This is a genomic window from Micromonospora sp. DT81.3 (genome assembly GCF_049847225.1).
Classification (GTDB): domain Bacteria; phylum Actinomycetota; class Actinomycetes; order Actinomycetales; family Microbacteriaceae; genus Microbacterium.
On the sequence record NZ_JBNCNY010000006.1, the window covers coordinates 278,656 to 335,435 of the forward strand.

At 68.5% G+C, this 56,780-nt stretch carries 54 protein-coding genes and 1 tRNA gene (2 of these 55 only partly in view); 16 read left to right on the forward strand and 39 right to left on the reverse strand.

Translation table 11 applies throughout. The features are described 5' to 3' along the window. Nucleotides 1-408 carry the 3' portion of a winged helix-turn-helix transcriptional regulator gene (locus ACPW96_RS15485; RefSeq protein ID WP_425884134.1) on the forward strand. Its footprint begins 360 nt before the window's first position, so 408 of the gene's 768 nt are visible here — the last part of the coding sequence; the start codon falls outside the window, past its left edge; the stop codon is at nt 406-408. Here the strand turns inward: ACPW96_RS15485 and ACPW96_RS15490 are convergent. The 15 genes from ACPW96_RS15490 to gabT all read right to left on the reverse strand — a co-directional run bounded on the left by ACPW96_RS15490 (nt 343) and on the right by gabT (nt 14,699). Next, the gene (locus ACPW96_RS15490; protein WP_425884135.1) at nt 343-1,164 is read right to left on the reverse strand and encodes an amino acid ABC transporter ATP-binding protein; all 822 of its coding nucleotides are present in this window, start codon (nt 1,162-1,164) and stop codon (nt 343-345) included. The genes ACPW96_RS15485 and ACPW96_RS15490 overlap by 66 nt on opposite strands. Next, on the reverse strand, nt 1,151-1,822 hold the full coding sequence (locus tag ACPW96_RS15495; RefSeq protein WP_425820662.1) for an amino acid ABC transporter permease: 672 nt from the start codon (nt 1,820-1,822) through the stop codon (nt 1,151-1,153). The genes ACPW96_RS15490 and ACPW96_RS15495 overlap by 14 nt, the downstream gene beginning before the upstream one ends. A gap of 69 nt (nt 1,823-1,891) precedes the next feature. Then, nucleotides 1,892-2,698: an amino acid ABC transporter substrate-binding protein gene (locus tag ACPW96_RS15500; protein ID WP_425884136.1), complete on the reverse strand. Its 807-nt coding sequence runs from the start codon at nt 2,696-2,698 to the stop codon at nt 1,892-1,894. 173 nt (nt 2,699-2,871) lie between these two features. Continuing rightward, the gene (gene rplA, locus ACPW96_RS15505) at nt 2,872-3,561 is read right to left on the reverse strand and encodes a 50S ribosomal protein L1 (protein WP_425820660.1); all 690 of its coding nucleotides are present in this window, start codon (nt 3,559-3,561) and stop codon (nt 2,872-2,874) included. A 15-nt stretch (nt 3,562-3,576) separates the two neighbouring features. After that, the gene (rplK, locus tag ACPW96_RS15510; protein ID WP_425820659.1) at nt 3,577-4,008 is read right to left on the reverse strand and encodes a 50S ribosomal protein L11; all 432 of its coding nucleotides are present in this window, start codon (nt 4,006-4,008) and stop codon (nt 3,577-3,579) included. 122 nt (nt 4,009-4,130) lie between these two features. Continuing rightward, nucleotides 4,131-5,312: a transcription termination/antitermination protein NusG gene (gene nusG, locus ACPW96_RS15515; RefSeq protein WP_425820658.1), complete on the reverse strand. Its 1,182-nt coding sequence runs from the start codon at nt 5,310-5,312 to the stop codon at nt 4,131-4,133. Nucleotides 5,313-5,384: 72 nt separating this feature from the next. Continuing rightward, nucleotides 5,385-5,663: a preprotein translocase subunit SecE gene (secE, locus tag ACPW96_RS15520; protein WP_425820657.1), complete on the reverse strand. Its 279-nt coding sequence runs from the start codon at nt 5,661-5,663 to the stop codon at nt 5,385-5,387. Between the two features lie 39 nt (nt 5,664-5,702). Then, nucleotides 5,703-5,775, reverse strand: a tRNA-Trp gene (locus ACPW96_RS15525). Between the two features lie 156 nt (nt 5,776-5,931). Beyond that, entirely contained in the window at nt 5,932-6,387 is a 456-nt protein-coding gene (locus tag ACPW96_RS15530) for an NUDIX hydrolase (RefSeq protein WP_425820656.1), read from the reverse strand. A gap of 170 nt (nt 6,388-6,557) precedes the next feature. Continuing rightward, nucleotides 6,558-7,925, reverse strand: a complete 1,368-nt coding sequence (locus ACPW96_RS15535) for an NAD-dependent succinate-semialdehyde dehydrogenase (protein ID WP_425884138.1) — start codon at nt 7,923-7,925, stop codon at nt 6,558-6,560. 21 nt (nt 7,926-7,946) lie between these two features. Next, a complete protein-coding gene (locus ACPW96_RS15540) occupies nt 7,947-9,413 on the reverse strand; it encodes an NAD-dependent succinate-semialdehyde dehydrogenase (protein ID WP_425884140.1) in 1,467 nt (488 codons plus the stop codon). 18 nt (nt 9,414-9,431) lie between these two features. Further along, entirely contained in the window at nt 9,432-10,985 is a 1,554-nt protein-coding gene (locus ACPW96_RS15545; RefSeq protein ID WP_425884142.1) for an APC family permease, read from the reverse strand. Beyond that, complete coding sequence (locus ACPW96_RS15550; RefSeq protein ID WP_425820652.1) at nt 10,982-11,866, reverse strand: universal stress protein; 885 nt, start codon at nt 11,864-11,866, stop codon at nt 10,982-10,984. Before ACPW96_RS15550 ends, ACPW96_RS15545 begins: the two co-directional genes overlap by 4 nt. Further along, complete coding sequence (locus ACPW96_RS15555; protein WP_425884143.1) at nt 11,863-13,239, reverse strand: flavin monoamine oxidase family protein; 1,377 nt, start codon at nt 13,237-13,239, stop codon at nt 11,863-11,865. The genes ACPW96_RS15550 and ACPW96_RS15555 overlap by 4 nt, the downstream gene beginning before the upstream one ends. 98 nt (nt 13,240-13,337) lie before the next feature. Then, complete coding sequence (gabT, locus tag ACPW96_RS15560) at nt 13,338-14,699, reverse strand: 4-aminobutyrate--2-oxoglutarate transaminase (protein WP_425820650.1); 1,362 nt, start codon at nt 14,697-14,699, stop codon at nt 13,338-13,340. 94 nt (nt 14,700-14,793) lie between these two features. Between gabT and ACPW96_RS15565 the strand changes: the two genes are divergently transcribed. Beyond that, nucleotides 14,794-16,329 carry a PucR family transcriptional regulator gene (locus ACPW96_RS15565; RefSeq protein ID WP_425884144.1) on the forward strand — a complete coding sequence of 512 codons (1,536 nt, stop codon included), beginning with the start codon at nt 14,794-14,796 and terminating at the stop codon, nt 16,327-16,329. A 238-nt stretch (nt 16,330-16,567) separates the two neighbouring features. On the opposite strand, the gene ACPW96_RS15570 is transcribed toward ACPW96_RS15565, so the two are convergent. Further along, nucleotides 16,568-18,148 carry a helix-turn-helix domain-containing protein gene (locus ACPW96_RS15570; protein ID WP_425884146.1) on the reverse strand — a complete coding sequence of 527 codons (1,581 nt, stop codon included), beginning with the start codon at nt 18,146-18,148 and terminating at the stop codon, nt 16,568-16,570. A gap of 148 nt (nt 18,149-18,296) precedes the next feature. Here ACPW96_RS15570 and aceA point away from each other — a divergent pair, with 148 nt between their 5' ends. From aceA to ACPW96_RS15590, 4 genes are all read left to right on the forward strand, one after another. After that, nucleotides 18,297-19,613, forward strand: coding sequence for an isocitrate lyase (gene aceA / locus ACPW96_RS15575; RefSeq protein WP_425884148.1), 1,317 nt, complete (start codon nt 18,297-18,299; stop codon nt 19,611-19,613). Nucleotides 19,614-19,721: 108 nt separating this feature from the next. After that, nucleotides 19,722-21,626, forward strand: a complete 1,905-nt coding sequence (gene aceB / locus ACPW96_RS15580) for a malate synthase A (RefSeq protein WP_425884150.1) — start codon at nt 19,722-19,724, stop codon at nt 21,624-21,626. A gap of 135 nt (nt 21,627-21,761) precedes the next feature. Continuing rightward, entirely contained in the window at nt 21,762-23,222 is a 1,461-nt protein-coding gene (locus ACPW96_RS15585) for a dihydrolipoyl dehydrogenase family protein (protein WP_425884151.1), read from the forward strand. A gap of 48 nt (nt 23,223-23,270) precedes the next feature. After that, entirely contained in the window at nt 23,271-24,470 is a 1,200-nt protein-coding gene (locus ACPW96_RS15590) for a pyridoxal phosphate-dependent aminotransferase (RefSeq protein ID WP_425884153.1), read from the forward strand. Between the two features lie 136 nt (nt 24,471-24,606). Here ACPW96_RS15590 and ACPW96_RS15595 read toward each other — a convergent pair whose 3' ends face one another. From ACPW96_RS15595 to ACPW96_RS15635, 9 genes are all read right to left on the reverse strand, one after another. Beyond that, nucleotides 24,607-25,176, reverse strand: coding sequence for a PepSY domain-containing protein (locus ACPW96_RS15595; protein ID WP_425884155.1), 570 nt, complete (start codon nt 25,174-25,176; stop codon nt 24,607-24,609). A 79-nt stretch (nt 25,177-25,255) separates the two neighbouring features. Next, nucleotides 25,256-26,608 carry a sensor histidine kinase gene (locus tag ACPW96_RS15600; protein ID WP_425884157.1) on the reverse strand — a complete coding sequence of 451 codons (1,353 nt, stop codon included), beginning with the start codon at nt 26,606-26,608 and terminating at the stop codon, nt 25,256-25,258. Continuing rightward, entirely contained in the window at nt 26,601-27,278 is a 678-nt protein-coding gene (locus ACPW96_RS15605; RefSeq protein WP_425884159.1) for a response regulator transcription factor, read from the reverse strand. The genes ACPW96_RS15600 and ACPW96_RS15605 overlap by 8 nt, the downstream gene beginning before the upstream one ends. Nucleotides 27,279-27,332: 54 nt before the next feature. Then, complete coding sequence (locus ACPW96_RS15610) at nt 27,333-28,475, reverse strand: UDP-N-acetylmuramate dehydrogenase (protein ID WP_425884161.1); 1,143 nt, start codon at nt 28,473-28,475, stop codon at nt 27,333-27,335. 7 nt (nt 28,476-28,482) lie between these two features. Then, nucleotides 28,483-28,890: a MaoC/PaaZ C-terminal domain-containing protein gene (locus ACPW96_RS15615; RefSeq protein ID WP_425884163.1), complete on the reverse strand. Its 408-nt coding sequence runs from the start codon at nt 28,888-28,890 to the stop codon at nt 28,483-28,485. Next, nucleotides 28,887-29,336 (reverse strand): FAS1-like dehydratase domain-containing protein, encoded by a 450-nt coding sequence (locus tag ACPW96_RS15620; protein WP_425884165.1) that lies wholly within the window; start codon nt 29,334-29,336, stop codon nt 28,887-28,889. Before ACPW96_RS15620 ends, ACPW96_RS15615 begins: the two co-directional genes overlap by 4 nt. A gap of 9 nt (nt 29,337-29,345) precedes the next feature. Then, the gene (locus tag ACPW96_RS15625; RefSeq protein ID WP_425884167.1) at nt 29,346-30,170 is read right to left on the reverse strand and encodes a sulfite exporter TauE/SafE family protein; all 825 of its coding nucleotides are present in this window, start codon (nt 30,168-30,170) and stop codon (nt 29,346-29,348) included. 4 nt (nt 30,171-30,174) lie between these two features. Next, entirely contained in the window at nt 30,175-30,888 is a 714-nt protein-coding gene (locus tag ACPW96_RS15630) for a DUF2510 domain-containing protein (RefSeq protein ID WP_425884169.1), read from the reverse strand. Nucleotides 30,889-30,922: 34 nt separating this feature from the next. Beyond that, entirely contained in the window at nt 30,923-31,636 is a 714-nt protein-coding gene (locus ACPW96_RS15635; protein ID WP_425884171.1) for a M23 family metallopeptidase, read from the reverse strand. Nucleotides 31,637-31,741: 105 nt separating this feature from the next. Between ACPW96_RS15635 and ACPW96_RS15640 the strand changes: the two genes are divergently transcribed. Then, nucleotides 31,742-32,158 carry a CBS domain-containing protein gene (locus tag ACPW96_RS15640; protein WP_425820635.1) on the forward strand — a complete coding sequence of 139 codons (417 nt, stop codon included), beginning with the start codon at nt 31,742-31,744 and terminating at the stop codon, nt 32,156-32,158. A gap of 12 nt (nt 32,159-32,170) precedes the next feature. Here the strand turns inward: ACPW96_RS15640 and ACPW96_RS15645 are convergent, their stop codons facing one another. The 3 genes from ACPW96_RS15645 to ACPW96_RS15655 form a co-directional block, all read right to left on the reverse strand. Then, entirely contained in the window at nt 32,171-32,944 is a 774-nt protein-coding gene (locus tag ACPW96_RS15645; RefSeq protein ID WP_425884173.1) for an alpha/beta fold hydrolase, read from the reverse strand. Nucleotides 32,945-33,478: 534 nt separating this feature from the next. After that, nucleotides 33,479-34,498, reverse strand: coding sequence for a zinc-dependent alcohol dehydrogenase family protein (locus ACPW96_RS15650; protein ID WP_425884175.1), 1,020 nt, complete (start codon nt 34,496-34,498; stop codon nt 33,479-33,481). A gap of 11 nt (nt 34,499-34,509) precedes the next feature. Continuing rightward, nucleotides 34,510-35,763 carry a multidrug effflux MFS transporter gene (locus tag ACPW96_RS15655; protein ID WP_425884177.1) on the reverse strand — a complete coding sequence of 418 codons (1,254 nt, stop codon included), beginning with the start codon at nt 35,761-35,763 and terminating at the stop codon, nt 34,510-34,512. A gap of 136 nt (nt 35,764-35,899) precedes the next feature. On the opposite strand from ACPW96_RS15655, the gene ACPW96_RS15660 reads away from it, so the two are divergent. Further along, nucleotides 35,900-36,610 carry an SDR family NAD(P)-dependent oxidoreductase gene (locus ACPW96_RS15660; protein ID WP_425884179.1) on the forward strand — a complete coding sequence of 237 codons (711 nt, stop codon included), beginning with the start codon at nt 35,900-35,902 and terminating at the stop codon, nt 36,608-36,610. Nucleotides 36,611-36,617: 7 nt separating this feature from the next. Here ACPW96_RS15660 and ACPW96_RS15665 read toward each other — a convergent pair whose 3' ends face one another. The 4 genes from ACPW96_RS15665 to ACPW96_RS15680 all read right to left on the reverse strand — a co-directional run bounded on the left by ACPW96_RS15665 (nt 36,618) and on the right by ACPW96_RS15680 (nt 41,312). Next, nucleotides 36,618-37,568, reverse strand: a complete 951-nt coding sequence (locus ACPW96_RS15665) for an SMP-30/gluconolactonase/LRE family protein (protein WP_425884181.1) — start codon at nt 37,566-37,568, stop codon at nt 36,618-36,620. A gap of 9 nt (nt 37,569-37,577) precedes the next feature. Then, nucleotides 37,578-38,150 carry a GNAT family N-acetyltransferase gene (locus tag ACPW96_RS15670; protein WP_425884183.1) on the reverse strand — a complete coding sequence of 191 codons (573 nt, stop codon included), beginning with the start codon at nt 38,148-38,150 and terminating at the stop codon, nt 37,578-37,580. A gap of 103 nt (nt 38,151-38,253) precedes the next feature. Continuing rightward, nucleotides 38,254-39,885, reverse strand: coding sequence for an amidohydrolase (locus tag ACPW96_RS15675; protein ID WP_425884185.1), 1,632 nt, complete (start codon nt 39,883-39,885; stop codon nt 38,254-38,256). Continuing rightward, entirely contained in the window at nt 39,882-41,312 is a 1,431-nt protein-coding gene (locus tag ACPW96_RS15680; protein WP_425884186.1) for a purine-cytosine permease family protein, read from the reverse strand. Before ACPW96_RS15680 ends, ACPW96_RS15675 begins: the two co-directional genes overlap by 4 nt. An 82-nt stretch (nt 41,313-41,394) precedes the next feature. Between ACPW96_RS15680 and ACPW96_RS15685 the strand changes: the two genes are divergently transcribed. Further along, on the forward strand, nt 41,395-42,036 hold the full coding sequence (locus ACPW96_RS15685) for a TetR/AcrR family transcriptional regulator (RefSeq protein ID WP_425820626.1): 642 nt from the start codon (nt 41,395-41,397) through the stop codon (nt 42,034-42,036). 147 nt (nt 42,037-42,183) lie between these two features. On the opposite strand, the gene ACPW96_RS15690 is transcribed toward ACPW96_RS15685, so the two are convergent. Next, nucleotides 42,184-42,786 carry a DUF998 domain-containing protein gene (locus ACPW96_RS15690; RefSeq protein ID WP_425884188.1) on the reverse strand — a complete coding sequence of 201 codons (603 nt, stop codon included), beginning with the start codon at nt 42,784-42,786 and terminating at the stop codon, nt 42,184-42,186. 240 nt (nt 42,787-43,026) lie between these two features. Here ACPW96_RS15690 and ACPW96_RS15695 point away from each other — a divergent pair, with 240 nt between their 5' ends. Next, on the forward strand, nt 43,027-43,239 hold the full coding sequence (locus tag ACPW96_RS15695; protein WP_425884217.1) for a hypothetical protein: 213 nt from the start codon (nt 43,027-43,029) through the stop codon (nt 43,237-43,239). A 13-nt stretch (nt 43,240-43,252) separates the two neighbouring features. Beyond that, a complete protein-coding gene (locus ACPW96_RS15700; protein WP_425884190.1) occupies nt 43,253-44,362 on the forward strand; it encodes an Ig-like domain-containing protein in 1,110 nt (369 codons plus the stop codon). A gap of 31 nt (nt 44,363-44,393) precedes the next feature. Here ACPW96_RS15700 and ACPW96_RS15705 read toward each other — a convergent pair whose 3' ends face one another. Beyond that, nucleotides 44,394-45,530: a hypothetical protein gene (locus ACPW96_RS15705; protein WP_425884192.1), complete on the reverse strand. Its 1,137-nt coding sequence runs from the start codon at nt 45,528-45,530 to the stop codon at nt 44,394-44,396. 554 nt (nt 45,531-46,084) lie between these two features. Beyond that, entirely contained in the window at nt 46,085-46,600 is a 516-nt protein-coding gene (locus ACPW96_RS15710; protein ID WP_425820622.1) for a hypothetical protein, read from the reverse strand. 187 nt (nt 46,601-46,787) lie between these two features. On the opposite strand from ACPW96_RS15710, the gene ACPW96_RS15715 reads away from it, so the two are divergent. Beyond that, nucleotides 46,788-47,381, forward strand: coding sequence for an AAA family ATPase (locus ACPW96_RS15715; RefSeq protein ID WP_425884193.1), 594 nt, complete (start codon nt 46,788-46,790; stop codon nt 47,379-47,381). Between the two features lie 144 nt (nt 47,382-47,525). Here ACPW96_RS15715 and ACPW96_RS15720 read toward each other — a convergent pair whose 3' ends face one another. The 4 genes from ACPW96_RS15720 to ACPW96_RS15735 form a co-directional block, all read right to left on the reverse strand. After that, entirely contained in the window at nt 47,526-48,449 is a 924-nt protein-coding gene (locus ACPW96_RS15720; RefSeq protein ID WP_425884195.1) for a phosphotransferase, read from the reverse strand. Between the two features lie 158 nt (nt 48,450-48,607). Beyond that, nucleotides 48,608-48,781, reverse strand: coding sequence for a DNA-binding protein (locus tag ACPW96_RS15725; RefSeq protein ID WP_425821077.1), 174 nt, complete (start codon nt 48,779-48,781; stop codon nt 48,608-48,610). Between the two features lie 45 nt (nt 48,782-48,826). Further along, on the reverse strand, nt 48,827-49,402 hold the full coding sequence (locus tag ACPW96_RS15730; RefSeq protein WP_425884196.1) for a GNAT family N-acetyltransferase: 576 nt from the start codon (nt 49,400-49,402) through the stop codon (nt 48,827-48,829). A gap of 515 nt (nt 49,403-49,917) precedes the next feature. Beyond that, entirely contained in the window at nt 49,918-50,244 is a 327-nt protein-coding gene (locus ACPW96_RS15735) for a histone-like nucleoid-structuring protein Lsr2 (RefSeq protein ID WP_425820617.1), read from the reverse strand. 359 nt (nt 50,245-50,603) lie between these two features. Between ACPW96_RS15735 and ACPW96_RS15740 the strand changes: the two genes are divergently transcribed. The 4 genes from ACPW96_RS15740 to ACPW96_RS15755 all read left to right on the forward strand — a co-directional run. Beyond that, nucleotides 50,604-51,770, forward strand: a complete 1,167-nt coding sequence (locus ACPW96_RS15740) for an Ig-like domain-containing protein (protein WP_425884197.1) — start codon at nt 50,604-50,606, stop codon at nt 51,768-51,770. Nucleotides 51,771-52,645: 875 nt separating this feature from the next. Continuing rightward, nucleotides 52,646-52,999, forward strand: a complete 354-nt coding sequence (locus ACPW96_RS15745; protein ID WP_425820614.1) for a PadR family transcriptional regulator — start codon at nt 52,646-52,648, stop codon at nt 52,997-52,999. Further along, a complete protein-coding gene (locus tag ACPW96_RS15750) occupies nt 52,996-53,856 on the forward strand; it encodes a hypothetical protein (RefSeq protein ID WP_425884199.1) in 861 nt (286 codons plus the stop codon). The genes ACPW96_RS15745 and ACPW96_RS15750 overlap by 4 nt, the downstream gene beginning before the upstream one ends. A gap of 586 nt (nt 53,857-54,442) precedes the next feature. Beyond that, on the forward strand, nt 54,443-56,780 hold the 5' portion of the coding sequence (locus ACPW96_RS15755) for an ATP-binding protein (RefSeq protein WP_425884201.1). Its footprint extends 227 nt past the window's final position; the window shows 2,338 of its 2,565 coding nt (coding positions 1-2,338); its start codon is at nt 54,443-54,445; the stop codon falls past the right edge of the window.

Genomic DNA, 56,780 nt, shown 5'->3' on the forward strand with positions numbered 1-56,780 from the left:
CGCCGTGTCGATCCGGACCGGTTCCCGCCGCGCCGCGTCGTCATCGAGTGGCGACACACCGCTCCCGCACCGGAGACGATCTGGTTCGTGCTGGAGCACCGCGCCGTGTCGGTGTGCACGCAGCATCCGGGATTCGGCGTGGACCTCGTGGTGACGATGGCGACGGCAGATCTCGCCGACGTCTTCCAGGGCTACCGCCGGTGGCGGGATGCGGTGGATTCCCGGGCGATCTCGGTGGACGGCGCTCCTCGCCTCGCGGATGCGCTGCCCACCTGGTTCGTGTGGAGTCCCTGGGTCGATGTCACGCACGCCCGTGCTCATCGGCCGGTGTCGGCCCGACGGTCAGCCCTCGAAGGGCCGCAGGATGCGGTCGAGGAAGCGACGCGTCCGCTCGTGGGTGGGGTGTGAGAGCAGGGTCTTCGGCGCTCCGCGCTCGAGGATGACGCCGCCGTCGAAGAACAGCACCTCGTCGGCCACCTCGCGCGCGAACGCCAGTTCGTGCGTCACGATGACCATCGTCCACCCCTCGTCCGCCAGTTCCTTGAGCACCAGCAGCACCTCGCCGACGAGCTCGACGTCGAGGGCGCTGGTGGGCTCGTCGAACAGGAGCAGCGCCGGCTGAAGCGCCAGGGCGCGGACGATTCCGACGCGCTGCTGCTGACCGCCGGAGAGCTCGAACGGATAGGCGTCCCGCTTCTCGCTGAGCCCCACGCGCGAGAGCAGAGCATCGGCCCTCGCGGTCGCCTCCGCCCGGGGAACCTTGTGCGCGTGCACAGGACCCTCGATGACGTTCTGCAGCACCGTCCGGTGCGGGAACAGGTTGTGGTGCTGGAAGACCATCGCCGAACGGTCCCGCAGGGCGACGCGGTCGGCCTTCGAGACGGGCTTGGAGAAGTCGATCGCCGGACCGCCGTCGAAGGTGACAGTCCCGGCATCCGGGGTCTCCAGGCCATTGAGCGAGCGCAGCACCGTGGTCTTGCCCGAGCCGCTCGGGCCGATGAGCGCCACGACCTCGCCGCGCCGCACCTCGAAGTCGACGCCGTCGAGCACGAGATTGGATCCGAAGCTCTTCTGCAGTCCCGACACGCGCAGAAGCGGCCGGTCATCGCCCGGCGCGGGCGGCGCGAGGGCGTCGTCTCCTGGGGAGTCATCAGTGGGCGACATAGCGGTCGAGCCTCCGTTCGATCGCGCTCTGACCCGTTGCCAGCACGAGGCAGAACAGCCAGTAGATGAGCGCCGCTTCGAGATAGATCGCGAGGAACTCGAACGTGAAGGCCGCGATCTGCTGCGCCGTCCGGGTCAGTTCGGTGACCAGGATGACGGACGCGAGCGAGGTGTCCTTCACCAGCGAGATGAACGTGTTCGACAGCGGAGGGACCGACACCCGCGCCGCCTGCGGGAGCACGATGCGGGTCAGCGTCTGCGTGGGCGAGAACCCGACGGTGTGGCCTGCCTCCCACTGGCCCTTCGGCACCGACAGGATGGCGGCACGGATCACCTCGGCGGCGTAGCCTCCGACGTTCAGCGAGAACGCGATGATCGCGGCAGGCCACGGATCTATCACGACGCCCACGGACGGCAGTCCGTAGAAGATCACGAACAGCTGCACGAGCAGAGGCGTTCCACGGATCACCGACACGTAGAACCGTGCGATGCCTGACAGCACCCGGTTGCGGGAGAGTCGCAGCAGCGCCACCGCGAGGGCGATCACGAGGCCGAGCGCGAACGAGGAGAGCGCGAGTGGGATGGTCGCGGTCAGCCCGGCCAGCAGCAGCGGCCAGAACGAGTCGATGAGCAGCTGCCAGATGCCGGTGTCATCCATAGACGATCCTTTCCGCCCCGTGGCGGCAGAGAAGGCCGTCGCCCGCGGGAGCGGGCGACGGTTGAAGGTCTACTGGGTGACGTCCGCGCCGAAGTACTTCTCGCTGATCTCAGCCAGGACGCCCTCCTCGCGCAACTCGGCGAGCGCATCGTCGATGGCAGCGACGAGGTCGGTCTTGTCCTTCGTCAGCGCGAAGGCGTTGTACGCGGGGTCGTCGGTCTCGGCGGCGATCTTCAGGCCGGTGGGGCCTTCGCTCTTCTCGTAGTCCAGGAACGTGAGGTTGTCGTTGATCGTGGCGTCGACCCGGCCCTGCTCCAGCAGCGCCACGGCCTGGGCCCACCCCTCGACCGCCTCGACGGTCGCGCCGCTCTCCTGGGCGAGCTCGTACCAGTTGCTCGTGAGGGACTGGGCGGTCGTCTTGCCCGCGAGGTCCTCGAAGCTCGAGATCGAGTCATCGTCCTCGGGCACGACGATCACGCCGGGCGACACCGTGTACGGGTCGGTGAAAAGGTACTTCTCCTCGCGCTCGGGGTTGATCGAGACCTGGTTCGCGATGACGTCGAAGCGTCCGGCGTCGAGCCCGGCGAAGATCGCATCCCACTGCGTCTCCTCGAAGGCGATCTCGAGCCCCAGCTTGTCCGCGACGGCTTCTGCGATCTCCACGTCGAAGCCGACGAGGTCGCCGCTCTCGTCATGGAAGGTGAAGGGGCGGTACGTGCCCTCGGTCGCTACGGTCAGCGTGCCCGCCTGCACGAGGCCGAAGTCCTCGCCCCCGGCGGAGGATTCCGGGCTCGCGGTGCCGCTGCTGCAGGCGGACAGCGTGACGACCGCGGTGACGGCGAGAACGATGGCGGAGAAGGTGGTACGGCGTGACATGGGTGGGGAACTCCTGTGATTCGGGCCGGCAGCGCGCGGGCAGGACTGACAAGTACAACATGCATCGGCATGGATACCGCATCTTGATTACGCCGGGTGTCGGTTCTCCGGCTCTGCGGAACCACGAAGGGGCCTTGCCTGTTTCGGCAAGACCCCTTCGTTGAGAGTCGGACTCAGATGGCGTTGACATCCAGCGGGATGCCGGGGCCGAACGTGGTCGACACCGCACCCTTCTGGATGTAGCGGCCCTTCGAGCTGGACGGCTTGAGGCGGACGATCTCCTCGAGAGCGGCCTTGACGTTCTCGTCGAGCTGCTCCTCCGAGAAGGAGGCCTTGCCGACGACGAAGTGCACGTTGGCGTGCTTGTCGACACGGAACTCGATCTTGCCGCCCTTGATCTCCTCGACGGCCTTGGCCGGGTTGGGGGTCACGGTGCCGGTCTTCGGGTTGGGCATGAGCCCACGGGGGCCGAGCACCTTTCCGAGACGACCGACCTGGCCCATGAGCTCGGGGGTCGAGACCGCGGCGTCGAACGACGTGTAGCCGCCGGCGACCTTCTCGATGAGCTCGGCGCCGCCGACCTCATCCGCGCCGGCCGCGATCGCGGCCTCGGCCGCGGGGCCGGTCGCGAACACGATGACCCGAGCGGTCTTGCCGGTGCCATGCGGGAGGATGACGGTGCCACGCACCATCTGGTCCGCCTTGCGCGGGTCGACGGCGAGCTTGAGCGCGACCTCGACGGTCGAGTCGAACTTGGTCGAACCGGTCTGCTTCGCGAGGGCGACGGCCTCGGTCGGGGTGTAGAACTTGTCCGCGTCGATCTTCGCCGCGGCGGCCTGGTAGGCCTTGGACTTGGTTGCCATGGTCTTCTCCCCTTCCTAGTTCTCGACCGTGATGCCCATGGAGCGGGCGGTGCCGGCGATGATCAGCGAGGCGGCCTCGATGTCGTTGGCGTTCAGGTCGGGCATCTTGGTCTCGGCGATCTCGCGCACCTGCTCCTTGGTGAGCTTGGCCACCTTGGTCGTGTGCGGGGTCGGCGAGCCCTTGGCGACGCCGGCGGCCTTCTTGATGAGCTCCGCGGCCGGCGGGGTCTTCAAGATGAACGTGAAGCTGCGGTCCTCGTAGACGGTGATCTCAACGGGGATGACGTTGCCGCGCTGGGCCTCGGTCGCCGCGTTGTACGCCTTGCAGAACTCCATGATGTTGACGCCGTGCTGACCGAGCGCGGGCCCGATCGGCGGGGCGGGGTTGGCAGCGCCGGCCTTGATCTGAAGCTTGATCAGGCCGGTCACCTTCTTCCTGGGTGCCATTTCTTCTTCCTTTCATCGAGCGGATGCCGGGCCCTTCGACAAGCTCAGGGACCGATCCGTTCTCCCGCGCGTCCGGCATCTCCGGACAGCGGTTCTCCCGGAGTCGTGCTCCGGGAAGCCTTTTACAGTTTGGTGACCTGGTCGAACGACAGCTCGACCGGGGTCTCGCGCTCGAACAGGGAGACGAGCACCGTGAGCTTGCCGCTCTCGGGCTTGATCTCGCTGATCGTGCCGGGGAGGCCCGCGAACGAGCCTTCCTTGATGGTGATCGTCTCGCCGACCTCGAAGTCGACCTCGGCCGGGATGCTGCGCGACTGGGTCGCGGAGCCCTTGGCGGCGCCGCCGGACTTCGTCTGGGCGACCTCCTTGACCTCGACGAGGGACTTCAGCATCGTGAAGGCCTCTTCGAAGCGCAGCGGCGTGGGGTTGTGGGCGTTGCCCACGAAGCCCGTGACGCCGGGGGTGTGCCGCACGACCGACCAGGTGTCCTCATTCAGCTCCATGCGCACGAGCACGTAGCCCGGGATGCGCACGCGCGTGACCATCTTGCGCTGGCCGTTCTTGATCTCGACGACGTCCTCCATCGGGACCTCGATCTGGTAGATGTCTTCCTCTACCTCGAGCGTGGACTTGCGCTGCTCGATGTTGGCCTTCACCTTGCGCTCGAAGCCCGCGTACGAGTGGATGACGTACCACTTGCCGGGGAGCGAGCGCAGCTCGGCCCGGAACGCCTCGTACGGGTCGGCGTCCTCGTCGACCTCTTCGCCGTCGGGGACGACGGCGCCGTCCGACAGCCCGTCCTCGTCGGCGGAGGATTCGAAGTCGAGCGCCAGGTCGCCGGGAAGCGACGCCGGGTCCTCGTCGGCTTCTGCCTCGTCGACGACGGATGCCGCGGCATCCAGTTCTGCGACGAAGTCCTCGTCCAGTACGGGCGCATCCGGCTCGCCGTTGATGTCGGGGCCGTCGTAGGGCGTCACGTCGTCGGCGTGCTCGGCGGCTTCTTCGGCCGCCTCCTCTGCGAGGGAGTCGTTCAGCACCTCGGCGGCAGCTTCGCTCTCGGCTGCTTCATCGAGGTTCAGGGCGTCGTTCACGATGGCGTCTGCCTCCGGGTCGTCGATGTCGATGTCTTCTGCGTCGCCCGCGTCGTCGTCCTCGTCATCCACGATGTGGAGGGCGGCGTGCTCGGCGGGTTCGACGGCGCGCTCTTCCTGGGCGAGGACGTTGCCCTCCTGGGCCTCGTCGTCCTCGCTGGACTGCTCGGCAGCCGTCGCCCAGTCGGCGTCGTCGACATATCTTTCAGACACTGAGATCTCTTTCGTTTGAGGGGCGGGACACCGTCGTCAGGCGCTGCCCGCGTGCGTCGCGGAGGCGACGGCTCAGGGGTTCACCGCTTGGCCGGGGACCCCGAAGACGACCGTCGTGAGCCACGAGAACACCAGGTCGAGGCCGTAGACGAGCCCCATCATGATCACGACGAAGCCGAGCACGACCGCCGTGAACTTCAGCAGTTCCTGACGGGTGGGGGTGACGACCTTGCGCAATTCCGCGAGGACCTGGCGGATGAACACCGCGATGCGAGTGAAGATGTTCGGCTTCTTCTCGCGTGGGGTGCCGCTAGCTGCGACCACCTCGCCGCCGGGTGCGTCCTGGACCATCCTGAATGTACCTTTCGTGTGCCAGCGTGCGCTGACGCGCAGGGCGGACAGGAATCGAACCTGCAACCTGCGGTTTTGGAGACCGCTGCTCTGCCAATTGAGCTACCGCCCTAGAGACCGTTCTGGCCTCGGATGCCCGCACTTCTCCGCCGCGCACTGTGTGAGAGGGTGTGTGCCCTGTCGCGGGCACGGCGAAAGAATGCAGACTTCAACTGCATCCACCAGTCTACGGCATGCCCCCGCCCGGGGCGAACCGGGCCGGAACCTCTCAGGATGCCGACGCCGCGAGAACGCGCGCCAGAATCGCCCGCACGTCCTCGGGATCGAACTCGTCGGTCGATGCCGCGAGCTCCTGCGGAGTGAACCAGCGGATGTCCACGATGTCGTCGTGCTCGCTCTCGGTCCAGTCGTCGCGAACGATCTCGAACCGGTGTGTGCGCAGCAGGAAGTAGGTCGCATCCGTCTCGTCGAACTCGTGTCCGGCCGGAAGGGGGCGACGCTCGTGCCACACAGGATCCCCGAGCGACGGAACGCGCAGGCCGGTCTCCTCGAACAGTTCCCGGATCGCGGCCGCGTGCACGTCCTCACCGGGATCGACCCCACCGCCGGGGGTCAGCCACCGCTCGGGAAGGATCCGGCGCGACCAGTGGGTCTTCAGGAGCAGGATCGCGTCCTCCCGATCAAGAACCAGGATGCGCGCGGTACGCCGAAGACTCGAACTCACCCGCCGACCCTACCCCGTCGATCCGTCGCACCCACCGATCCCCAACCCCGGCCCCTCCCTCAGAGCAAGCAGCCCTGCTGTCGACGAGCGCAGCGATGTCCCCCGCGAGCAATCGGGGTAGGGGCCCCGCTCTTGCTCGCAGGGGGACATCGCGGAGCGGACCTCGAAACCTAGGCCCCGACGCGGATGAGTTTCTTGTTCACGAACTCGTCCGCCGCGAGCAGTCCGAGCTCGCGCCCGGTGCCGCTGCGCTTGACGCCGCCGAATGGCAGTTCCGGACTGTCGGCGAGCACCAGATTGACGTAGACCATCCCCGCCTCGATGCGGTCGGCCAGGCGCTCGGCCTGCTCTTCGTCGGTCGTGAAGAGGTACGACCCGAGCCCGAAGGGCGTGTCGTTGGCGACGGCGATCGCCTGCTCCTCGTCGGAGACGCGGTAGACGATGCCGACGGGGCCGAAGAACTCCTCGCGGTAGGCATCCATGTCCGGCGTCACGTCGGTCAGCACCGTGCCCGGGAAGTACGCGCCGTCGCGCTTTCCACCGGCGACCAGCGTGGCGCCCTGGGCAACGGCACGGTCCACCTGCTCCTGGAGCCGCTCCGCTGCCACCATCGACGAGAGCGGGCCGAGCACGGTGTCCTCGGCGAACGGGTCGCCGACCTTGGCCGCCGTCATCCCGGCCGTGAACTTCTGCAGGAACTGGTCGTACAGGTCGTCGGCGATGATGAAGCGCTTCGCCGCGTTGCAGGACTGGCCCGTATTGTCGAGCCGCGCATCCACCGCTGACTGCACCGCTCCATCCAGGTCGTTCGTCGAGAGGAGGATGAACGGGTCGGAACCACCCAGTTCGAGCACGACCTTCTTGAGGTTGCGCCCCGCCACCTCGCCCACTGCTGCGCCGGCGCGCTCGGAGCCCGTCAGCGAGACGCCCTGCACGCGTGGGTCGGCGATGATGGTCGCCGCCTGCTCGTTGCTCACGAAGACATTGACGTAGGCGCCCTCCGGCAAGCCCGCGTCGCGGTGGATCTTCTCCAGCGCGAGAGCGGACTCGGGGCACTGCCCGGCATGCTTGAGCAGGATCGTGTTGCCCACGATGAGGTTCGGGGCGGCGAAGCGGGCGACCTGATAGTACGGGAAGTTCCAGGGCATGATGCCCAGCAGCGGCCCGAGCGACGAGCGCCGGATCACCGCGGTCCCCTCGGCGAGGATCGCGATCGGCGTGTCCCTCATGATCTCTTCGGCGTTGTCTGCGTAGAACTCGACGATGTCGGCGGCGAAGTCGACCTCGGCGAGCGCGGCTTCCCGCGGCTTGCCCATCTCGCGAACGATGGTGTCGGCAAGCTCCTCCCGCCGCTCGCGGTGCAGCTCGGCGACACGACGCACAAGCCGAGCGCGATCGGCCACGCTGGAGTTCCGCGACCAGTCCCGGTGCGCCGCGGACGCGGCCGCGATCGCGGCCTCGACCTGCTCGTCGGTGAAGGTGTCGTACGTGGCCAGGGTCTCACCCGTGGCCGGATTGATGACGGCGTATTCGCTCATGAGTCTCCGATCCGTCCCGCGTCAGTCGACGGGGATCAGCGTGTACTTGGTCGACAGGTATTCGTGGATGCCCTCGAGGCCGCCCTCGCGGCCGATGCCGGACTGCTTGACGCCGCCGAACGGGGCCGCAGCGTTCGACACGACGCCGACGTTGAGGCCCATCATCCCGGTCTCGAGACGGTCGATCATCCGGTGCCCGCGCTGCAGGTCCTGGGTGAATACGTAGGAGACGAGCCCGTATTCCGTGTCGTTGGCGAGGCGCACGGCTTCGTCCTCGTCGGCGAACGTGGCGATCGCGAGCACCGGCCCGAAGATCTCCTCGCGGAGGATCTGGCTGCCGGGCACGACGCCGGAGAGAACGGTGGGCTCGTAGAACGTGCCCTCACCCTCTATGCGCGACCCACCCGCCAGCACGCTCGCGCCGCGATCGACCGCGTCATCAACCAGCTCGGAGGCCTTGTCCACGGCGCCCTCGTTGATCAGCGGGCCGATCTGCACGCCCTCCTCGGTGCCGCGGCCGACGCGCATGGACGAGACGCGCTCGGCCACGCGCGCCGCGAACTCCTCAGCGACCGCCTCGTGCACGATGAAGCGGTTCGCCGCCGTGCACGCCTGCCCGATGTTGCGGAACTTGGCGAGCATCGCGCCGTCGACCGCCTTGTCGAGGTCCGCATCCTCGAAGATGACGAAGGGTGCGTTGCCGCCCAGCTCCATCGATACGCGCAGCACGCCCTCTGCGGCCTGGGCGATGAGCTTGCGGCCCACCTCGGTCGACCCCGTGAACGAGAGCTTCTTCAAGCGCGGGTCGGCGATGATCGGGCCGGAGACGGACCCGGAGGAGGACGTGGTCAGCACATTGACGACGCCGGCCGGCAGCCCCGCCTCGGCCAGGATGGACGCGAAGTACAGCGTCGTGAGGGGTGTGAGCTCGGCCGGCTTGATGACCACGGTGCACCCGGCGGCGAGCGCCGGCGCGATCTTGCGCGTGGCCATCGCGAACGGGAAGTTCCACGGCGTGACGAAGAACGACGGGCCGACGGGGCGCTGCGAGACGATCATCCGCCCCGTGCCTTCGGGGTTCAGTCCATAGCGGCCGGCGATGCGCACCGCCTCTTCCGAGAACCACCGGAGGAATTCTCCGCCGTAGACGACCTCGCCGCGCGACTCGGCGAGGGGCTTGCCCATCTCGAGGGTCATGAGCAGGGCGAGATCCTCTTTGCGCTCCTGCACGAGGTCGAATGCCCGGCGCAGGATGTCGCTGCGGGTGCGCGGCGGCGTGGCCGCCCACGCATCCTGAGCCGCCACCGCCGCATCCAGCGCCCGAGCGCCGTCGTCGACGCTCGCGTCGGCGATCGAGCGGATGACGAGGCCGGTCGAGGGGTCCCGCACATCGAGCGTCGCTCCCCCGGCGGCATCCACCCATTCGCCCCCGATGAAGAGCTGGTTGGGCACCGATTCGAGCAGCGCGGATTCGCGTTCGTCGGTCATGAAGTTCTCCTTCGTGAGTCAGCGGCGCCGACGCCGCAGGCTGGCCGGCGCATCCATCGACAGTGTCTCACCGCGGAAGAACGCCGGGCGCCGGATGGCCTGGATGATCATGATGACGACACCGAGCAGGATGACGGTGACGCCGAGGATGAAGACGAGCCCGACGCCCGCGATGTTCGAGCCGCTGCCGTAGTCCGGCGCGGTGCTGTCGATCAGCGTCGTCACGAACAGGACGGCGAGGATGACGCCTCCCACCAGCGGCGCGAGCAGCGTGAAGAAGAACATCCGCGCGGAGTCGAGCCACTGCTTGCGGAAGTACCACACGCACGCGAAGGCGGTGATGCCGTAGTAGAAGCAGATCATCATTCCGAGCGCGGTGATGGTGTCCCACAGCACGTCTTCGCTGATGAAGCGCATGACCGCGTAGAAGGCCGATGCGACGACGGCGCAGACGACCGTGGCGTAGCCGGGGGTGAAGAACCGAGGGCTCACGGAGGCGAACTTGGCGGGCAGGGCGCCGTAGTGGCCCATCGCCAGCAGCGTCCGCGCCGGGCCGACGATCGTCGCCTGCAGCGACGACGCGGAGCTGGTGAGCACCGCGAGGGAGACCAGCGCGGCGATCGGACCGAGGATCGGTGCCGCCAGTGCGAAGAAGACGTTGCCCTGGATGTCCTCGTTGCCGAGACCGAACTCGCCCGTCCCGACTCCGGAGAACGCGAGGAGGGCGACGGCGATCAGCAGGTAGAGCGCCACGATGATCACGATCGTGATCGTCGCGGCGCGTCCGGGCGTGCGCTCGGGGTCCTTCGTCTCCTCGTTCATCGTGAGGGTGACATCCCATCCCCAGAAGATGAAGATCGACAGCGACAGGCCCGCGGCGAGCGAGCTGAAATCGGCCACCGCGAACGGGTTGAACCACGACAGCTCGATGGGCTGCGCGTCGAACGCAGTGCCCTGGGCGATGTGCCAGAAGGCGGCACCGGCGAACAGCACCAGAACGACCACCTGGAATCCGACGAGGAAGTACTGAAGCTTCTGCGTCGTCTGCATGTCGCGGTAGGCGATCAGCGTCGCGCCCAGCATGAACAGCAGACACACGATCACGTTGATGAACGGGTTGAAGGCGAGGTCCGCGATATCGGGGTTGCCGGAGATCTGTGCGATCAGCAGGAACAGGAACTCCACAGCGATGCCTGCGAGGTTCGACAGCACGAGGATCGTGGCGGCGACGAGACCCCAGCCGGCCATCCAGCCCACCCAGGGGCCGAAGGCGCGCGCCGCCCACGTGAACGAGGTGCCGCTGTCCGGCATCGAGCGGTTCAGCTCCCGATAGCCGAGCGCCACCAGCAGCATCGGGACGAATCCGACCAGGATGATCGCTGGCACCTGGAACCCGACGGCCGAGACGGTGGGGCCCAGGGCCGCCGTCAGCGTATAGGCGGGCGCGATGCTCGCGATGCCGATGACGACGGCGCCGATCAGGCCGACGGAGCCGGCGCTCAGCCCCTTCTTCGACAGTCCGCCGTCGAGGGGATCCCCCGTGGCGGTGGGGGGCTGTTGTGTGGTGCTCATCGTTGAGCTCCTTCCTGCGCTCGGGTGCGCGGTACGACGATCATGGGGACGGGCAGTTCGCGCAGCATCTTCGCCGCGGTGGAGCCCAAGAAGAGACGACGTCGCTGCGCCAGCCGGCTCGATCCGACGAGGACCAACTCGCCCGGCTGCCAGTCGAGGTGGGCGACGGCGTCTTCGATCGACTCGCCACGGGCCACGGATGCCTCGGCGGAGGAGCCGTCGGGAAGGGCGGCCCTGGCCTCGGCCAGCACGCCGTCGGCATGCGCGGCGCCGGCGATGCGGATGACACCGGTGTCGACGCTGGCCGGCAGGTCGACCGTGACGAGAGAGACCAGACGCAGGTCGGCATCCGCCGCGGCGGCGAGGGCGACGCTCTCATCCAGCAGAACCTCGGCCCCCGGACGGGTGCCGACCATCGCCGTCACGCGCGTGACCGGGCCGTCGACCTCGCGCACACCGGCCGGCGCGAGCACGACCGGCACGTCGGAGGAGTGCAGCAGTTCGTTCGCCACGGAGCCGAGCGCGTACCGCCCTCGGCGGCTCCCACCGGCCGCGCCGACCACGATGAGCGATGCGCCGAACTCGGCGGCCGCCGCGACCAGCCCTTCGGCGAACGACTCGCCGAACCGCACATGCACGTGGTGCGCCACGCCCTGCGGGACCTTCGCAGCTCCCGCCGCGAGCCAGCCTTCCGCGCGGCTCCGCAGGAAGGTCTCGTAGCCGGCATCAGGCGGGACGGCCGCGTTGCGCCCTTCCTCCGGTAGCACGAGCACGATGTCGAGCCCCGCGCCGGTGGCACGGGCGAGCCGTGCGCCCAGCGCGACCGCGTCGTCGCCGGACTCGGTGGCGGTGTAGCCGACGACGTACCGCGGAGCGGTCATGCCCTGGCCTCCTCGATGATGTGCCGGGCGGTCTCGCGTCCCATGCGGATGGCGCCGTCGACGTGCTGGTACCCCGCGCCGGCGATGTCGCTGCAGGCGAAGTGGATCGGACCGACCGGGGTGCGCAGGTGCGCGCCGTAGCGATGCAGCCCGCCGAGGTCGAAGCTCGCGGCATAGGCGCCGCGGGTCCACTCCTCACTCCCCCAGTCGCTCTCGTAGTAGACCACCGGGTGCTTCGCCTGTTCACCGTAGAAGTGCGACAGCGACTCGAGGATGCGCTCCTTGCGCTCTTGGGGCGAGAGGGTGAACACGGCATCCGCGTTCTGATCGGAGACGAATCCCACGAGCGTGCCACGGGGGTCGCCGTGGTTGGTGTTGTCGTAGGCCTCGTGTGCGATCTCGTACGGGCTGAAGGCCGTGCCCGACAGGCCCGCCTCGCGCCAGAACGGCGTCTCGTACACTGCGTGCACCTTGATCACGAATCCCATCGAGATGTGCTGGTGCAGCTGGTGCTGCAGGCGTGGGAGCGGCGGCACGAACGACACGCGGTCGTAGAGCACGGGCGCGAGGGCCAGGATCGCGAAGCGTGCGCGCACCGTCATCCCGTCCGCGATGGCGGTCACCCCGGTCCCCGAGCCGGTCGAAGGGTCGTCCCACTCGAGAGTGCGCACGGGCTGGCCGAGGAAGACGTCGTCGCCGAGGCGCTCCGCGAGCAGCAGCGGAACCTGCTGCAGCCCGCCCACGACCCGCTCGTCGAGGATGAAGTCGGCATCGACGAGGTGGGAGAAGCTGCCGGCGCTGGCAGCCATCAGCAGGGCCTGCAGGGCCGAGAACGCGTGGGCGGGCTTGGTCAGCATCGCGCCGGCGATGAAGAGGGCGATGTTCTCGCGCGCCTCCTCGTCGTCGGTCTGCTGCGCCAGCCACCCCTCGAACGAGATCCTGTCGAGCGCCTCGGCGTCGGGGTGCTCCCATGGACGGTCGGGGTCCATCTGCGCGACCATGGCGTCGAGCTTGTCGATCAGCTCGACCATCACCTTCTCTGTGGCGGGCGGGACGGGGAAGATGTCGCCGGTGAAGCGGGTGAGCTGCCCCGCCCTATTGATGTACACGCTCTCGCCCTCTCGGTAGCGACTGTACGTCTCGAGGCCGAGCTCGGCGAGGGTCTCCTTGAGCGCCTCCTGGTCGGGCGAGACCCATTGGCCACCGATCTCGAGCATGGCGCCGTCGATGTCGTCGGTCCAGAGCCTCCCGCCGACCCGGTCACGGGCTTCGAGCACCGCGACGGAGAGCCCGGCGCGCCTCAGCTCGTTGGCGGCGGTGAGGCCGGCGGCGCCGGCCCCCACGATGACGACATCACGGGTGATCTCGCTCATTCGGACTCCTTCGTCAGGGTGGATGCCTCGCGTCTCGGACGGGAGGGGCGCGGCGCTGGGCCTCGGATAGGGGGATGCGGCTCGGCTGCGGTGCGCGCTCAGGCCGCTGCGAGCGCGGCCGCGACGACGTCGAGGCCCTCGGCGAGCAGATGGTCCGGGATGGCCAGCGGGGGCAGGAAACGGATGACGTTGCCGTACGTGCCGCACGTGAGCACGATGACCCCCTCCGCGATGGCGGCCTTCGCGATCCTGCCCGTGAGGGCGGCGTCCGGCTCGCCCGTCGCCGGGTCGACGAACTCGGCGGCGACCATGGCGCCGCGGCCTCGGACGTCGCCGATGCGGGGGTCGGCTTCCTGGAGGGCGTTCAGCCGCTCGGTGAGGAGCGCCCCGACGTCTCTGGCGCGCTCCACCAGGCCGTCCTGCTCGAACGCCTCGATGGTGGCCACCGCGGCGGCGCACGCGATCGGGTTGCCGCCGTAGGTGCCGCCGAGGCCGCCCGCGTGCGAGGCATCCATCATCTCGGCACGTCCCGTGACGGCGGCGAGCGGCAGACCGCCGGCGATGCCCTTGGCCGTGGTGATCAGGTCGGGCACGATGCCCTCGTGCTCGCTCGCGAACATGGCCCCGGTGCGCCCGAATCCGGTCTGCACCTCGTCGGCGATGAACACCACGCCGTTGGCCCGGCACCAGTCCACGATCGCCGGGAGGAAGCCCTCCGCGGGGACGATGAAGCCGCCTTCACCCGGGATGGGCTCGATGATCACCGCGGCGAGGTTGTCGGCGCCGATCTGCTTCTCGATGAGCGAGATCGAGCGCTTCGCCGCCTCTGGGCCGCTCAGGCCGTCACGGTAGGGGTAGGACAGCGGAACCCGGTAGATCTCCGGAGCGAAGGGACCGAAGCCGCTCTTGTAGGGCATGCTCTTCGCGGTCAGGGCCATCGTCAGGTTGGTGCGGCCGTGGTAGCCGTGGTCGAACGCGACGACGGCCTGCCTGCCGGTGAACTTGCGGGCGATCTTGACGGCGTTCTCGACCGCCTCGGCGCCCGAGTTGAACAGCGCGCTCTTCTTCTCGTGATCGCCGGGCGTCACCCGGTTGAGGGCCTCGGCCACGGCCACATACGGCTCGTACGGCGAGATCATGAAGCACGTGTGGGTGAACTGGGCCACCTGGGCCTGCACGGCCGCGACGACGCGGGGGTGGGCATTGCCCACCGTCGTGACGGCGATGCCGGAGCCGAGGTCGATGAGCGAGTTGCCGTCGGCGTCGACGATCACTCCCCCTCCGGCCGCGACCGCGGCGATGGGAACCGAATGACCGACGCCCGCGGCCACCGCGGCGGCCTTTCGCGCGAGGAGCTCCTGCGAACGAGGGCCCGGCAACTCGGTGACGAGGCGGCGCTCCTGCGGGAGCGACGGCCCGCCGAGGGGAACGGCTTCGAGGGCGGCGTCAATGATGCTCATGGAGGTGAGCGTAGGCGGCGGCGTGTGGCGACGCACTCGCCGGGATGTACATTGTGGAGGTTGATGTTCGACAGCGTGTACAGGAGGCAGGGAATTGGCAGAGCCGCCCGAGTCCGCGACACTGCGGGCGCTGCTGCTGCGTGCGGACCTCGCACTGCGGCTCCAGGGCGAGCTCTCCGCACTCGAGAACGTGCCGGTGCGGTGGGTGCACAGCTCGGATCTCGTGGACCCGACACCGTTCCTGTCCGAGGGCCTGCTCCTCCTCACGACGGGCACCCAGTTCGTGCCGGACGCCGCGCAGCCGGACGCGGACTCGCGGGAGTCGTACGACGCGTACGTGCGTCGCCTGCGCGCGCGGGGCGTCGCGGGGCTCGGGTTCGGCACGGAAGTGGTGCGCGACGGCATCCCTCCCCTGCTGGTGGACGCCTGCGCGGCGCACGGCATCCCGCTGTTCGAGGTGCCGTACCGGACGCCGTTCATCGCGGTGGCGCGGGCCAACGCGGAGGCCATCGCCGCGGAGGCGTATGCGCGCCGAAGCTGGGCGCTCGCGGCGCAGAGGGCCATTTCGCTCGCGGCGCTCCGGCCGGACGGGCTGGGTGCCAGCCTCGCGGAACTCGCCCGCCAGCTGGGAACCTGGGTCGGCCTGTACGACACCGCGGGCTCGCTCGCCCGCAGCTTTCCGGAGGGGCAGCTCGAGGAGGACCTCGGCCCCGAACTGGCGCGGGAGGCGGTGGCGGTGCTGCGCGGCGGTGCGCGGGCCGCGTCATCCACGCGCATCCGCGGCCGCGCCTTCACCCTGCAGACGCTCGGGCGCGGCGGACACCTGCGGGGGGTGATGGCGATCGCTTCGGAGGGACTGGACCAGGCAGCCCGCGGCGTGGTGACATCGGTGATCGCCATGGCGGGTCTCGCGCTCGAGCAGACGCACGACCTCGCCCGCGCCAGGGGGATGCTGCGAGCCGGGCTCGTGCAGTCACTGCTGTCGGATGATCCTCGGCTCGCACGTCGCGTGGCGCGGGAGTTGTGGGGCGGGCTGCCGGCCGCGCCCATCGTCGTCGGGCTGGTGACGGATGTCGGGCGTAACAGCGACGCCATCGCGGCATTCCTCGACCTTCGGGCGGGCGAACGACAGGCTCGCGTCTTCTTCGGCCGCGGCGACGAGGGGCTGGTGATCTGTGTCGAGGCCGACGACGTCGCGCTGATCGAGGAGCTCGCGGCCGCCTTCGGGCTCGCGGTCGGTGTCTCGGAACCGGCGGGCTACGACGCCTTCGCCCGCGCGTACCGGGAGGCGCGGCTGGCCTCGGCGGAGGGGCCGGGAGTCACGCGGTTCGGCGCGCTCGCGCGCCGGGGAGTCCTCGCCGCCGCACAGGACGGGGCCGCGCGCGAGGTGGCGCGCGCGACACTGGCGCCGCTGGAACAGCACGATGCGGCGCACGGCACCTCTCTCGCGGAGAGCGCCCGCGTCTGGCTCGAGCACGACGCGAACGGGGATGCCGCCGCCAAGGCCCTGGGCATCCATCGCCACACGCTGCGCGCGCGCATCTCGCTGATCGAGCGGCTGCTGCACCGGGACCTGCGCGGCTTCGCCGCCCGCGCCGATCTCTGGGCGGCGCTCCAGCTGTCCCGGTGACTTGCGGACGACCGGGTTTGGGGCGCGAGGAGAACGGGTTTGGGGCGCATCCCCTCCCTTGGGGCGCGAGCAGCGCGCCCCAAGGGAGGTGATGCGCCCCGAACCCGAGGAGAACGCCTGCGCGGTGCTCGGCGCGCGGAGAACGGGTTGGGGCGCGTCTCCTCCGCTGGGGCGCGAGCAGCGCGCCCCAAGGAAGGGATCACCCCCCGAACCCGAGGAGAACGCCGGCCGTTGCTTCCTACTGCGGCGCGTGCGCCTGGAGGAACTCGTAGACATCGGTCGAGTCGACCCCGGGGAACGAACCCGTCGGCAGCGTCGCCAGCAGGGTGCGGGGGGTCCGGACGTTCGGCCACGCGTTCTCGCGCCAGCTCGCCTCGAGGTCGGCGGGGGCGCGCCGGCAGCAGACCTCGACGGCGTGCCGCGACACCCCGCGGTTGGTCGAGTCCCGCCCGAGGAACCACTTCGTGTCGTCGAAGCGCACGCCGACACTCACCGAGTGCGCCCCCTCGCTCGATGCCTCGACCCGCGCGGTGCACCAGTACGTGCCGTTGCCCGTGTCGGTGTACTGGTAATAGGGGTTGAACTTGTCGTCGACGTCGAACACGACGCGGCTGGTCCACTTGCGGCAGCACATCTGCCCCTCGATGGAGCCCAGCCGATCGGTCGGGAAGTTGACGTCGTCGTTCTCGTACGCCTTGGTGATGGTGCCGGACTCGTGCACCTTGAGGAAGTGCACCGGGATGCCGAGATGCTCCGTTGCGAGGTTCGTGAACCGATGCGCGGCCGTCTCGTACGACACCGAGTAGGCGTCTCGCAGATCCTCGATGGAGATGGCGCGCTGGGCCTTGGCGTCCTGCAGGAACGGCACCGCGTGCTCCTCGGGGATCAGAAGCGCGCCGGTGAGGTAGTTCGTCTCCACCCGCTGCCGCAGGAACTGCGCATACGACGTCGGCTCGACATGCCCGAGAATGCGGCTGGAGAGCGCCTGCAGCACCGCCGTGCGCGGGTCGCCTTTCGCCGTGAGCCGGCTGGAGAGATAGAGCCGGCCGTTCTTCAGGTCGGCGACGCTGCGGGTGGTCTGCGGCAGATCGGGCACGTAATGCAGGGTGAACCCCAGATGGGCGGCGATATCGGATGCCGTGCGCTGAGTGAGCGGACCACCAGGGTGGTCGACGGCATCCAGGATGCGGCGGGCGTGCCCCTCGAGCTCGGCGAAGTAGTTGTCCTGCCGGCGCATCAGGTGTCGCAGCTCGACATTGGCGCGGCGGGCCTCCTCGGGGGTAGCGGCCCGCTCGTCGCGCAACCGCTCGATCTCGCCCTGCAGCGCCAGCATCGCCTGGAGCGCCTCGGTGGGCACCCCCTTGCCGATGCGGAAGGGCTGGATCCCGAGGGCCTGGAACGTCTGCCCCTTCATCGAGCGCTCGAGGGCGATCTCGAGCGAGGAGCGCTCGTCGAGCGGCTCGGACTCGAGCAGCGCGTCGAGGCTGCATCCGAGCGTGCGCGCGATCGCCTGCAGGAGGGTGAGCTTCGGCTCGCGCTTCCCGTTCTCGATCATGGAGAGCTGGCTCGGTGCCCGGTCGACGGCGGCGGCGAGCTCCTCGAGCGTGAGCCCGCGCTGCGTTCGGAGCTGACGGATGCGGCGGCCGATGGTGAGCACGTCCGTCTCCGGCTCGAGGTCCGTCGTCGCCGACGCCGCCGGGGGGCCCTTCGTCTCGCTGCGCTCGCTCAGGGACCGAGGGGTGCCCGTCGCGAAGGCTCCGGTCGCTGAGCGAGCCGAAGGCGAGACGAAGAGTCCCGATCCGGGATCCGAAGCAATCATGACCAGATTCTGTCACTGGAGCAGAAGTTTCGCGAATCTTCTCGCGATGAATGGACGTGGTGGCGCCGCTACTTCTCCCAGAGTGGAAGCACGCCATCCGGTCCCTGTCACCGAGACGACCGGCATCCACAACGAAGAGGAAACGGACATGACTCTGCACTCCACCCCCAGCCGCCCGCCGCTGCGAGCGGGCGACCAGACCCAGACCGCCGCCGAGCTGCAGGAGACCTGGGACACCGACCCCCGCTGGGACGGCGTCGAGCGAACGTTCACGGCGGAGGACGTCATCCGCCTCCGTGGCTCGGTCCGCGAGGAGAGCACCCTGGCGCAGCGCGGTGCCGAGAACCTGTGGAACCTCCTGCACACCGAGGACTACATCCGGGCCCTCGGCGCCTACACCGGCGGACAGGCCGTCCAGCAGGTGCGGGCCGGCCTCAAGGCGATCTACCTCAGCGGCTGGCAGGTCGCCGCCGATGGCAACCTCGCCGGTCAGACCTACCCCGATCAGAGCCTCTACCCCGCCAACTCGGTGCCCGCCGTCGTCCGCCGCATCAACAACGCGCTGATCCGCCAGGACCAGATCGAGCACGCAGAGGGTGAGCTCACCCGGGACTGGCTGGCGCCGATCGTGGCGGATGCCGAGGCCGGCTTCGGCGGGCCGCTGAACGCGTACGAGCTCGCCCAGTCGCTGATCTCCTCGGGCGCCGCCGGCATCCACTGGGAAGACCAGCTGGCGAGCGAGAAGAAGTGCGGCCACCTCGGCGGCAAGGTGCTGGTGCCCACCCAGCAGCACATCCGCACGCTCAACGCGGCGCGGCTGGCGGCGGATGTCTCCGGCGTGCCGACGGTGATCATCGCCCGCACCGACGCCCTGGCGGCAGACCTGCTGACGAGCGACGTCGACGAGCGGGACCGGGCGTTCACGACCGGCGAGCGCACGAGCGAGGGCTTCTACCGGGTGCGCCCGGGCCTTGACGCCGTGATCAGCCGCGGCCTGGCCTTCGCCCCGTATGCCGACCTGCTCTGGGTGGAGACCGGCGAACCCGACATCGAGCTGGCGCGGGACTTCGCCACCGCGATCCACGCGCGGTACCCCGGCAAGCTGCTGGCGTACAACTGCTCGCCGTCGTTCAACTGGAAGCGCCACCTCGACGACTCCCAGATCGCGACGTTCCAGCAGGAGCTGGCAGACCTGGGCTACAAGTTCCAGTTCATCACCCTGGCCGGCTTCCACGCCCTCAACTACTCGATGTTCGACCTCGCCCGGGGCTACGCCGACCGCGCCATGAGCGCGTACGTCGAGCTCCAGGAGGCCGAGTTCGCCGCCGAGGCCCGCGGCTACACCGCGACCAAGCACCAGCGAGAAGCCGGAACCGGTTACTTCGACTTCGTCTCATCCGCGCTCAACCCCGACAGCGCGACCCTGGCCCTGGTGGGATCCACCGAGGCGCAGCAGTTCCACTAATTCACCACCACCCGGGTTTGGGGCGCATCCCCTCCGTTGGGGCGCGAGCAACGCGCCCCAGCGGAGGGATACCGCCCCAAACCCGCACACACCGCAGGAGAAGACACCATGACCATCACCGACACCGGCTCCCCGCCGAGCACGACAACCCTGCCGACCACGACCGGCTCCATCCGCACCCACACGCCGACGATCGAGATCGCCGGACCGATCCGTGACCGCTACGACGAGATCCTGACCCCCGAGGCGCTCGCCTTCCTCACCGAGCTGCACCAGCGGTTCGGCGGGCGCCGGCACGACCGGCTCGCCGACCGGATGCGCCGCCGCTTCGAGATCGGCAACGGCCACGACCCGCGGTTCCGCGACGACACAGCGCACATCCGCGACGACGCCGAGTGGCGCGTCGCCGGCGCGGGCCCGGGCCTCGAGGACCGCCGCGTCGAGATCACCGGCCCGACCGACCCCAAGATGACGATCAACGCATTGAACTCCGGGGCGCGGGTCTGGCTCGCCGACCAAGAGGATGCGACCTCCCCCACCTGGAAGAACGTCATCGAGGGGCAGCTGTCCCTGCGCGACGCGATCCGCGGCGAGCTGTCGTTCACCAGCCCGGAAGGAAAGACGTACGAGGTCACCGCCGAGCGCACGCCGACGATCGTGATGCGCCCGCGCGGCTGGCACCTGCCGGAGCAGCACCTGCGTTTCACCGACCGATCGGGGCGCCGGCTGGCGGCATCCGGCTCGCTCGTCGATTTCGGCCTCTACTTCTTCCACAACGCGCAGAAGCTGATCGACACGGGCCGCGGGCCGTACTTCTACCTCGCGAAGCTGGAGAGCTCCGAGGAGGCGAAGCTCTGGGACGACGTCTTCACGTTCAGTGAGCGGTACATCGGCATCCCGCATGGCACCATCCGTGCGACCGTGCTGATCGAGACGCTGCCCGCCGCGTTCGAGATGGAGGAGATCCTCTTCGAGCTGCGCGACCACTGCGCCGGGCTCAACGCGGGCCGCTGGGACTACATCTTCTCGATCATCAAGAACTACCGCGGGCGCGGAGCGCGGTTCGTGATGCCCGACCGCAGCGAGGTCACGATGACCGTGCCCTTCATGCGGGCCTACACTGAGCTGCTCGTGAAGACGTGCCACAAGCGGGGCGCCTTCGCGATCGGCGGGATGAGCGCCTTCATCCCGAACCGCCGCAACCCCGAGGTGACTCAGCGCGCGATCGAGAAGGTGTCGGCCGACAAGCGGCGGGAGGCCGGCGACGGCTTCGACGGCACCTGGGTCGCGCACCCGGACCTCATCCCGACCGCTATGGCGGAGTTCGACGCCGTGCTCGGCGACCGCCCCAACCAGCTGGATCGCCGGCGCGACGACGTGCAGGTCACGGCCGCCCAGCTGCTCGATGTGCACATCGGGCGACCGGTGACCGATCAGGGCGTGCACGACAACGTGTCGGTGGCCATCCGCTACATCGAGGCGTGGCTGCGCGGTCTCGGCGCCGTCGCGATCGACAACCTGATGGAGGATGCCGCGACCGCGGAGATCTCCCGCAGCCAGGTCTGGCAGTGGATCCACCAGGACCACAGCACGGCCGAGGGCACCCGCATCACGCGGGAGTACGTCGAGGAGCTGATCGATCAGGTGCTCACCGAGATCGGTCGCCGCGACCCCTCGACAGGCTCGGGGACCGACTCGACAGGCTCGGGGACCGATTCGACAGGCTCGGGGACCGATGCGACAGGCTCGGGGACCGATGCGACACGCTCGGGGACCGATGCGACAGGCTCGGGGACCGATGCGACAGGCTCGGGGACCGATTCGACAGGCTCGGGGACCGACTCGACAGGCTCGGGGACCGACTCGACAGGCTCGGGGACCGATGCGACAGGCCCGGGGACCGACCGGTTCGAGGACGCCGCAGAGGTGTTCCGGGATGTCGCGCTCCGCGACGAATTCCCCGCGTTCCTGACGCTCGGCGCCTACAGCCGATTCCTCGTCGAGACCGGGTAACGGCGACGTCTGCGAATCGGAAGAGCAGCCGGGAAGAGGGGGCGGTGCCGCGGTGGATGCCGCGGCATCCGCCCCCTTCGGCTTGCACCGGTGCGGCGATGTCAGACTGGGGCGAGGCACGAGGAAGAGGACCGCATGACCACGATCTCCGCCCCCGGCACGGCACACGATGCCGCCGGCCCGGCGTCCCCTGATCACTACGACGTCGCCGTCATCGGAGCGGGGCCCGCCGGCACCGCCGCAGCGATCCGTGCGGCCGAGCTCGGCGCACGTGTCGTGGTGCTCGAATCCTCCGACCGCCTCGGCGGCACGTGCGTGAACACCGGCTGCGTTCCCACGAGGGTCTTCGCCAAGACGGCGCGGCTCATGCGCGACGTCCGGGCGGCCTCGGCGTACGGCATCACCACGCACCCTGAGCCGATCGACTGGGCGGCGACGGTCGCCCGTGTGCACGAGCGCGTCGACGCGGTTCGAGGGATCAAGGCCGAGGCGGCACGGTTCGACGACGCCGGGATCACTCTGGTGCAGGAGGGGCGCGCGCGGTTCGAGGACCCGCACACCCTCCTGCTCGACTCCGGGCGCCGGCTGACGGCATCCACGATTCTCGTCTGCGTCGGCGGGCACTCGCGGCTGCTGCCGATCCCGGGCGCCGAACTCGCCACCGTTCCGGAGCACGTGCTCGGTCTGCCCGCGCTGCCCCGCCGCGTTGCGATCATCGGCGCCGGCAACACCGGCGTGCAGCTGGCGACCGTGTTCAGCTCGTTCGGCTCAGAGGTCGCGCTGCTCGATCTGGCGCCCCGCATCCTCATGCCCTCCGACGCGGATGTCGCGGCCGCCGTGACCGAGTCCTTCGAAGCGCAGGGAATCGTCGTCCACACCGGGATCGAAGGGGTCTCATCGCTCGCGCCCGCCGACGACGGCCGGATCGTCCTGACGTGGACCGCCGAGGGGGACGAGCGGAACGACGTCTTCGACGCCGTCGTCATGGCGACCGGATGGCCCGCGGATGTCGAAGATCTGGGTCTCGAGAACGCCGGGGTCGAGGTGGACCGCTCCTCGATCCCCGTCGACCGGTACTTCCGCTCCAGCGTGTCGCACATCTTCGCCGTCGGCGACGCCAACGGTCGGGACATGCTCGTGCAGGCAGCGCAGTTCGAGGGCGAGGCGGCCGCCGAGAACGCCGTGCTCGACGCCAACCGCCGCACCCCTCACCACCTGCTGCCGGCCGGCGGGTTCACCGATCCCGACTACGCAGGGGTGGGGCTGACCGAGGCGCAGGCCCGCGAGCGCGATCCGCGCTGCATCGTGGCGACCGCCTCCTACCGAGAGCTCGAGCGCGCCGTCATCGACGATCGAGGGGTCGGGTTCTTGAAGCTCATCGCCGACAACCGCCGTGAGCTCATCCTCGGCGCACATGCCGTCGGCGAGAACGCCGTGGAGGTCATCCAGTCCGTCACGACCGCCATGGCGGCGGGCATCGATGTCGCGACGCTCGCCGGCGTGAAGTTCGCCTACCCGACGTACAGCGCGATCATCGGCAGCGCCGCCCGCGCGCTCCTCCGCGCCGGTGCGACCGGATCCCCAGGGCGGGAGTGAACAGAGAGTGGATGCCGCGGCATCCGTCCCCCGACTACGCTCGATCGCGTGACTGAACGCGCTCCTCTCTCTCGAAAGCTCTCCGCGATCGCCGAATCGGCGACTCTCAAGGTCGACGCCAAGGCCAAGGCACTGCAGGCGGCCGGTCGGCCCGTGATCTCGTATGCGGCGGGCGAGCCCGACTTCGCGACGCCACAGTTCATCGTGGATGCCGCGGCAGTGGCGCTGCGCGATCCCGCGAACTACCGGTACACGCCCGCCGTGGGGCTGCCGGTGCTGCGCGAGGCGATCGTCGCCAAGACGCTGCGCGACTCCGGCCTCGAGGTCGACGCCTCGCAGGTCATCGTCACCAACGGCGGCAAGCAGGCGGTCTACCAGGCGTTCCAGGCGGTGCTGAACCCGGGCGACGAGGTGCTGCTGCCGGCACCGTTCTGGACCACCTATCCCGAGGCGATCGCGCTCGCGGACGGTGTGCCCGTCGAGGTGTTCGCCGGCGCCGACCAGAACTACAAGGTCACCGTCGATCAGCTGGAAGCCGCCCGCACCGACCGTACGACCGCTCTCGTCTTCGTGTCGCCGTCGAATCCGACGGGCTCCGTCTACACCGCCGACGAGACCCGCGCCATCGGCGAGTGGGCGCTCGGGCACGGCATCTGGGTAATCTCCGACGAGATCTACCAGAACCTCGTCTACGAGGGAGTGTCGGCGATCTCGATCGTCGAGGCCGTGCCGGAGCTCGCCGACCAGACGATCCTCGTCAACGGCGTCGCGAAGACCTACGCCATGACCGGGTGGCGGTTGGGCTGGATGGTCGGGCCGAAGGACGCGATCAAGGTGGCCGCGAATCTTCAGTCCCACCTCTCCAGCAACGTCAACAACATCGCGCAGCGTGCGGCGCTCGCCGCCCTGACGGGTCCCCAGGCCGAGGCGGAGCAGTTCCGCCAGGCGTTCGACCGCCGCCGCCGGCTCATCGTCGGCGAGCTGGCGAAGATCCAGGGCGTCACGGTCCCCAATCCGCTCGGCGCGTTCTACGTGTACCCGGACGTGCAGGGGCTGCTCGGCCGCGAGTGGCGGGGCAAGACGCCGACGACGTCGCTCGAGCTGGCCGACCTGATCCTCGAAGAGGCCGAGGTCGCGGTGGTGCCGGGCGAGGCGTTCGGCCCCAGCGGCTACTTGCGGCTGTCGTACGCCCTGGGCGATGACGCGCTCCTCGAGGGAGTGCGCCGGATGCAGGAGCTCTTCGCATAGCCCGGCGATCGCGGGTGCGCCGGATGCCGGGGCTCTCCCCGTAACTCGACAATCGGCCGGGCGGCCGAGAATCGGCGCGACGCACCGATCCTCGGCCGCGGGACCGATTCTCGGCACGAGGCGGCGGCGGGCTCGGTCAGTCGGCCTTCGTGACGGCGAAGCCCGCGTCGAGCTCGACGTCGACGTCCTTGCCGTCGGTGAGGGTGACCTCGACCTCCCACGCGTGGTCGGCGTCGTCGCTGCGCTCGACCTCCGTCACGGTCCCCTCGCCCGTGTGGGCCAGTGCGGCCTTCGAGGCACGGTCCGCATCGGCCGGCTCGACCGGCTGGCCGTCGTTGTCGTCCGCCTCGTCGTCCGATGAGCCCGTGTCGTCGGAAGCGTCCGTCGCGTCCTCAGGTGAGACATCAAGCACGTTAAGCGACTCGTCGAGCTTCACCTCGACCCGTCCTCCGGCATCGAGCACGACGTCGATCTCGTAGGCGTGGCCTGTGTCGTCGTCGCGATCGGCGTCGACGACCGTCCCCGGCCCCACCTCGTCGAGGGCTGCGGCGATCGCCGCGTCCATCTCCTCCGACGTGATCTCTGCCGACTCGCGGGCGTCGTCGTCGGTCAGGTCGTCCGTGACCGCGAATGCGACCGCCGTGCCCCCGGCGACGAGTGCCAGGCCGGCGGCGGCGGATGTGATCCAGATGGTGCGTGTGCGCATGGTTTCCTCCTCTTTCGCATCCAGCCTGTCGCGCCGACCCTGAAGCCAACCTGAAGCGGCCGAAAGTCGGAGAGCCCGATCAGAGCGGGAGGCGCGCCTCGAACCGGGCGCCGCCGAGCGGGCTCTCGACCACGCGGACGGCGCCGCCATGGCCGCGCAGTATCTCCCGCACGATCGCGAGTCCCAGCCCGCTGCCTCCGGCGTCCCTCGTGCGGGCCTCGTCCAGCCGCACGAAGCGCTCGAATACCCGGTCGCGGCTCTCGGGTGCGATGCCTGCGCCGTCGTCGTCGAGAGCGAAGAAGGCGGATGCCCCGTCCTGCCACGACGCGAAGGCCACCCGCCCGCGGGCGTGGCGGGCGGCGTTGTCGGCGAGGTTGCGCACCACCTGGCGAAGCAGACTCGCGTCGCCGCGCACGCGCACGGGCACGATGGCGCTCACTTCCACGTCGACGCCGCCCAGTTCCCGCAGCCGCCGCGCTTCTGCGAAGAGCAGGTCGTCGAGGTCGACATCCGCGACGGTCAGCGCGAGGGCGCCCTCATCCGCCCGCGTCAGCACGAGCATGCCCTGCACCAGCCGCTCGAGCCGCGCGCCCTCGTCGAGCACCACCTCGCTCAGCTCCACGGCATCGACGCGATCGGGGTGCGCGTGCGCCACCTCCGCGTACTGACGCACGGTCGCCAACGGCGAGCGCAGCTCGTGCGAGGCGTCGGAGATGAATCGCCGCTGCGCCGCCTGGGCGTCTTCCAGACGAGCGAGCATGCCGTTCATCGTGCGCGCCAGCCGTCCCAGCTCGTCCGACGTGCCCGGGTCCTCGACGCGGCGGTGCAGATCCGTCGAGGTCACCGCCTCGACCTCTCGCCGCATGCGCTCCACCGGCGCGAGCGCCCGTCCGACCGCGAGCCAGGTCGTGCCGGCGACGATGGCGGCGATGAGGGGCACGGCGACGGCGAGCAGCAGCCCTACGGTCGCAAGGGTGTCGTCCGCGGATTCCGTGCTGCGTCCGGCGACGACGATCACGTCGCCTCCCTCACGCTCCGCCGCGGTCACGAAGGGCGGATCGCCGTCCTCCAGCACGACGAGGCCTTGGGTGCCGCCCTCCCGGTCCGCGAGCGCATCGACGCCCTCTGCGGCCTCGCTGGCTGCGATCACCGACCCGCTGTCGCGGTCGATCAGCTGCCAGAACCGATCGTCGTCCAGGTCCGGGAGGGCCTCTCGGCCCGATTGATCCACCTGTTCCGCGAAGGCCGCCGCATCCTGCTCGGCCGAGGACGCCAGCTCTCCGTAGAGCGCGGTGCGCAGGGTCAACCAGAAGGCGACCGCCCCCACGAGCAGCGCGACGGCGACGACCGATGCGGCGGCCGCCGTGATCCGCATCCGGATGCCGGCGCGCCGTCGCGCCGCGCCCCGTGGAATGCCCGGGAGCTCAGTCATCGTGGGCGCCGAGCCGGTATCCCGCTCCGCGGAGCGTTTCGATGCTCGCGCGACCGAACGGCCGGTCGATCTTCGCCCGGAGATGGGCGATGTAGACCTCGACGATGTTCGAATCCCCCTCGAAGGCGAAGTCCCAGACGCCGTCGAGGATCTGGGCCTTCGACACCACCTCCCCGCCCCGGCGCATCAGGAACTCCAGCACCGCGAACTCCCGCGCCGTCAGGTCGATGGGTGCTCCGCCCCGCACGACGGACCTGGATGCAGGGTCGAGGGCGAGGTCTCCCACGGTGAGCACGGTGGGGCGGGCGGATGCCCCACGGCGGATGAGCGCCCGCACGCGGGCCACGAGCACGGCGAACGAGAAGGGCTTCGTCAGGTAGTCGTCGGCCCCGGTGTCGAGTCCCTCGACCTGGTCCCATTCGCCGTCCTTGGCGGTGAGCATCAACACCGGTGTCCAATTCCGCTCGTTCCGCAGGGTGCGGCAGACGACGTAACCGTTCATTCCCGGCAGCATGATGTCGAGCAGGATGGCGGCATACTCCTGCTCGCGAGCGAACCAGAGCCCGTCCGGCCCCGTGTGCGCGACGTCGACCGCGAACCCCTCGGCCTCCAGCCCTCTCTTGAGGCCTTCCGCGAGGCGCGGCTCGTCGTCGACCACAAGCAGGCGCATGTGCCTATCGTGGCCGATGAACGCTGAAGCGCCGCTGAAGCGGAGCGATCCGCGTCAGAGTTCGACGCCCACGAGCACGGGCTCCGGCTGCAGCACGAGCCCGAACTCGGACTGCACGCGACCCTGGATGAAGCGCGCGAGCTCGGCGAGTTCGGCCGCCGTCCCCTGGCCGCGGTTCGTCAGCGCGAGCGCATGCTTCGTCGACAGCGCCGCCCGCGAGCGCGGCAGCTTGAAGCCCTTGCGCAGCCCGGAGTGCTCGATGAGCCAGGCGGCGCTCACTTTCACGTCGCTGACGACCGAGGGCGGCGGGGCGACCACGCCGTCGTATGCGGCCAGCGGAATGATCGTCACGGGATCCACGTCGGGTGCGAGCGGCCATCGCGGGCACTCGTCCGGCAGCGTGCGGGCGAAGGATGCGGACACCACCGCATTCTGGAAGAACGAGCCGGCGCTGTACGTGTCGGGATCCGCGTCATCGAGCACCATGCCCTTCGAGCGCCGCACCGCGAGCACGTGCTCCCGGATCCACTCCAGAGACACCGGGTGACCGGCCTTGAGCCCCAGCGCAGCTCGAAGCTGCGCGCCCACCACTTCCCGCTTCTCATGGCCGACCTCGGCCACCTCGAACGTCACGGTGAGGATGACCGCGCGTCGAAGTGGCGCCGAGCCGTAGTGGTGCTTGAAGACGGAGGTGCGGAATCCGAGCCCGAGTTCTGAGGCGGGAACGGTCGAGACCTCACCCGACGACTCGTCGAGCAGGTCGACCTCGACGAGGGTCTGGGAGATCTCCTGGCCATAGGCGCCGATGTTCTGCACCGGCGCGGCGCCCACGGTCCCCGGTATGCCCGACATCGCCTCCAGCCCGGCGAGTCCCGTCGAGACGGCGTACGCGCAGAGCTCGTCCCAGTTGTGCCCCGCCTGCACGCGCAGGCGCACGTACCCCGGTCGGGGCGACGGCAGCCGCTCAATACCGGTCGTGCGTACGCGCACGACCGTCCCCTCGAAGGGCTCGTCGCCGACGAACAGGTTCGAACCGCCGCCCAGGACGAGCCACTCGTCGCCCGACGCCCAGGTCTCGCGCAGAGCGGCCACCAGTTCATCGGTCGTCGCAGCGTCGATCAGTGCGGTCGGCGCTCCGCCGGTTCGAAGGGTGGTGAGGGTGGACAGCGGGACGGGCGTCACATCGGGCATCGGCATCCGGGCCCTACTCGAACCGCACGCGCACCTGCGCCTTGCCGAGGACGGTGGTTCCGTTGTGCGTGACGGCCAGATCGATGCGCGCCGTGCGGGCTTCGGCGTCGACCTCCGCGGCCTTGGCGACCACCGTCACATCGGCGCCGCTCTCGGCATCCACCACCACCGGGCGGGTGAACCGCACACCGTACTCGGTCACGGTGCCGGAGGAGCCCAGCCACGCATCGAGTGTCGACACGGCGACGCCCATCGTCAGCATCCCGTGCGCCAGCACGCCGGGCAGCCCGACGGCCCGTGCGATGTCGTCGCGGTAATGGATGGCGTTGAAGTCACCGGACGCCCCTGCGTAGCGTACGAGCGACTCGCGGGTCAGGTGCACGGTGCGCTCTGCGACGATATCGCCGACGGCGGGGATCACGAATCGCCTCCGCCGACGACGAGAACCGACGTCGTGGTCACGACGTGCTCGCCCGCCGCATCGCGCACCTCGGCGTCACTGGTCACCATCGTGTTGCCTCCGAGGGCTCGTACCCCGCTGACGGTCAGGGTGGCGGTCAGCTCGTCGCCGGCTACGATGGGCCGCGAGTAGCGGAAGCGCTGCTCGGCGTGCAGCACGTGCTCGAGAACGATCCCGGAGTCGGGTTCGCCGAGCAGCTGGGCCAGAGTCTGCTCCTGCACGACGATGGCGAATGTCGGCGGGGCCACCACGTCGGCGAAGCCGCGCGCCCGAGCCGCCCCGGGGTCGAAGTGCCGCGGATCTTCGGCGAAGACGGAACGCGCGAATTCGCGCACCTTCTCGCGACCGACCAGATAGGGGGATGTCGGGGCGAAGACTCGGCCGACGAGCTCGGGGTTCACTGGCACCCGGCCATCCTACCGATCCTCCTTGGGGCGCCTCCTCGCCTCGCGCTGCGCGCGAATGGCGCGAAGTGCCATCTGCACCGCGATGAAGGTCAGGAAGGCGGCGAACAGGATGTTGCCGAGGAGCGGATCGATGATGGTCGCGATCCACGCGCCGAGGGCGGTGGTGGTGCACGCGGCGACGCCGATCAGGGCCGCCGCTCGCAGGTCGGTGTTGCGCCGGCGGATGTTGCCGATCGTGCCGCTCACCGCGGTCGGGATCATCATGAGCAGCGACGTGCCCTTGGCGATGAGATCGCTCGCGCCGAAGACCAGCACGAGCACGGGAACAACGATGATGCCGCCGCCGACGCCCAGCAGCCCCGCAAGCATCCCCGTGATGACGCCCAGCACGACGAGGCCTATTCCTACGAGCCACGACAGTTCCAGCACGGCGTCTCGAGACGGGATGACGACGAACAGGCTCACGATCACCACCGCCAGGAACCCGACGAACGCCCACCGAAGGGCCACCTGCGACACCCTGGGCAGCAGCCACGTGCCGATCTGAGCGCCGACGACGGCCCCGGCGGCGAGCAGCAGCGCGGGAATCCATGCGACGGAGTCCGTCAGCGCGTACGAGATGACGCCGACGGTGGCCGTTGGGACGATCGCCGCAAGGGATGTGCCGGCCGCCCGCCGTTGGTCGAAGCCCAACAGGAGAACGAGCAGTGGGACGATGACCGTACCGCCACCCACTCCGAAGAGCCCGGACAGGAGGCCGGCGGCCAGCCCCACGCCGATGCAGGTCAGGATGAATCGCGGCGGTCTGCCCGCGCGCGGAGGGGCCTCGCTCATGCGATCACTCCTCGAGGTAGGAGGCGCTGTCGATGAGCCACTCCCCGTCGGATTCGACCAGGGTGTAGTCGACCGTCGAGAGGGCGTCGTAGCCCGGGACAGGATTGTCGTCCTCGTCGAGATAACTGGTGTAGGTCTCGTCGGTCCGCACCGTGATGACTCCCGATTCGCTGGTCACGTCGACCACCTCGAGCTCGTAGGCGTCCGTCGCCTCCTGGAACCCCGCGGAGGCCTCCTCGAACGTCGCGCAGTCCTCGAGCGACGTCTCGGCGCGCAGATTCTCGGTCGTCGTCGCCTCGAAACCGTCGCAATCGCCGGACTGCCAGGCGTCGTCGTAGGCCTCTACGACTTCGACCGCCTCCAGCTCGTCGCCGGCGTACCCGCCGGTCGCCATCGTCTTCACGAGCACCGGGACGAAGATCACCGCGAGGAGGACGAGCAGCAGGAAGGAACCGCCCAGGATGACGGGGATCAGCCAACCGCGTTTCGCCGGGGCGACCGGGGGAAGAGCGGCGGCCGTGCCGCTGAACGGTGCAGAGGTCGTCGCGACCGCCGCGGGCTGGCTGTTCGGTCCGGGTTGGTTGGGCGCCGCGGGCTGAGCGACCGCCGCGGGCTGGGCGACCGCCGCGGCCTGGGTGTGCTCCGTCCACTGCGCGCCGTCCCACCAGCGTGCGGCACCGTGGCCGTCGTCGTACCAGCCGGCAGGTGTCGATGTCATCGTGCCTCGTCCGCGGGAAGTCGAGGCCCCGCCCTCACACCCTATCCGCGCCGCCTACGCCATCCCCGGCGAAGCGCAGGCGCTCGTGTCGGCCCGGGATGCCATTCGTCACGGCCGACCAGGCGCCGTCGCGCTGCACCTCGTACGAGCGGAACGCACAGGGCACCCCCTGGGCGACGAGCGGATCCGCCGCATCCATCAGCTGGAAATGCAGATGCGGACTGGTCGAGTTGCCGGTGTGGCCGACCGCGCCGAGCACGTCTCCGGAGCGCACCGACTGACCGACGGCGACGGTGAGGGTGCCGGGTGCGAGATGCACGAGACCCGCGAAAAGGCCGCCCGAGCGCAGAACCACATGATTGCCGAGGATCGACATCAGCCGGGACGGTGCGAACGTCGCCCCGTGAACGACCTGCCGCACGACCTCCCGCACAGGATGGATCCACTGCCGCTCGGGCATCCCGTCGAGGGCGGCCACCACCTCTCCGGCGAACGGCGCGTGGATCGGCGCTCCCCACGCGTAGCAGTCGCGGGTGCGCACTCCCAAAAGCGCGCCGCCGAGACCGCTGCCGGGAAAGAAGTACTCGCCCGGGCGCTCGTCGACTATGAGGAAGTCGTACGCATAACGCTGACCCAGCGCGTCCACGCCGTGGCTCGGGATGCGCGCTGCCGGTGTGGTGACGGCGAGCCAGCCCTCCCCCCGCAAGGGGAAGTCCACCACCACCGGCGAATCCAGCTCATTCGGCATCGAACCTCGACTCCACACCCGCCGAAGTCCATCCGTCAACCCCCGGGCGCGTTCGCCGCGCCGAAACTACAGTCACGGCATCCATCTAGAGAGAGGACCAGTCCCATGACTGTTGCACGCGACATCATGAGCACCGACCCCCGGTGCGTCCGTGAGGACGAGACACTCGTCGACGCCGCCCGACTCATGCGCGAGCTGGATGTCGGCGCACTGCCCATCTGCGGCAACGACGAACGGCTGAAGGGGATGATCACCGACCGCGACATCGTGGTCAAATGCATCGCAGACGGTGGCGACCCGTCGTCGGTGACCGCCGGAAGCCTTGCCGAAGGCAAGCCCGTCACGATCGGCGCGGATGACGACATCCGTGAGGCGCTGCGCGTGATGCAGGACTACCAGGTGCGCCGGCTGCCGGTCATCGACGGGCACGACCTCGTCGGCATCATCAGCCAGGCCGACATCGCACGCTCGCTCTCGGCGACCGAGACGGGCGAGACCGTGGCGGAGATCTCCGAAGACTGAGACCGGCGACAGCTAGACGGTCGTCACGAGCGCGGTGATGGCCGACGCGACAGCGCGCGGAGCCGTGTACTGCACGACGTGGTGGTGCCCCGGCACCAGAACGAGGGATCCCCTCGGCGCGCTGTCGCGCACCCGCCGGCACCACTCGGTCCCCGCGATGGGGTCCTTGCCACCGCGCATGACGAGCAGCGGCACCGCGAGATCGCCGACCTTGTCCTCCAGCCGGTACGCCAGCATGTGACGCAGCTGCGTGGAATACCAGACCGGCCCTGACCGCAGATAGTCGGTGAAGATGATCGCATTCGCGATCGGCGGTTCGCCCAACGTGTCGATGCCGAGCGCCGCGGACTGCGCGAGGACGGATCGATGCCGGTCGTCGGTGACAGGACCGATGACGACGACGGATGACGCGAGGTCGGGGCGCTGAAGGGCCAACTCGACCACCCACTGGGTGCCCATCGAATGACCGATCAGCACGGCATCCTTCACGCCGATCGCGTCGAGCGCCTCACCCAGTGCGCCCGCCATCTCTTCGATCGTCAGATCGCGCTTCGGTTTCGGCAGCCCGCCGAATCCGGGAAGGTCGACGGAGTAGACGTCGGCTTCGGCTGCCAGCGTGTCGTGCAGAGGCGACGAGTACCGGTGAGAGACGCCGATGCCGTGCACGATCACGTACGGCACCGCGGACGCGTTCTCCGGACGAGTGGACGCGAACACCCGGAAGAGCAGATCGCGGATCGGCACGTCCAGCGACGCGGGACTGAGCCCCTTGCGCACACCACTCACCCCGTTCTCCCCATCCCGCTACCGTAGCCGCTGCCCCGCACCGACGCCGAAGTGCACCCCACCCACGTCTCTCGCCGAACTCGCAGGCTTTTTGTCCCCCTTTTGGTGGACACGATGCCGGAAGTGGCTTTAGGGTGAGGAGTACCCGAGATCTTCGTGCCGGCAGTGGGGACTGCGGCGAAGGCATCCGAGACTCGGGCGATTGCTGGGGTCATCAGACCTGCACCTGAGCTCTTTCGCCGACTCCGCCCGATGGGGAGCCGGCGAAAGAGGCTCGGTGGTCATCTCGGGAGCCAAGGACCCTCTCGAGACTCCCTTTGGGGACAGATCTTCTCGAGAGGGCCCAGGGGCAGATCGAGTCGGTTGACGTTGGGGACCGTCACCCACAGTCGCTGGGGACAACTCTCGACCTGAGGTCTTGACCCGAACCCCCACCCCCATGCTGACGCACATCACCGCCGCTGTCTAATCTCTGGCGCGAGTCCTCGTCGCAACTTGCGGGCCGGGGTCGCCGCGGCCGCCCGTATTCCGGGGTCACACGGTGAGCAGCACCTTGGTCGCGCGGCGCTCGTCCATCGCCCTGTAGCCCTCCGCGGCATCCTCCAGCGGCAGGGTGAGGTCGAACACGACGCCGGGGTTGATCTTGCGATCCCAGATGAGCCGGATCAGCTCCGGCAGGAATCGGCGCACCGGCGCGGGGCCGCCGTGCAGGTGCACCCCCGAGAAGAACAGTTCGAGCCCGTCCAGCGACACGTCGTGCGAGACGCCGACGTAGCCGACATGCCCGCCCGCGCGCGTGGCGCGGATCGCCTGCATCATCGACTCCTGGGTGCCGACGGCCTCGATCACGCTGTGCGCGCCGAGCCCGTTCGTCAGCTCCCTGATCTTCGCCACGCCGGCGTCGCCGCGCTCTTCGACGATGTCGGTCGCGCCGAGTTCTCGAGCCAGGGCCTGCCGGTCAGCGTGGCGGGACATGGCGATGATGCGCGCCGCGCCCAGCTCGCGCGCCGCGAGGACGCCGAGCAGGCCGACGGCGCCGTCGCCGACCACCGCGACGGTCTTCCCCGGCCCGGCCTCGGCGGCGACGGCGGCGAACCAGCCGGTGCCCAGGACGTCGGATGCCGCGAGCAGCGACGGGATCAGATCCGGGTCCGGCTGACCCGGAGTGGCGACCAGGGTGCCGTCGGCCAGCGGGATGCGGGCGAACTCGGACTGGGTGCCGAGCGCGCCGACGGGCTGCGCGTGCACGCAGCGGGACTGGTAGCCGGCCTGGCAGATCTCGCAGGTGTTGTCGGATGCGAAGAACGACCCGACCACGAAGTCCCCCACATCCACGTTCTTCACGTCCGCCCCGATCTCGGTGACGACGCCGACGTATTCGTGACCCATCGCGATGTGGTCGGCCGGTTCGGCGCCACGATACGGCCAGAGGTCGGACCCGCAGATGCAGGACGCCGAGAGGCGAATGATGGCGTCGGTCGGTTCGACGATCACCGGGTCCTCGCGGTCCTCGACCCGGACGTCGCCGGGCGCGTACATGATGACTCCACGCATGGTGGGGCTCCTTACTCGATGAGAGTGGCGGGAAGGGGATGCGTCGCCGACGGCGCCGCGGACGGCGTCGCTCGGCGAACCAGGAAGAGGAAGCTTGCACCCGCGAGCAGCACCGCTGCGGTCGTGACCACCCCGAGGGGCAGGATGCTCAGAGCGCCGGCGATGCCGACGAGCGGTGCCGCGACGCCACCGAACCCGAAGCGCACCATGCCCAGCAGGGACGAAGCGGTTCCCGCCATCTGCGGGTATCCGAGAAGGGCGAGGGTCGTGGCGGGCGGCGAAGTGATGGCGACGCCGCTGGCGAGCAGGAAGAGCGACAGGATCACCACCCACAGCGGCATGGACGTGACGCCGGAGGCGAGTAGCCCGAGAGCCCCCAGCCCCGCCGTCACGATGCCGACGGTGAGCGTGCCGGAGACGCTCCACGCCTCGGCCGAGCGGCCGGAGAGGTAGCCGAAGGTCATGAATCCGGCGGAGTTCAGGCCGAAAGCGAGGGCGTACCCGAGCGGGGACAGGCCGTAGATGTCCTGCAGTACGAACGTGGAGCCCGCCAGGTAGGCGAAGAGCGCGGCGTAGAGGAAGCCCTGATTGAGGACCGCGCCGAGGAACACCCGATCCGCCAGCAGCGTGCGGAAGTCGTGGATCGTCCGCGCGAAGCCGCCCCGAATGCGCTGTTCGATGGGGAGCGTCTCCCGGAACGCCAGCAGGGTGACGAGCAGGATGCCGGCACCGACGGCAGCCAGGAGAGCAAACAATCCCCGCCAGTCGGTGACCGTGTTCAGCATGCCGCCGAGCAGCGGTCCGACGATCGCCGCGAACCCGCCCACCACGGTGAGTCGCCCGTAGAACCGGATGAGGTCGCCACCGGCATAGATGTCACGGCCCGCGGCCTGGGCGATCACGATGCCGACGCCACCGGCGAGCCCCTGCACGAAGCGTGCCGCGATGAGCAATTCGACGGTCGGGCTGATCGCGCAGAGCGCGGACGTGGCGATGTACGCGGCGATGCCCCCGAGCAGAATGCCGCGGCGTCCGAACCGGTCGGACAGGGGTCCTGCGATCAACTGGCCGGCGGCCAGTCCGATCAGGCACGCGGTGACCGTCAGCTGCGCGACGGAGGTCGCGGCATCCAACTCGTCCGTCAGAGCGGGCAGCGCCGGCAGGTAGAGGTCCATGGAGATCGGACCAAACACCGTCAGCAGCAGCAACAGGGCCGGCAGCAGGCGGCTGAACGCCGGCCGGGGCGGAGCGATCTGATCGGGCATACTCCTCAGCCTCGTCGCTCGACCAGATCGGCGGGAGTCTCTGGTGAGGGGTGTACTGCAAGGGCACCCCTCGAGCGCGCGAGTGCGCTTAGCGTTGAGTTCCGCGGCACTCGAGCTGCGTGCGGAAGGTGGAGCGGTGGCGCGGATCCTGGTGACCGGATCATCCGGGGGTCTCGGCTTCAACGCCGCGACCGAGCTGGCCTCTCGGGGACACGAGGTCGTGGTGCACTCGCGCCGGTCGTCTCGGCGGCCGGCTGAGGGTGCCGCGCCGTGGCTGGGAGCGGTCTTCGGCGACCTCGCGGACCTCGATCAGACACGGGATGTCGCCGAGCAGGCAGCCGCCTTCGGACGATTCGATGCGGTCATCCACAACGCCGGAGCGCTGCGTCCCCCTGACGCGGTTCCGGTCAACATCGTGGCGCCATATGCGCTCACGGCCCTGATGGACAAGCCGGGTCGATTGATCTACCTGAGCAGCTCGATGCATCGCGGCGGTTTCACCGACCTTCGGGGTCTAGGCTCAGGCCGGGCCTCCTACGGTGACAGTAAGCTCTGGGTCACCGCTCTCGCCCTCGCTGTCGCGGCCCGTTGGCCGGGGACCACGAGCCACGCCGTGGATCCTGGCTGGGTTCCGACGCGGATGGGCGGTGCCGGAGCACCGGATGATCTGGCCGCGGGGCACGAGACTCAGGCGTGGCTGGCCACGCACCCGGATGTCGAGCCCGCGACGGGCGGGTACTGGTACCACCGGCGAACCCAGCTCCCCGACGCGAACGCCCGCGACCAGCGCTTCCAGGCGCAGCTTCTGGCCGCGCTCGAAGCACACACCGGCATCCTGGTCGGCTAGGCCCGGCTCAGCGGTCGATGCGCACCACGTCGTCGTCGGTGCCCGTCGCCGGCGGCGAGCCGAAGCGCGCGTTGGGGAGGAACAGGCTCGATCCGTAGGCGGCGACCGTGGTCGGCACGTCGAAGTCCTCGCTGGTCAGGGTCTCCACGAGCGATCCGCTCGTGCCGTGCGCATCCAGCCGGATGACCGCGACCTGGTTGAGCCGGTTCTGCACGACGTAGAGCGTGCGGCCGACGACGAGCAGTCCGTCACCGAACCGGAGCGACGTGCCGCCGAGGTCGACGACCGTCGCGTCACCCGTGTCGGGGTCGACGCGGAAGAGAGTTCCCGTCGCCGACTGGATCACGAGGAGTGCCTTCTTGTCGGTCGTCTCGGCGATTCCATTGGCGTTGAACCCCGCCTGCTGCACCCACTGGCCCGTGAGCGGCAGCGTCACGATGTCGTCGGGGTCAGGAAGGTCCCCGGACGGACCGATCGGCAGCAGGTACAGTTCGGCAGCCTGGCTGTTCGTGAACCAGGCACCGTCCCGCGTCACGACCACATCGTTGATGAACGCCGCACCGGTGGCGAGCTGGTAGGTCGCCAGCACCTCGCCGGTGGCCGAGTCGATCACGCGCGCGGTGCCGGATGGACCTCCAGAGACGAACAGGCGGCCGAAGCGGTCGACCTTCAGTCCCGCGGACGCGGTTCCTGGTCCCTCGCTGATGACCTCGCCCTCACCGGTTCGCAGATCGGCGGCGTAGATGTCACCGTCGCTCAGCGACCCGAGGTACGCGGTCCCCCGCCGGTCGATGGCGATTCCCTCGGGCTGGAACCCGTCGGGGAGATCGATCAGGTCCTCGACCGCGCCGCCACCGGGCGGGGAACCCGCGGCGTAGGCGGCGTTCGCCGATGAGACGGCGAGCAGCCCTGTCAGTGCAGCAGCGGTCAAGGTACGGGCAACGGTGCGACCAGCCATGACCAAATGCTATGACCGCTCCGGCCACCCGGGATCGGTTCGGGGAAACTTCGGCCCGCGGTCTTCGCGGTCCCCCGCGGCATGGGTGGCGCGCCTCACCATCCGGATCTCGAGGACCCCCTCGTCGATCGTCGTGGTGCCGTCGCTGCGGAAGCCGCACTTCCGGTAGAACGCCTGGGCGCGCGGATTCGCGTCGGCCACCCAGAGTGCGGCGTCCAGAGCCGGGTCGATCACGGCATCGAGCAAGGGGCGGGCCGCCCCACTCCCATGGAACGCTTCGAGAACGTAGAGGACGTAGAGCTGCCGTGGCCACCAGGCGTCCTCGTCGAGCGGAGGACCCGCCATCGCGACTCCGATCATCTCGCCGTCGCGGATGGCGACGGCCGCACGGTTGTCCCGATAGCGCTCGTCCGCGAGTGCGATCTCCCAGAATCTCTCGCGGCGCGGCAGCAGTTCCGGATCATCCAATACCGCGTCGGCCATGATGCCGCGGTACGTCTCCCGCCACGACTGCACGATGACCGCGGCCATCGCCGTGGCATCGCCAGGAACCGCCCGACGTACCGTCATCGCCGCACTCATGCGACGAGCCTAGAGTTCGACGCCGCCGAGGATGAACCCTCACGACGCGCGCACCCTCGTCGGGGTGAGGCGCGGGCGCCGATGCGGGATGTGTCCCACGGCATCAGCTGCCTCGTCGGATCTCCTGCGCCGTGTACCTCGAGCGCCCGGCGACGATGGTCTCGAGGACACGCGCATCCAGCAGCGATGGCGCACCCTCGGCGAAGGGATCGGTGTCGAGCACAATGAGGTCGGCGGCGAAGCCCGGTGCGATGCGGCCACGCCAGTCGCCGTCGCCGACCGAGGCGGCCGCGTCGCGGGTCGCGTGCCCGATGGAGCGCTCGAGCGGCAGCGCGTAGCGGGGGTGCAGGGCGGGCACCGCGCGGTCGAGTGCCGACGCCCGCGTCGTCGCGATGTACATGTTGGCGAGCGCGTGATGCGGCGCGGTGGGGGCGTCCGTCGAGAACGCCAGAAGGGCTCCGGCATCCTCGTACTCGGGCCAGGGGAAGGCGCGCTCGACCCGCGCATCGCCGAGCATCTCAGCCCAGTTCGCGAAGATCGCGGGGTCGGCGTGCACCGGCTGCATGGATGCCGTCACACCGAGCTGAGCCATCCGTTCCGCCGTTCCTGCTGCGGCGTACTCCAGGTGCTCGATGCGGTGCCGTCGGGGCCGGTCGCCGTTCTGCGCGACCGCGTGCTCGATCGCGTCGAGGGCGATCTGGCTCGCGTAGTCGCCGATGGCGTGCTGCGCGACCTGCAGGTTCGCTGCGTCCGCCGCTGCGATGACGGGCTTCAGCTGCTCGAGCGGCCAGATCGGCCGCGCGTTCGACCCGTCCGCGTAGGGATCCCGCATCGCGGCCGTGCACGCGTCGATCACCCCGTCCAGGATGAGCTTGATGCCGACGACCCGCAGCCACGGCGTCGAGGGCGCATGGGCGAGCTCGATCGCACGGGCGACCTGTGCGAGGTTCGCGGAATCGTCACCGGTGTTCGTGATGATCCAGTGCGCGGCGACGCGGATCGGCAGCTCGCCGCCGCGGCGCTGCTGAGCTCGCTCGAACGCCGCGAGCCCGAACTCATCGAACGCCATGTCCACGACGCCGGTCACGCCGGTGGCGACGTAAGCCTCCATGGCGCGCTCCACCTGCTCGTCCCGGTCCACGTCGGTGGTCGTCGCGTCGCGGTGCCCCCACGCGAACTGGGTCGCCGCCGTCTCGTAGAGCATCCCGGTCGGCTCGCCCTCGGCATCCCGAGCGATCTCTCCCCCCAGCGGATCTGGAGTGTCCCGCGTTATGCCGAGCTGCGCCAGGGCCGCGCTGTTGACCCAGCACGAGTGGTAGTCGTTCGCATCGAGGTATACCGGAACGTCCGCGACCGCCGCATCGATCATCGCCGCCGTGGGGGCGCCGCCGGGGATCGAATCGAAGAGCCATCCCCGCCCGCGCAGCACGGCCGTATCCGGATTGTCGGCGCGGGCGCGCCGCAGGAGCGCCTGGATCTCTTTCAGACTGCGGGCATCCGTGAGCTGCACCTGCGCCAGGGCGGCGCCCATCATCAGAAGGTGGGTGTGGGCGTCGGTGAAACCCGGCAGCACCAGCCGGCCCCCGAGATCGACCGTCGTGTCCGCATCCGGCGCACCATCGGCGTCCCCGACGTACGCGAAGGTGTCGCCGTCGATCACGACCGACTCGGCCCATGCCTTCGCGGGATCGGGGTCGGCGGTGAAGACGCGGCCGTTGACGAAAAGGGTGGTCACGGCCGGCCGCCCTTCCCCAGTGGCGTGCGCTGCAAGCCGGCGTAGAGCGCCGCCGCCACCAGCATCCCCACCGGCACAGACAGGTCGATGTAGCCGGTCGCCTCCGCGATCGGTCCGGCCCACACCTCCGTCGCCAGGCACAGCGCGGTAGCGAGGCCGCCGAGCAGCAGCGCGGCGATGCCTGGAATGCTCCACCCGCCCGAATACCAGAACCGGCCGCCCCGTGCGTCGTCGAAGAGTTCGACGCCGTCATATGCGTATCGGCGACGCAGCACGTCCACCACGAAGATCGCCATCGCCGGGCCGGAGACGATCACGAGGAACTGGAGCATCAGGTTCGCGGCTTCGAGCAGACTCGAGGAGAGCACGAGATAGATCGTCAACGCGGTACCCACCACCCCGACGATGATCGTGGCGGGGATGCGGCGCAGCCGGAATCCGATCGCCTGCAGAGCCATGCTCGAGGTGTAGGCCGTCATGGCGTTCAGGGCGATCGTGTTGATGACGACTCCCACCACCAGCAGTGGCCCCACCCACCCTGGCAGCAGGTCGAGCAGTGCCACGTCGATCCCCGCGTCGAATGCGGTGGGACCGACACTCGTGGCCAGCAGTACGCCGACCGTCGTGAACACGATGAAGGGCACGGCACCGCCGAGAGCGGTCGCCGCAGCGATGTTCGTGGGCTTGGTGGAGCGCGGCAGGTACCGGGCGATGTCAGGACTGTTGATGAACGACAGCGGGGTCGAGGCGAGGATCGTGAATCCGATCGAGATCGATGACCACAGCGCCACACCTTCCAGCGGCGCAGGCGCGGCGTACTGCCAATCGACGCTCGGCAGGATGAACCCGGCCACGACGAGGAAGATGACGAAGAGGGCCGCCGCCATGGCCGGGTACAGCCGCAGAATCAACCCGTGACCGTAGATCGCCACGACTATCGTGACCGCCGACACCACCAGCGTCACGCCGATCGGCACCCACAGTGGATCGTCGATTCCCACCCGTCGCAGAAGGTCTGCGCCGAGGAACGATGAGGCCAGCCATGTCAGCGACAGGAACACCGCGCCGATGAACCAGCCGACGAAGGCGACGAAGAACCTGTTGCCGAAGATGCCGTACATCGCCCGCGTCACGACGGATCCCGACGTTCCGGCCGCCGGGCCGCTCGCAGCGATGACACCGGGGAAGATCCACAGCGTGGAGGCGGCCACGATCACGGCGATCGCCTGCCAGATCTCCAACCCCAGCAGGATCAGCGTGGCGCCGATCGTGAGGTTCAGGATGCTGACATTGGGGGCCGCCCAGATGAAGAAGAGGTCGCGGGCACGCCCGTGGCGTTCTGAGTCGTCGATGAGTTCGATGCCCCGCGTCTCGGGCCGGGATGCGGTATCGACGAAAAGCTCATCGGGAGCCTTGGTGTGAGACATGGGGTTCCTTCCGGACCAGCGGCGCTGCTATTGGTCATTCGCCCAATGGACTATTGGTCAGCCATTCAATAACATGGAGCCCATGACGTCAAGTCCCGTTTCCGTCCGATCGCGCAAGCCACCGGAGGAACGACGAGCGGAGATCCTCTCGCACGCGGCCGACATCGCACTCGAGGAAGGGCTCGAGCGCATCACGCTCCGCGCCGTCGCCGACCGGCTCGGCGTGCGTCCCGGTCTCATCACGCACTACTTCCCCGCCGCCGAAGATCTGGTGATCGAAGCTTTCGCGCGGGCGGCCGTGCTCGAGCGCGAGCGGTTCTTTCCGGGGGGCAGAAGCCCGATCGAACGCCTGACGCACTTCGTCCGCTACATCGAAAGCGGCGCATCCGCATCCCTCGCCCGCCTGTGGCTGAACGCCCGTCATCTTTCCCGCTTCAGCCCGGCCCTGTGTGCGGCGCTGGAAGAGCAGGACGGCCTTGACAGAGAACGCATGAGCACGCTCATCGTCGACGGGATCGCTTCGGGTGACTTCGCCGAGCAGGATGTCGAGGCGGCCTGCATCCGGATCTTCATCGCCGTGGACGGCGCGGGCTCCTATGTGAACAGCGCGGCCGATGTGGACAACCCCGCCCACAAGTACTTTCTCGCCGATGTGGCGGAATGGGCGCTCGGGCTCCCGCCGGGGACGCTTCGTGAGGGCATTTGCGCGGACGAGGTCCGGTGACAGAACGGCGTGCTCGGCCGCCGAGCGCCCGTGCGGTGCAGCCTCGATTCACCGCAGGCATCGACATCCGGGCGTGCCGCTGTGACCGAGTGGGTCGCAGGTATCCCGGACCGGCCGCGTGTCGGGCTCTGACGTGGTGCTCTTGCGTCAGGCGACGGAGAGAACGGCGGTAGCGGCGAGCACCACCCACGCCAGGTAGGCGAGGAGGCAGAACCTGTCGGGCCATCCGATTCGGATCTCAGGCGAGCCGCCCTGCCCGTCGGCGGGGGCAGCGGCGATGAGGAACCACACCAGGCCGGCCAGCGGAACGATGGAGGCGATCGCAAGCGTCCAGCCGAGCGCGGGTGCCGCTCCGACCCCCGCGAACAGCGCGGCAGGGGGAAACCCGGCGAGCAGCACACCGCCCAGCACCGTGTGCGCCCTGCCCACGGGCGTGGCCTGAGCGCGCGGAGTCATGATCGGATCGGCGTCGATGAACGCGGCGCAGAGCGCGCCGAGTGCAACAGCGGCAAGGCCGACCGTCCACGCACCGCCCAACGGCCACAAGGCGACGCACGTCGCCGCAAGGCCGACGGCCATCGTGACGAAGGCCAGGCGCATCGCCCACCCGCGTCGCCCGAGAGAATACTCGCTGATCATCCGCCAGGACGGGTCGAACTCGGGCTTGAGGACGTGAAGCATCGCGATCAGCCCAGTCGTGATCCCGCCGGCGACGACCGCGGTGATGGCGGCGATCTCAGCGACGCTCAATATAAGCAGCCATACGTCCAGCGACCATGCGAATCCTCCTGCGGCACTCTATCCGGTGGTGGCTCGCGGCATCATGCCCTCATGGGCGTTCATCTCGGTGCTCAAACGACCTGCCAGCTTCCCGGACTCTCACGTGGCAGCCGACATGCAGCGAGTGTCCGCATGCAACGCGAGGCACGGCCCGAGCCGGCCCGCCACTTCAGCCGCAGATGACGGTCAGCTATTGGGAGAGCCCGTCCACTGCGCCGGCCGACGGGGTCCGGCCATGCGTTCCGGTGGACGCCATCTGCCGGAATGAGGGACCTTGGCACGCTCGGTGGTGGCGACAGCTCCCCTGCTGCAATCGACATCCGCGGCCAGGTCACCGGAAACGCCGAAACCACACGATCGGGCCCCTTGCCTTCGTTCCGGCCGGGGGAGCACACTGGCCGGAACCAGCACCTCAGCCGATGACTAGGACAACGCCATGCCGCCGATGACCCAGAACCGCCGCTCCCTCTCGCCTGCTGCCATCGCGGTAGGGGCGGTGATCGCCCTCGTCGCCGCTGACTCCTCCGCGTATGCCGCTGAGCCGCCCACCATCGTGATCCCGACGACGGGCGGCACGACCAGCGTGACCTGGACACACCCCCTCCCCACCAGCATCGATCCGAGCGCGACATCGCTGATGATCCACAGCTACGAGCAGGCGGAGGGGGAGACGGTCGACTGCACGCTGCTGCTTTTCGATTCTCCCCTCGTCACCGCGACGTTCACCGCCGAGGAGTGGGACGCGCCCGGACCGGTCGAGATGGCCATCCCGGACGGCGCGCTCTCCGACGGTGTGTCTGATCTGACCTGCACGTCAGACGGCGGCGAAACGAACTGGACCATCTACTGGTCCCTCGACACCTCCGGCACCGGAGGCATGAACAGCGTCGATCAGGACGATGACTTCTTCTACCACGCCAAGCACACGGTGTTCGACCCCGGTCCGTCCCATGTGATCTCCCCCGGCGCGACGGTGCTGCTGGAAGGACCATGGGAATACCCCGAACCGGAATGGAACGGATACGCTTCCGCGACTCTCACCTCAAGCAACCCGCGATTCGCCCCGATCAACCTCTCCCCGACGTTCCCTGGGTCCGATCCGTACGGCCTGGTGGTGCAGATCCCTACCGATCTGCCCGCAGGCTTCACGGATACCCCGGCGACTCTCGCAGCGGCATCCGGCGGGAGCAGGGAGGCGGGTGGCTCCTTCAGCTGGAGGACGTCCTGGAGCGGCCCGGTCTCCTTCGGCGCGGCCGCACCATCGAACACCTTCCTCGCACTGGAACGCAGTCTGGGCACCTCACGGGAGCGGCTGACCGCTTCAGCCCGCGTGACGACCGCAGCAGGCGTCGACGTCGCCGGGACGATGGACTTCTTCGTGGACTCGAAGTTGGTCGGCAGCGTCGCGGTCGCCGCGGACGGACGGGCATCCCTCCTGCTGCCGAAGCTGCGGCGCGGCAAGCATGTCGTGGTCGCAACCTTCCGAGGCACGGACGCGGTGAAGTCCTCATCGAGTGCGGCATCATCCCTGCGCATCCTGATCTGACGCCGAACGCTCTCCATCTGTCGGCCCTGATTCACGCGTGCTGCTCGGTCGTGTCCTTCGAGGCGGTCGGCTTTCGCCGCCGCCTGGTCTGCCACACTCCAACGATGGTCGCGGCGAGGGCGACGAACGGCGTGATGTACACCACCGGGCCCTGCAGCAGCTCCCAGAACGTCGGCGGCGCAGCAACGACCGTTGTCGCCGCGGTGATGTGGACTTCTCGTCGAAGCTCTTGGCCGGCAGCCTCCCCGCGTACGGATGTCATGAGGACGAGGTCTAGCCGGCCGGACTCGGTCGGGGTGACGGTCCATGTGCGCTCGATGGCGGCACGGGACTCCGCACCGGCGGTCGCGTCGTTCTCGACCTGGCCAGCCATCTCAATACTGGCCGATGCCGACCCCTGCTCGCGCGAGAGTTCGACGTCTGCACCGATCGTGTCGGCGTGCCCCTCCAGCGGCACGGTGATGGTCACCACGTGCTCCTCGCCGACCGTCATCTTCTCCGGCAGGTCCAGTTCGAGCGATTGAGCCGCCGCAGCCACTTCGTCGAGGTCGCGCTGCACAGGATGGACCTCAACGGCGAGTACGACGGGTTCGTTGATGTCGGCGTACTCCTCGACGACCTCGCCGTCGATCACGACGGTCGGGCGAATGCGCAGATTGAGTGTTCGATCACCCGCCAGGAGCGGAGTCACATCCCACGTCCAGCTGAGCGCGTACCCGCCGCTGGGGTGCGCGAATGCGTTGTCCACCCACTGGCGCGAGGGGGAAGTCGGGCTGACCTCGAATGACTCCGGGTCCTCCCCCATCAACGTCGCCTCGTTGCTCCAAGCGATCAGAATCTCCGTCGCGCCGCTGTCGATCGGGACTCCGAACACGATAGTGGCCGTGAAGCGTGTCGTCTCGAATTGCGTGATCACTGCGGGGTCGAAGCGGGTCTCGAGGCTCGCTGTCGAGAGGGCATCGCTGAGACTGGACGATTCGAGCAGCGGGATGTCAGTGTCCGGTTCAGCAAGCCCTTCACTCGGGTCGCCTTCCCCTGGCGCGGGGGCAGCATCGGGCCAGTCAGGGTCCGGTGCGCCGGGTGCCACGATCCCCGGATTGCCCGACATCACGCCGGAGCACGCGCAGGCGGCGAGCACGACGCCGACGCACAGTGCTAGTACGCTCACGACGCGCCGGACGCGTTCTCCCCAATCAATCAGGTGCATCACACACCCCCATCCCAGAGTGCTGCGTGACTGCGGCCAATCGTATTCCCGCCCGATCTCGGAGTCCATGAGTCGTGTACGGTATCCCCTCGAGCAGGAAAGCTTGCGTACATGACGCCGGGCCACAATTGGAGTGTCCGGTCGCCACGACAACCAGATCTTCGAGGGCCCAAACGAAGTCGCAGCTGCCGGGTCTTCCGCGCCAACGCTGGGACCTCCTCTACGGGTTCATTGCGGTCGGCGGCCGAAGGAGCATCGCGTGATTGCAGAAGCGGGCACACCGGCCACGGCTCGCAGGACGTGGCCGACGACGGACATAGCTATCCGACCTTTCCGTCACACTGGTAAGGAGATCGGGTCGCTTCGGGTGATACGTCTGGACGCCGATCATCCACCCCGGCGGGCCTCTTCATAACTACGGCTGGCGAGAGCGGGACCGGGTCGAGTGCACCGATCGCAGCGTAGGGAGCCAACGGTAGTGCTTCGGCTCGCACCCATGCGCGAGGGCCTGGCTTCTAGGGGCTCCAGCGGAACGCGTGAAGGCGTTCGCCGTCCGCCATGCTGGACGTTCCAGTGACCTGGCCCCGTATGTTGATCCCGACCGCGACGCTGTCGTATCTCCCGCCGAGGGTGCCCAAGTCCGTCATTCCGTGAGCCGGCGTCCATCGAAAGGCATGCGGCTCGAACTCCACGTTCGTGTCGGCCACTCCGACGATCTGGCCCAGGTCGTTGATCTCGTACGCGTAGCTGTCTCGACCGCCGAGGGTGCCCAGATCCTGCATGCCGCCAGACGCCGTCCACCGAATCGCACGGGTCGGTCCCGTCATCCCGCCGCCAACCCCGACGACCTGGCCCAGCGCATTGATGGAGTGGGGGAAGAAGGCACCGAGATCCCGCATGCCCTCTAATGGCGACCACCGGAACGCGCGCTCGCCGCCATCGTTCGGCCGGTAGATTCCGATCACCTGACCCCGCACATTGATTCCGGTGGCGATGCTGTATTGACCAGCCAACGCGCCCAGGTCCTGCATCCCGCCTGACCAGCAACGCCGGGCACGGCTTCCCGCCGAACGAGCTGTCGTTCCCTCCTTTCCCGCCGACAGGACTCGCCCGCGACTGTCTCCCTTGCGATCCTTGAACGTGCGCGTCGGGTGCATGGGGACGGGTGTGCTGGAGAAGTGCTGAAGCCTACCCTCGAGGGACGAGCATTTTCGACCCATGGCTTCCGGCGAAGTCCTCATCGTCAAGAATCGGTCGGGCCAGGTGCAGGGGGTGGCGGGGTTGCCTTCGTTGGGTGCTGATTCGGAGGACTGGATGGACTTCAGAGCGAGCACGATTCAGCGACCGTTGCTCGTACTCTTCTGCGGGCTGCCGGGGTCGGGTAAGACGACTCTTGCGCGCGAGCGAGCACGGGAGACGGGCGCCATCCGTTTCAGCACTGACGAGTGGATGGCGGATCTAGGCGTCGACTACTTCGATGCGATGCGAGACAACCTGCAGCACCGGCTGGACGATTTGTGGAAAGAGCTGCTCGAACACGGGCAGAGCGTGATTCTGGAAGACGGAACCTGGACGCGTGAAGAGCGCGATGAGATCCGCCGGATCGCGCATGTCCTCGGCGCCACCACCGAAATGCACTACTTCGACATCCCGTTCGATGAACTGTGGCGACGACTAGAACTCCGGAACTCCGCGGCAATTCACGGTGCGGCGCTCATCACCAAAGAGGTGCTGGAAGAATCTCGGCGGAGGATCGATGGTCCTGACGCCGCGGAGCTCTCCCTATTCGATCGCGTCGTTGTGCACAGTTAGTCACCCATAAGCGGCCTCTGCGGGTGGAGACGAGGGACCGACGCCAAGCGGGCAGACGTCGCTTGCACGAAAGTGAACACCGCAGCGGCTACGACGGCGGCGGCGAGCAACAGCCCAAGCCACGGTGCGACGGTGCGTGGAGCGTTAAGGAGGGATTACCGGGCTCCACGCCGATCTGTCGACCATGGCGCTGCAATCATCTGGGCGCCGGTCGGCCCCCGAATCCAAATTCTCATCACCGGCGAGATCTGAGGTGCGGTGGAGCTGCTCGAGCCACTCCGCGGCGAGCTGGCGGCCGTGTGGGAGTTTGTCGTCTCGGTCCCATCGCCAAGTCGTGGCGAGTGCTAACGCGATCAGTCGACACTGACGAAGCAACTCCGTATTCACAGTCGGGTAGTAGTCGCTCACTGCTTCAGGGGCATGGGCGAGATCAAATTCGACCGGGCCGCGGCAACAGGTCTCAAGGTCGATGAATAGTGGCCCGTCTTTCGTTTCCAGCAGGTTCCCGGGATGAGGTTCGCCGTGAAGCATTTGCGCGCCACCGAACTCGTTGATCGCGGGTGCGACCGTTCTCAACGTGTGAAGGAGTGTGGCTCTGTCTGCGTCGCTGAGAGCGGGGCTCTGCTTTGGGTCGCAGAGAAGGCGAAGAGCCGAGTCCACCCGGTCCATGAAGTGAGGTACCGCGGCGTCGAGTGTGCGCATGCCGGCATGCAAACGCATCAACGCGGCGGCATAGTCAGGCGGTGGTACCTGTTCAGAAGTCGCCGATGCGTAATAGGTCCATAGCGTGACAACGAAGTCGCCGAGGGCATAGACGCGAGGGGGTACACGCGGGTCGAGAGAAGCGACCGGACAACCAGCGTCGACGAGTTGTTGCGCGAGTCTGATCTCGAACTGAGCAGACGTATCGTGCTCCAGGGCGATTCTCGCTACGACATCGCAGGGCTGAAGACGCAGAGTCAGCTTGTTCGAGTTGTTCAAGATAACCGCGTTGCCGACCTCCAGATCAAGCGACGTGGCGATTGCGATTGCGGCGTCCGTCGCCCGCCCAGCCTCAAGTGCCAACATGAGTCACCTTGTTCCGCGCAGTGGCGGCAGTCGAGAACGTATCGAGAACAACGGGACGGAGGCGGAAGGATACCGAGAATCGCAACTGACCTCCTCGGGCGGAGCGTCGCAAGAGAGGCGCACGCCCATCATGGTGGCTCTCCGCACAAGATCGTCGGCTATTCCGCAAGCGCGGCTCTCAGCACTCGAATTGCCTTCGGCCCGACACCGTGGAGTGTCGCAAGGTGATCGAGGCCGGCTTTCTTGACGTCATCCAGGTCCCGCACGCCCACCTTGTCGAGGGCTCTTGTGGCAGGAGCGCCGATGTTCGGCAGCCGGCGCGCACCGTTCATGCAATGCAGAGTACGCCCTGTACCGAGTATGCATAGGCCGGTCATTCACGGGGCCAACCCGGGGTGCCCCTTACCGTGCGGCGTCGCGTACAGGTTCATCGTAGACGCCCATCCGGTCTGCCTTTGCATACGGATCCAGGCGTCGCGAGACAGGCGATAGCGGCGGAAGCGCACCCCGCCGATTTCCGCGTCTTCCGCGGAAGTGAAGCCGAACCTGGCCATGACACCGCCCGGCGAGCGAGTGTAGGGCAGCGCTACGAAGACCTCCTCGAATCCGAACTCGCCGAACCCGCGGCCCAAAGCGGCTCGAGTAACCTGAGCGCCGACACCCCAAAAGGAAGGAAACAGAACGAGGCCGAACTCCGGGCCCAAGTCCTCCCGCTGAAATCCGCCCCAGCCGACGAACTCCTCGTCCAGGAACACCGCCCACGGTCCGTATCCATAGTCTTCCCACTGAGCGTCTTTGGACTGTATCCATCCAGCGGTTTGCGCCTCATCGAACCGCCCAGCCAACGGCATGTGGCGTACATTGCGTGGCTCATTCAGCAACGTCATCACAGCAGACAGCGGAACCTCGGTCAGTCGCCGGAGTTCGACAGCCGGTGTCCGTTCATCGGCCATGCGTCGAGCATCCCCCACCGCAGTATGCGGTCGCAATCCTTCGCCAATTGCACCGCGGCATGCCACATCCTCGCTGCTCGCCGCTCGCTTCCAAGCCGCTTCCCCCCACAATGCTGTCATCTGCCTGACGACTATGCCGCCTCCGCGGATGGAATGGCCTCCCGAGAGCGCGGCAGATTTCCGGCAGACGCCGTGACGAACGCCGGTTCGCGAGCGGGTCCCTCAGCGCGACAGGTTTCGTTGGGTCAGCAACCGAAAGCGGTACCCGGTTTCGCGTGCGTCCTTCGCTTGCCCGCAGGAGCAGAAAGCGGTGACCGCGACCCGGGCGGGATTAGCCGGCGAGCAGCCAGCCGCCGCACAGGATCTTCCAGCTCAGCCACGCTCGAAGCTGTGCCCGTCCGGTATCGGTACGCTGACAGCGAGTCGATTCGGACTGCTCTTCACTCCATTGACGCCGTGACGATGATACCCCGCGGGCTTTCCGCGGGGTATCGGGTGGTAGGCGACGATGTTGTTCAGTGGGCCACGTCGTAAGCCTCGATGACCGATGCGGGGACACGCCCGCGTTCGCTCACTTCGTGTCCGTTGTCTCGTGCCCAGGCGCGCACTGAAGCCAGGTCAGTCCGACTCGCCCCACGTGCTGACGAGCTGGTAGACCGACGCGATCCCCCAGCGGAACGAGCGGCTTTGATGAACGGCTCAAGCGCGTCCACGAGCTTCTTGCGGTTCTTCGACGACAAGTCGATCTCGTAAAGCTTGGAGTCGAAACTGAACGTCACGGTGCCGTCCGCGTCCGAGCCGTCGATGTCGTCAATGTAGGTCGTGATTGTCTTCTTAGCCATAGAAATCCTCCATGTATCGGGTCGGGTACCCGACAGCCATATTAGGCCACTTAGCAATGTGCGACCACGAAACATGCGCCTCGCAACATCGATGCCGCTCCGCTCATGCGCTCAAATCGTGTCAGACGAGAGCAGGAGACATCGGAGCACGGAACCCAGCTCGAAGAAGGGTCAATGCGAGGCGCCGATTTGGCAACTTCTCGAGCGTCATCGAAGAGATCCGCGTGCAGAGCAGGTGAGACTCTCACATTGGCTGCGCGGGCGCCTTGCGCGAGTCTCGTTGGGGTATATCGCCGGCGGGCTCCCGGTGTCATCATGAGCGGGGGCGGGCGCGGGATAAATAGGAAGCGGAATTTGTCATGGTGCGGATTTCGGCGCGAATTGCGGTAGCCCTGCTCGCGGCGGGAGTGAGCGTCGCTTCATCGCCGCTTAGCGCTTCTGCGGCGGAGCCAGTGGAATTTCCCCTCGGCATACCGACCTTCTATGACCGCATCTTCTATGGCGGCAATGGCGCGTGGGCCGAATCAGTCGGTCCGAACCTGACTGAGATCCGGCTCGACGTGGAACGGCCGGTGCGGGGAGAGAGCGTTCTCTGCCAATTCTTCTATGAGCACGCGATCATCAGCGAGAAAGTGTGGACGCCGGAGCAGTGGGAGTCAGATGCTCAACGCTTCCTTCCGGTGCCCGCAGGCAGCATGCAACCCGGACCGATTTCGTACTCGGTCGCCTGCCTCTCCGGGGAATCCGAGAACGGCTGGAGCGTGCAGTGGCTCCTGTCGCCGGAAGATGATCGCGCTTCCGTGACGCTCCGGGAGGACCCGACCGCACCCAGCCAAACCCAGCAAGACCGACACTATTCCGCGGTGCCGGGACCGCCGAAGACGGTATCCCGCGGAGACGTGGTGGTGGTCCGAGGAGAACCGGGGAGCTTCCCGGCGCCCTCTGACGGTATTGCGTTCTACTCATGGTGCGGCATTTCGAATCAGCAGTTCGGGTGGAACCAATGTGTACCCACCGTCGCCGCCGACGGGTCGACGCTCACCTTCACCATCCCATCGATCCTCTCCGACCGCTTCATCCGCCTCAATAACCTGGAGCTCTACGCCCACTCCAGCAACGGGAAACCCATATCGACCACTCAATCCGTGTCCAGAGCGGTCTATTGGTCAGCGCCGATCACCTTCGACACGATCAGACGGTCAACGACAACGCTTCAGCTCAGCCGGTCGGTGACCTTCGCCGCCCTGGGCGTGCAAGCGGTCGCGACAGTCGCTCCGGCAGGTGGCTCGGTGACCGGAGGAACCGTGCAATTCCTGGTGGACGGTCGCCGAGTCGGCACCGCACCGGTCACGACGGACGGGACCGCCCGATACTGGCTTCCACGGCTCTCCCGGGGTACCCATTCCGTCATCGCCACCTACACCGGCTCCAACGGCACTGATTCCTCCACCAGCGCACCCGCCACACTCAAGGTGCTCTTCAGATCACTACCGGTTAGCCCAACCCTTCGTCCAGCAGACGAATGAAGATCCCGGCGTCACAGCCGCCTCGCTGAGGAGCGCCGACGTGACGCCCGAGAGCGCGTCGCCGGCGTCCGCATCGGGATATTCGGAGCACCCGACGCTGTTGATGACGCGCTCGCTCGACCCGAGCGGGGACCGGGGTCATATCCAGCCTGAGATTGCCGACGGCGTCGGCCATCTCGGTGGCCCGTCGATCGTGCGCGTCGGCCGTGTCAATTGCCGGTCCTCGACCGCACGCAACGCCCTCCGTTCATCGGGTCTATTGACGCGCCGACTCGGTGAGGACTACGCGATCCCGTGCCTCACTATCGTGGCCGAGCGCGCAGGTGCGAGGTGGTTGAGCTCGCCCCCGCTCATAATCCGCGAGAGCGAGAGCGTCGCTATGGGGCAGGACGTTCGATGCGCACCCCCCAGGGTGGACCAGCACATGTGGTCACAGCCGTCCTTGTCGCCAATTCCAGTATGGCGATGCGGACCTTGAGATTGGAGAAACCGGGCCGCAGCCACGAGCACGAACATGGGGGCGATCTGAGACGCCTCGAAGGGGGTCGTCATAGTGTCGACGACCCAGCCAGCTGCCCGGGTCGGATGGTAGCAGGCGCGTACTTTGTTGGATCACCTTGAGGACCGTCGGGCGCAGAGTATCGAGGTACGACATGGCCGCCCTTTCCAGGGCGACGCCTTCGCGCGTGTCGGGTAGCCTGACTGACTCCATGGATCGAATCTATTGAAGACTCGCGAGTGAATCGGTTCGATGAGTCGCCGCCTATGGAAGGGAAGGGGTCGGCTCGCAAGCCGGTCCCTCAGCGCGACGCTTCACGTCTCACCATGGATATCTTCCCATTGACAATGGGAAGATATCTGCCCATACTTCCGGTATGAGACGTCGTGCAGGCACACTGCTTCCCCTGGAGAGCGAGATCCTGGACACCGCTTTGCGCCTTCGACGGGCCGGCGATGTGGGCTTTCATGGATTCGCGCTCGCGAAGGTTCTCGCCGGCGACGGGAAAACCCTCACCGCACACGGCACCCTCTACAAGGCGCTGAGCAGGCTGGAGAAGGCCGGTCTGCTGGAGAGCGAGTGGGAGGATGCAGCGGCCGCTGAGGAGGGAGGCCGCCCGCGCAGGCGTGTGTACACCGTGACCGGGGCGGGGCAGCTCGCGCTCGCTTCGCACCGGGCGGAAGCAGCCCACGACGCGCCCATCGGGCGCCCGGCGTGGGAGGCGCTGTGAACGCCGACCTCGGACCGGACCAGGCGGCTCGAGACGACCGCATCGCGGCGACGGCAGCGGACGTCGCGCGGCGCTGGGTGTGCTGGTACTGCGGATTGGTGGGCACGGAGGCGGCCGAGCGTCGCCGTGCGGAGATCGAGTCCGATCTCTGGGAGCAGCGCTTCGACGCGCGAGAGAACGGCACGCGATCACCGATCGTCGCCGGTGCTATCGCGTTGCGGGTCGTCGGCGGAATGCCGGACGACCTTCTTTGGGTACGAACACAACGCCTGGCGATGCGGGGTCAGCGGGCCGATCGAAAGGCATCTGCTATGGACTCTAAGAAGCAGTCACCCGGCCGGTGGTGGTGGGTCGTCGGCGCGGCCGTTCTCGCCGCCGTCTACCTCAATTTCGGCATCGAGAACCTCGTCGGCGACGACGGACCGCGGCCACAGGGCGCCGCGGCGTGCTTCATCTACCTCGCGATCCTCCTCGCCGGCATCGCGTGTCGCGTCAAGGCGCCTCGCGTGTCGGGTGTGCTTATAGCAGTGGGTGCTCTTCCCACGCTCGCGGCATATTGGGCGCCTCCGCTCGTGATCCTCGGCCTGGCCGTCGCCACCGGCGCCCTCATCGAAGTGGCGCGCCGCAGCGCGAGCGGCGCCGTGGCGCGCACCGGCGCCGTGCTCGGCGGTGTGCTGCTGGGCCTCGGCGCGATCGTTCCGATGCTTGGCATCGATCCGGCTCCGGTGACGACGCCGTTGGTGGCCGTAACCGTCAGCATCGTCGCTGTTGCCGTGGGAATCGTGCTCCTCGTCGCCACTCGCGCGTCGGCGCCACGCCCGATCGAGAGGCCCGAGCCACCCACACGCCTGGCGTGATCTGCGAGCGCGCCTTGCGCGCCTCGCCGTACAACCCGGCACGGCAGCGGCATTGACCGCGACCCCGCCCGTGCCGCCCGCGGGTCCGGGATGCCGCTCGGCACGGTATCCCGGACCCGTTGTCGACGTCGCCCGTCCCGGCGTGCTCGGCACGTTGTGGACCCGCCGTCAGCGACCGTGAGGCCGGTGTCGGCACGATCATCGATCGATGCGGGTGCGACGCGTCACCGTGCTCACCGGGGCGGGGAGACACCGGCCCGACAGCCTTTTCAGAAAGGATCCCTCCCCGGGCGCTGATCAACCCAGGTCGGCCGATTCCACGCGACAGTCGCTCGATGCAACGATGCGAGCGAGACGGCCCTCTCCGCTAGAGTCCCCGCGCCAGGCGGGATCCCCTTGCGGCCGCCCTGCGCGCGATCCTCGCGACCGGGGCATTCCCGGATGTCCGCAGGACCGATGTGTAAGCGTCTCTCGAAGCGCACCCCGGGTGCTGACGAGCGACTCTCCGATCGCGAGCGCGCCGTGCCCCGGCCGCGCCCGACTCGAGGGATTGCGGGGTGGTGTGGGGACGGTGCACGATCGCACTATGCGACTCCTCGAGCGCGAGTCGGAGCTTGCACACCTCCGCGAGGCCGCCTCAGCAGCGACGGTTGGGGGCGGACGCATCGTGCTCGTCCACGGCGAGGCGGGCGTGGGCAAGTCCAGCCTGATCGCCGCGCTGCGGTCGCGGCCGCCGGCGGGATCCCGCATCCTCGTGGGTTCGTGCGATGCCCTGGCCACCCCGAGGACGCTCGGACCCCTACGCGACCTCCGCCGAGCGGTCGGGCCGCGACTGGCGGCGGCCCTCCGCGGGGGAGACCGCGAGGAGCTGTTCGCGGCGTTGATCGACGACCTCTCCTCGCAGCCGGGCACGGTGCTCGTCGTCGAGGACATGCACTGGTCGGACGAAGCGACGCTCGACGCACTGCGCTACCTTGCGCGACGGATCGACGAGATCCCCGCTGTGCTCGTGATGACCTACCGCGACGACGAACTCGGGCAGGGACATCCGCTCACGCTTTTGCTCGGGGACATCCGAACGAGCGTGCGCCACCTCCCCGTGGCCAGACTTTCGCCGGCCGCCGTCGCCGTGCTCGCCACCGAGCGTGGCCTCGACCCGGAGCGCCTCTTCGCACTTACCCGGGGCAATCCCTACTTCGTGACCGAGGTCGTCAGCTCGGCGGATGCGGTGAACGTCCCCCGCACGGTCGTCGACGCGGTTATGGCTCGCATGAACCGACTGGATGACCTGACGCGTGAGCAGGTCGAGCAACTCGCGGTGATCCCATCGGCGGTATCGTCCGCCGAGCTCGCTCGGCTGGTGGCAGGCGGGGCCCGTGTCCTGCGATCGGCTGAAGAACGCGGTCTGCTAACCGTCCGTCCGGACGGTGTTCAGTTCCGCCACGAGCTCACGCGCCGCGCGGTCATCGACTCCCTCTCGGCTTCTCGTCGCATCGAGCTCAACGCGCGCGTGCTCGAGGTGCTGCGTGAGACGGATGCCGATGCCGGCCGAATCGTCTCGCATGCCATCGAGGCGGGTGATGTGGACGCCATCATCCATTGGGCGCCGCTGGCCGCGGCCGACGCCGCCGAGAGCGGCGCACACCGGCAAGCGGCGGCGCACCTGCGTGCCGCGCTGGAACACGCCGAGCGATACGACCCCTTCGAGCGCGCCGACCTCATGCAGCGATACGCGATCGAGGTCTACACGCTCGGCCGGGCGCAGGAGGCCGTCGACGTGCAGACGGAGGTCGTTCGGCTGCGGCGCGAATTGGGCGATGCCGTTTCGCTGGGCGCGAGCCTCCGTTGGGCGTCGAGGTTCCACTGGATCTCGGGAGACCGCCGTGGAGCGGAGGAGACCGGACGCGAGGCGTCAGACGTTCTCAGTTCGACGGAGAATCGCGCCATGTACGCCTTCGCCCTCAGCAACGAGTCTCAGCTCGCGATGCTGGCGCACGATGTCGCCCGCACAATCCACCTCGGGGAGCGGGCCATCGCAGTCGCACGAGAATCTGGGGCGACGCAAGCGCTGGCACACGCACTCACGAACGTCGGCACGGCCCACATGCTCGAGAACCGCGAGGATGGGATCGCGGAGCTCGAGGAGGCCGCCGCCGTCGCGGCGGCGGGTAACTTCATGGACGATGCCTCACGCGCGCACGTCAACCTTGTGTGGAGCCTGCTCGACCAGTACCGGCTCGATCTGGCCGAACAGTACCTCGAGCCCGCGATCGAGCAGTCGCAGCGATCCGAGGTGATGGGTCTTTGGGCTTATCAGCAGGTGGAGCGTGGTCGGCTCCACCTCGCGCGGGCGCAGTGGGACGAGGCGCTCGCCGCCTGCGCCGCGCTGACCGAACCATTCCCGTCCGCACGATGTGTCGCGTTGACCGTGAGGGGCCTGGTGGCGGTGCGAAGAGGAGATCCGGGCGCGTATGCGATGCTCGACGAAGCCTGGCTGCTCGCGCAGGACCTCGGCGAGTGGCAGCGGATCGGACCCGTCGCCTGCGCACGGGCCGAAGCGGCGCTCCTGCGCGGCGATCTGGAGAGCGTTGGCTCGATCGCACGCCCCGCGTATGACGAGGCCGTGCGCTGCGGGGCGGTCAACCATCAGGCTGAGCTCGCGCTGTATCTCCGGCGTGCCGGAGAGCAGGTCGATGTGCCGGAGGGACAGCATCCCTTCGCGGTACAGGCAAGCGGGGATGTGCGCCGCGCGGCCCACCTCTGGCGCATGGGAGGCGCCGTGTACCACCAGGCGGCCGCTCTCGCAGAGAGCACCCAGGAGGCCGATCTGATCGAGGCGCTCACAATTCTTGACCGGATCGGTGCCATCCCGCTCGCCAGGAGCGTGCGAACGGTCCTGCGGAGTTTCGGCGCGCGCGGAATCC

Coding starts and splice junctions, on each gene's coding strand:
- ACPW96_RS15605 (WP_425884159.1), bottom strand. CDS start 27,278: ATGCGCCTGCTTGTGGTCGACGACGAGCCGCGCCTCGCGGAAGGCCTC.
- rplK (WP_425820659.1), bottom strand. CDS start 4,008: ATGGCACCCAGGAAGAAGGTGACCGGCCTGATCAAGCTTCAGATCAAG.
- ACPW96_RS15535 (WP_425884138.1), bottom strand. CDS start 7,925: ATGAGCGAATACGCCGTCATCAATCCGGCCACGGGTGAGACCCTGGCC.
- aceB (WP_425884150.1), top strand. CDS start 19,722: ATGACCATCACCGACACCGGCTCCCCGCCGAGCACGACAACCCTGCCG.
- ACPW96_RS15490 (WP_425884135.1), bottom strand. CDS start 1,164: ATGTCGCCCACTGATGACTCCCCAGGAGACGACGCCCTCGCGCCGCCC.
- ACPW96_RS15650 (WP_425884175.1), bottom strand. CDS start 34,498: ATGCGTGGAGTCATCATGTACGCGCCCGGCGACGTCCGGGTCGAGGAC.
- ACPW96_RS15680 (WP_425884186.1), bottom strand. CDS start 41,312: ATGTCTCACACCAAGGCTCCCGATGAGCTTTTCGTCGATACCGCATCC.
- ACPW96_RS15710 (WP_425820622.1), bottom strand. CDS start 46,600: ATGCAGGACCTGGGCGCGTTGGCTGGTCAATACAGCATCGCCACCGGA.
- ACPW96_RS15595 (WP_425884155.1), bottom strand. CDS start 25,176: ATGCGCACACGCACCATCTGGATCACATCCGCCGCCGCCGGCCTGGCA.
- ACPW96_RS15545 (WP_425884142.1), bottom strand. CDS start 10,985: ATGAGCACCACACAACAGCCCCCCACCGCCACGGGGGATCCCCTCGAC.
- ACPW96_RS15610 (WP_425884161.1), bottom strand. CDS start 28,475: ATGCCGATGCCCGATGTGACGCCCGTCCCGCTGTCCACCCTCACCACC.
- ACPW96_RS15670 (WP_425884183.1), bottom strand. CDS start 38,150: ATGAGTGCGGCGATGACGGTACGTCGGGCGGTTCCTGGCGATGCCACG.
- ACPW96_RS15635 (WP_425884171.1), bottom strand. CDS start 31,636: ATGCCGAATGAGCTGGATTCGCCGGTGGTGGTGGACTTCCCCTTGCGG.
- rplA (WP_425820660.1), bottom strand. CDS start 3,561: ATGGCAACCAAGTCCAAGGCCTACCAGGCCGCCGCGGCGAAGATCGAC.
- ACPW96_RS15600 (WP_425884157.1), bottom strand. CDS start 26,608: ATGACTGAGCTCCCGGGCATTCCACGGGGCGCGGCGCGACGGCGCGCC.
- ACPW96_RS15570 (WP_425884146.1), bottom strand. CDS start 18,148: ATGATTGCTTCGGATCCCGGATCGGGACTCTTCGTCTCGCCTTCGGCT.
- ACPW96_RS15630 (WP_425884169.1), bottom strand. CDS start 30,888: ATGACATCGACACCTGCCGGCTGGTACGACGACGGCCACGGTGCCGCA.
- ACPW96_RS15665 (WP_425884181.1), bottom strand. CDS start 37,568: ATGGCTGGTCGCACCGTTGCCCGTACCTTGACCGCTGCTGCACTGACA.
- ACPW96_RS15700 (WP_425884190.1), top strand. CDS start 43,253: ATGCCGCCGATGACCCAGAACCGCCGCTCCCTCTCGCCTGCTGCCATC.
- secE (WP_425820657.1), bottom strand. CDS start 5,663: ATGGTCCAGGACGCACCCGGCGGCGAGGTGGTCGCAGCTAGCGGCACC.
- ACPW96_RS15550 (WP_425820652.1), bottom strand. CDS start 11,866: ATGACCGCTCCGCGGTACGTCGTCGGCTACACCGCCACCGAGTCCGGC.
- ACPW96_RS15585 (WP_425884151.1), top strand. CDS start 21,762: ATGACCACGATCTCCGCCCCCGGCACGGCACACGATGCCGCCGGCCCG.
- ACPW96_RS15735 (WP_425820617.1), bottom strand. CDS start 50,244: ATGGCTAAGAAGACAATCACGACCTACATTGACGACATCGACGGCTCG.
- ACPW96_RS15500 (WP_425884136.1), bottom strand. CDS start 2,698: ATGTCACGCCGTACCACCTTCTCCGCCATCGTTCTCGCCGTCACCGCG.
- ACPW96_RS15495 (WP_425820662.1), bottom strand. CDS start 1,822: ATGGATGACACCGGCATCTGGCAGCTGCTCATCGACTCGTTCTGGCCG.
- ACPW96_RS15720 (WP_425884195.1), bottom strand. CDS start 48,449: ATGTTGGCACTTGAGGCTGGGCGGGCGACGGACGCCGCAATCGCAATC.
- ACPW96_RS15725 (WP_425821077.1), bottom strand. CDS start 48,781: ATGAACGGTGCGCGCCGGCTGCCGAACATCGGCGCTCCTGCCACAAGA.
- ACPW96_RS15740 (WP_425884197.1), top strand. CDS start 50,604: ATGGTGCGGATTTCGGCGCGAATTGCGGTAGCCCTGCTCGCGGCGGGA.
- ACPW96_RS15730 (WP_425884196.1), bottom strand. CDS start 49,402: ATGGCCGATGAACGGACACCGGCTGTCGAACTCCGGCGACTGACCGAG.
- ACPW96_RS15625 (WP_425884167.1), bottom strand. CDS start 30,170: ATGAGCGAGGCCCCTCCGCGCGCGGGCAGACCGCCGCGATTCATCCTG.
- ACPW96_RS15555 (WP_425884143.1), bottom strand. CDS start 13,239: ATGAGCGAGATCACCCGTGATGTCGTCATCGTGGGGGCCGGCGCCGCC.
- aceA (WP_425884148.1), top strand. CDS start 18,297: ATGACTCTGCACTCCACCCCCAGCCGCCCGCCGCTGCGAGCGGGCGAC.
- ACPW96_RS15640 (WP_425820635.1), top strand. CDS start 31,742: ATGACTGTTGCACGCGACATCATGAGCACCGACCCCCGGTGCGTCCGT.
- ACPW96_RS15655 (WP_425884177.1), bottom strand. CDS start 35,763: ATGCCCGATCAGATCGCTCCGCCCCGGCCGGCGTTCAGCCGCCTGCTG.
- ACPW96_RS15745 (WP_425820614.1), top strand. CDS start 52,646: ATGAGACGTCGTGCAGGCACACTGCTTCCCCTGGAGAGCGAGATCCTG.
- ACPW96_RS15540 (WP_425884140.1), bottom strand. CDS start 9,413: ATGACCGACGAACGCGAATCCGCGCTGCTCGAATCGGTGCCCAACCAG.
- ACPW96_RS15715 (WP_425884193.1), top strand. CDS start 46,788: ATGGCTTCCGGCGAAGTCCTCATCGTCAAGAATCGGTCGGGCCAGGTG.
- ACPW96_RS15685 (WP_425820626.1), top strand. CDS start 41,395: ATGACGTCAAGTCCCGTTTCCGTCCGATCGCGCAAGCCACCGGAGGAA.
- gabT (WP_425820650.1), bottom strand. CDS start 14,699: ATGAGCATCATTGACGCCGCCCTCGAAGCCGTTCCCCTCGGCGGGCCG.